56 protein-coding genes, 1 other RNA gene and 4 other annotated features (2 of these 61 cut by a window edge) are annotated in these 57,671 nt (G+C 35.2%); of the genes, 3 read left to right on the top strand and 54 right to left on the bottom strand.

The genetic code is table 11. The annotated features are described in order from the left end of the window. The 6 genes from SHYC_RS06280 to SHYC_RS06255 all read right to left on the bottom strand — a co-directional run. On the bottom strand, positions 1-237 hold the 5' portion of the coding sequence (locus SHYC_RS06280) for an IreB family regulatory phosphoprotein (protein WP_039645438.1). 36 nt of this gene lie to the left of the window's left edge; 237 of the gene's 273 nt are visible here — the first part of the coding sequence; its start codon is at positions 235-237; its stop codon lies off the left edge, out of view. Between the two features lie 63 nt (positions 238-300). Next, a complete protein-coding gene (gene alaS / locus SHYC_RS06275; RefSeq protein WP_039645436.1) occupies positions 301-2,931 on the bottom strand; it encodes an alanine--tRNA ligase in 2,631 nt (876 codons plus the stop codon). 38 nt (positions 2,932-2,969) lie between these two features. Further along, positions 2,970-3,137, bottom strand: a binding site (T-box leader). Positions 3,138-3,162: 25 nt separating this feature from the next. After that, the gene (recD2, locus tag SHYC_RS06270; protein ID WP_039645434.1) at positions 3,163-5,535 is read right to left on the bottom strand and encodes an SF1B family DNA helicase RecD2; all 2,373 of its coding nucleotides are present in this window, start codon (positions 5,533-5,535) and stop codon (positions 3,163-3,165) included. 3 nt (positions 5,536-5,538) lie between these two features. After that, positions 5,539-6,213 carry a tetratricopeptide repeat protein gene (locus SHYC_RS06265; RefSeq protein WP_039645432.1) on the bottom strand — a complete coding sequence of 225 codons (675 nt, stop codon included), beginning with the start codon at positions 6,211-6,213 and terminating at the stop codon, positions 5,539-5,541. A 40-nt stretch (positions 6,214-6,253) separates the two neighbouring features. Beyond that, positions 6,254-7,366, bottom strand: coding sequence for a tRNA 2-thiouridine(34) synthase MnmA (gene mnmA / locus SHYC_RS06260; protein WP_039645430.1), 1,113 nt, complete (start codon positions 7,364-7,366; stop codon positions 6,254-6,256). Beyond that, on the bottom strand, positions 7,363-8,508 hold the full coding sequence (locus SHYC_RS06255) for a cysteine desulfurase family protein (protein ID WP_039645428.1): 1,146 nt from the start codon (positions 8,506-8,508) through the stop codon (positions 7,363-7,365). Before SHYC_RS06255 ends, mnmA begins: the two co-directional genes overlap by 4 nt. A gap of 221 nt (positions 8,509-8,729) precedes the next feature. On the opposite strand from SHYC_RS06255, the gene SHYC_RS06250 reads away from it, so the two are divergent. Continuing rightward, a complete protein-coding gene (locus SHYC_RS06250) occupies positions 8,730-9,737 on the top strand; it encodes an LLM class flavin-dependent oxidoreductase (RefSeq protein WP_039645426.1) in 1,008 nt (335 codons plus the stop codon). A 33-nt stretch (positions 9,738-9,770) separates the two neighbouring features. Here SHYC_RS06250 and SHYC_RS12370 read toward each other — a convergent pair whose 3' ends face one another. From SHYC_RS12370 to cymR, 4 genes are all read right to left on the bottom strand, one after another. Then, entirely contained in the window at positions 9,771-9,935 is a 165-nt protein-coding gene (locus SHYC_RS12370) for a hypothetical protein (protein ID WP_167696560.1), read from the bottom strand. 83 nt (positions 9,936-10,018) lie between these two features. Further along, positions 10,019-10,204, bottom strand: coding sequence for a CsbD family protein (locus tag SHYC_RS06245; protein ID WP_039645424.1), 186 nt, complete (start codon positions 10,202-10,204; stop codon positions 10,019-10,021). 66 nt (positions 10,205-10,270) lie between these two features. Further along, the gene (locus SHYC_RS06240; RefSeq protein ID WP_039645421.1) at positions 10,271-11,101 is read right to left on the bottom strand and encodes an aldo/keto reductase; all 831 of its coding nucleotides are present in this window, start codon (positions 11,099-11,101) and stop codon (positions 10,271-10,273) included. A 75-nt stretch (positions 11,102-11,176) separates the two neighbouring features. Continuing rightward, the gene (gene cymR, locus SHYC_RS06235; RefSeq protein WP_039645419.1) at positions 11,177-11,596 is read right to left on the bottom strand and encodes a cysteine metabolism transcriptional regulator CymR; all 420 of its coding nucleotides are present in this window, start codon (positions 11,594-11,596) and stop codon (positions 11,177-11,179) included. 143 nt (positions 11,597-11,739) lie between these two features. Between cymR and SHYC_RS06230 the strand changes: the two genes are divergently transcribed. Further along, on the top strand, positions 11,740-12,996 hold the full coding sequence (locus SHYC_RS06230) for a replication-associated recombination protein A (RefSeq protein ID WP_039645417.1): 1,257 nt from the start codon (positions 11,740-11,742) through the stop codon (positions 12,994-12,996). A 624-nt stretch (positions 12,997-13,620) separates the two neighbouring features. On the opposite strand, the gene SHYC_RS06225 is transcribed toward SHYC_RS06230, so the two are convergent. From SHYC_RS06225 to SHYC_RS06100, 28 genes are all read right to left on the bottom strand, one after another. Beyond that, complete coding sequence (locus SHYC_RS06225; protein ID WP_039645415.1) at positions 13,621-14,388, bottom strand: tRNA threonylcarbamoyladenosine dehydratase; 768 nt, start codon at positions 14,386-14,388, stop codon at positions 13,621-13,623. A gap of 62 nt (positions 14,389-14,450) precedes the next feature. Further along, a non-coding RNA gene (gene ssrS, locus SHYC_RS12025) (6S RNA) lies at positions 14,451-14,642 on the bottom strand. Positions 14,643-14,694: 52 nt separating this feature from the next. Then, positions 14,695-16,461, bottom strand: a complete 1,767-nt coding sequence (gene aspS / locus SHYC_RS06220) for an aspartate--tRNA ligase (RefSeq protein WP_039645413.1) — start codon at positions 16,459-16,461, stop codon at positions 14,695-14,697. Next, entirely contained in the window at positions 16,458-17,732 is a 1,275-nt protein-coding gene (hisS, locus tag SHYC_RS06215) for a histidine--tRNA ligase (RefSeq protein ID WP_039645411.1), read from the bottom strand. Before hisS ends, aspS begins: the two co-directional genes overlap by 4 nt. Before the next feature lie 325 nt (positions 17,733-18,057). Beyond that, positions 18,058-18,933: an N-acetylmuramoyl-L-alanine amidase family protein gene (locus SHYC_RS06210; protein WP_039645409.1), complete on the bottom strand. Its 876-nt coding sequence runs from the start codon at positions 18,931-18,933 to the stop codon at positions 18,058-18,060. After that, positions 18,930-19,382, bottom strand: coding sequence for a D-aminoacyl-tRNA deacylase (gene dtd, locus SHYC_RS06205; RefSeq protein ID WP_039645407.1), 453 nt, complete (start codon positions 19,380-19,382; stop codon positions 18,930-18,932). Before dtd ends, SHYC_RS06210 begins: the two co-directional genes overlap by 4 nt. 11 nt (positions 19,383-19,393) lie before the next feature. Beyond that, a complete protein-coding gene (locus SHYC_RS06200) occupies positions 19,394-21,583 on the bottom strand; it encodes a RelA/SpoT family protein (protein WP_039645405.1) in 2,190 nt (729 codons plus the stop codon). A 278-nt stretch (positions 21,584-21,861) separates the two neighbouring features. Continuing rightward, positions 21,862-22,380: an adenine phosphoribosyltransferase gene (locus SHYC_RS06195; protein WP_039645403.1), complete on the bottom strand. Its 519-nt coding sequence runs from the start codon at positions 22,378-22,380 to the stop codon at positions 21,862-21,864. An 11-nt stretch (positions 22,381-22,391) separates the two neighbouring features. Further along, positions 22,392-24,674 (bottom strand): single-stranded-DNA-specific exonuclease RecJ, encoded by a 2,283-nt coding sequence (recJ, locus tag SHYC_RS06190; protein ID WP_039645401.1) that lies wholly within the window; start codon positions 24,672-24,674, stop codon positions 22,392-22,394. A 93-nt stretch (positions 24,675-24,767) separates the two neighbouring features. After that, complete coding sequence (gene secDF, locus SHYC_RS06185) at positions 24,768-27,047, bottom strand: protein translocase subunit SecDF (RefSeq protein ID WP_039645399.1); 2,280 nt, start codon at positions 27,045-27,047, stop codon at positions 24,768-24,770. A gap of 307 nt (positions 27,048-27,354) precedes the next feature. Next, positions 27,355-27,618 (bottom strand): preprotein translocase subunit YajC, encoded by a 264-nt coding sequence (gene yajC, locus SHYC_RS06180; RefSeq protein ID WP_039645397.1) that lies wholly within the window; start codon positions 27,616-27,618, stop codon positions 27,355-27,357. Between the two features lie 15 nt (positions 27,619-27,633). Beyond that, positions 27,634-28,773, bottom strand: a complete 1,140-nt coding sequence (tgt, locus tag SHYC_RS06175) for a tRNA guanosine(34) transglycosylase Tgt (protein WP_039645396.1) — start codon at positions 28,771-28,773, stop codon at positions 27,634-27,636. Between the two features lie 13 nt (positions 28,774-28,786). Beyond that, complete coding sequence (gene queA / locus SHYC_RS06170; protein WP_039645393.1) at positions 28,787-29,812, bottom strand: tRNA preQ1(34) S-adenosylmethionine ribosyltransferase-isomerase QueA; 1,026 nt, start codon at positions 29,810-29,812, stop codon at positions 28,787-28,789. Between the two features lie 13 nt (positions 29,813-29,825). Next, positions 29,826-30,821, bottom strand: coding sequence for a Holliday junction branch migration DNA helicase RuvB (gene ruvB, locus SHYC_RS06165; protein ID WP_039645391.1), 996 nt, complete (start codon positions 30,819-30,821; stop codon positions 29,826-29,828). A gap of 15 nt (positions 30,822-30,836) precedes the next feature. After that, positions 30,837-31,439, bottom strand: coding sequence for a Holliday junction branch migration protein RuvA (gene ruvA / locus SHYC_RS06160; protein ID WP_039645389.1), 603 nt, complete (start codon positions 31,437-31,439; stop codon positions 30,837-30,839). A 12-nt stretch (positions 31,440-31,451) separates the two neighbouring features. Continuing rightward, on the bottom strand, positions 31,452-31,895 hold the full coding sequence (locus SHYC_RS06155; RefSeq protein ID WP_039645387.1) for an ACT domain-containing protein: 444 nt from the start codon (positions 31,893-31,895) through the stop codon (positions 31,452-31,454). A gap of 15 nt (positions 31,896-31,910) precedes the next feature. Continuing rightward, complete coding sequence (gene obgE, locus SHYC_RS06150; RefSeq protein ID WP_039645385.1) at positions 31,911-33,200, bottom strand: GTPase ObgE; 1,290 nt, start codon at positions 33,198-33,200, stop codon at positions 31,911-31,913. A 165-nt stretch (positions 33,201-33,365) separates the two neighbouring features. After that, a complete protein-coding gene (gene rpmA, locus SHYC_RS06145) occupies positions 33,366-33,650 on the bottom strand; it encodes a 50S ribosomal protein L27 (RefSeq protein WP_014613716.1) in 285 nt (94 codons plus the stop codon). A gap of 10 nt (positions 33,651-33,660) precedes the next feature. After that, entirely contained in the window at positions 33,661-33,981 is a 321-nt protein-coding gene (locus tag SHYC_RS06140) for a ribosomal-processing cysteine protease Prp (RefSeq protein ID WP_039645382.1), read from the bottom strand. Positions 33,982-33,983: 2 nt separating this feature from the next. After that, positions 33,984-34,292, bottom strand: coding sequence for a 50S ribosomal protein L21 (gene rplU / locus SHYC_RS06135; protein ID WP_037565481.1), 309 nt, complete (start codon positions 34,290-34,292; stop codon positions 33,984-33,986). Positions 34,293-34,303: 11 nt separating this feature from the next. Then, positions 34,304-34,377, bottom strand: a sequence feature (ribosomal protein L21 leader region). Between the two features lie 28 nt (positions 34,378-34,405). Next, the gene (gene mreD, locus SHYC_RS06130) at positions 34,406-34,930 is read right to left on the bottom strand and encodes a rod shape-determining protein MreD (protein WP_039645380.1); all 525 of its coding nucleotides are present in this window, start codon (positions 34,928-34,930) and stop codon (positions 34,406-34,408) included. Then, positions 34,927-35,763 carry a rod shape-determining protein MreC gene (gene mreC, locus SHYC_RS06125; RefSeq protein WP_039645377.1) on the bottom strand — a complete coding sequence of 279 codons (837 nt, stop codon included), beginning with the start codon at positions 35,761-35,763 and terminating at the stop codon, positions 34,927-34,929. Before mreC ends, mreD begins: the two co-directional genes overlap by 4 nt. A 190-nt stretch (positions 35,764-35,953) precedes the next feature. Further along, positions 35,954-36,088 carry a hypothetical protein gene (locus SHYC_RS12530; RefSeq protein WP_257053375.1) on the bottom strand — a complete coding sequence of 45 codons (135 nt, stop codon included), beginning with the start codon at positions 36,086-36,088 and terminating at the stop codon, positions 35,954-35,956. Between the two features lie 70 nt (positions 36,089-36,158). Then, positions 36,159-36,617, bottom strand: coding sequence for a DUF4930 family protein (locus SHYC_RS06120; protein WP_039645375.1), 459 nt, complete (start codon positions 36,615-36,617; stop codon positions 36,159-36,161). A gap of 337 nt (positions 36,618-36,954) precedes the next feature. Then, positions 36,955-37,638 carry a RadC family protein gene (radC, locus tag SHYC_RS06115; protein WP_039645372.1) on the bottom strand — a complete coding sequence of 228 codons (684 nt, stop codon included), beginning with the start codon at positions 37,636-37,638 and terminating at the stop codon, positions 36,955-36,957. After that, positions 37,635-38,348 (bottom strand): prepilin peptidase, encoded by a 714-nt coding sequence (locus SHYC_RS12630; RefSeq protein WP_052257830.1) that lies wholly within the window; start codon positions 38,346-38,348, stop codon positions 37,635-37,637. Before SHYC_RS12630 ends, radC begins: the two co-directional genes overlap by 4 nt. Positions 38,349-38,516: 168 nt before the next feature. Next, entirely contained in the window at positions 38,517-39,779 is a 1,263-nt protein-coding gene (locus SHYC_RS06105) for a bifunctional folylpolyglutamate synthase/dihydrofolate synthase (protein WP_039645370.1), read from the bottom strand. Positions 39,780-39,790: 11 nt separating this feature from the next. Continuing rightward, positions 39,791-42,421 carry a valine--tRNA ligase gene (locus SHYC_RS06100; RefSeq protein WP_039645368.1) on the bottom strand — a complete coding sequence of 877 codons (2,631 nt, stop codon included), beginning with the start codon at positions 42,419-42,421 and terminating at the stop codon, positions 39,791-39,793. Between the two features lie 44 nt (positions 42,422-42,465). Next, positions 42,466-42,675: a binding site (T-box leader), on the bottom strand. 54 nt (positions 42,676-42,729) lie between these two features. On the opposite strand from SHYC_RS06100, the gene SHYC_RS06095 reads away from it, so the two are divergent. Then, entirely contained in the window at positions 42,730-43,281 is a 552-nt protein-coding gene (locus SHYC_RS06095) for a DNA-3-methyladenine glycosylase I (RefSeq protein ID WP_039645367.1), read from the top strand. A 59-nt stretch (positions 43,282-43,340) separates the two neighbouring features. Here the strand turns inward: SHYC_RS06095 and SHYC_RS06090 are convergent, their stop codons facing one another. The 16 genes from SHYC_RS06090 to SHYC_RS06015 all read right to left on the bottom strand — a co-directional run. Continuing rightward, a complete protein-coding gene (locus SHYC_RS06090; RefSeq protein ID WP_039645365.1) occupies positions 43,341-44,417 on the bottom strand; it encodes an AbrB family transcriptional regulator in 1,077 nt (358 codons plus the stop codon). Positions 44,418-44,639: 222 nt separating this feature from the next. Continuing rightward, positions 44,640-45,926: a glutamate-1-semialdehyde 2,1-aminomutase gene (hemL, locus tag SHYC_RS06085; protein WP_039647624.1), complete on the bottom strand. Its 1,287-nt coding sequence runs from the start codon at positions 45,924-45,926 to the stop codon at positions 44,640-44,642. 15 nt (positions 45,927-45,941) lie between these two features. Beyond that, the gene (gene hemB, locus SHYC_RS06080; protein ID WP_039645363.1) at positions 45,942-46,919 is read right to left on the bottom strand and encodes a porphobilinogen synthase; all 978 of its coding nucleotides are present in this window, start codon (positions 46,917-46,919) and stop codon (positions 45,942-45,944) included. Next, positions 46,916-47,596: a uroporphyrinogen-III synthase gene (locus SHYC_RS06075; protein ID WP_039645361.1), complete on the bottom strand. Its 681-nt coding sequence runs from the start codon at positions 47,594-47,596 to the stop codon at positions 46,916-46,918. Before SHYC_RS06075 ends, hemB begins: the two co-directional genes overlap by 4 nt. 10 nt (positions 47,597-47,606) lie before the next feature. Continuing rightward, positions 47,607-48,533 carry a hydroxymethylbilane synthase gene (gene hemC / locus SHYC_RS06070; protein WP_039645359.1) on the bottom strand — a complete coding sequence of 309 codons (927 nt, stop codon included), beginning with the start codon at positions 48,531-48,533 and terminating at the stop codon, positions 47,607-47,609. Positions 48,534-48,554: 21 nt separating this feature from the next. Further along, positions 48,555-49,391, bottom strand: coding sequence for a cytochrome c biogenesis protein CcsA (gene ccsA, locus SHYC_RS06065; RefSeq protein ID WP_039645358.1), 837 nt, complete (start codon positions 49,389-49,391; stop codon positions 48,555-48,557). A 14-nt stretch (positions 49,392-49,405) separates the two neighbouring features. Next, positions 49,406-50,746, bottom strand: coding sequence for a glutamyl-tRNA reductase (hemA, locus tag SHYC_RS06060; protein WP_039645356.1), 1,341 nt, complete (start codon positions 50,744-50,746; stop codon positions 49,406-49,408). Positions 50,747-50,868: 122 nt separating this feature from the next. Next, entirely contained in the window at positions 50,869-51,456 is a 588-nt protein-coding gene (gene yihA / locus SHYC_RS06055; RefSeq protein ID WP_039645354.1) for a ribosome biogenesis GTP-binding protein YihA/YsxC, read from the bottom strand. A 69-nt stretch (positions 51,457-51,525) separates the two neighbouring features. Continuing rightward, positions 51,526-52,788: an ATP-dependent Clp protease ATP-binding subunit ClpX gene (gene clpX / locus SHYC_RS06050; protein ID WP_039645352.1), complete on the bottom strand. Its 1,263-nt coding sequence runs from the start codon at positions 52,786-52,788 to the stop codon at positions 51,526-51,528. 212 nt (positions 52,789-53,000) lie between these two features. Next, positions 53,001-54,314: a trigger factor gene (tig, locus tag SHYC_RS06045; RefSeq protein ID WP_039645351.1), complete on the bottom strand. Its 1,314-nt coding sequence runs from the start codon at positions 54,312-54,314 to the stop codon at positions 53,001-53,003. Positions 54,315-54,398: 84 nt separating this feature from the next. Then, on the bottom strand, positions 54,399-55,322 hold the full coding sequence (locus SHYC_RS06040) for a hypothetical protein (RefSeq protein WP_039645349.1): 924 nt from the start codon (positions 55,320-55,322) through the stop codon (positions 54,399-54,401). Positions 55,323-55,331: 9 nt separating this feature from the next. Continuing rightward, complete coding sequence (locus tag SHYC_RS06035) at positions 55,332-55,943, bottom strand: NUDIX domain-containing protein (protein WP_039645347.1); 612 nt, start codon at positions 55,941-55,943, stop codon at positions 55,332-55,334. Between the two features lie 218 nt (positions 55,944-56,161). Beyond that, positions 56,162-56,518, bottom strand: a complete 357-nt coding sequence (gene rplT / locus SHYC_RS06030) for a 50S ribosomal protein L20 (RefSeq protein ID WP_039645345.1) — start codon at positions 56,516-56,518, stop codon at positions 56,162-56,164. 59 nt (positions 56,519-56,577) lie between these two features. Beyond that, positions 56,578-56,778, bottom strand: a complete 201-nt coding sequence (gene rpmI, locus SHYC_RS06025) for a 50S ribosomal protein L35 (protein WP_037565503.1) — start codon at positions 56,776-56,778, stop codon at positions 56,578-56,580. Positions 56,779-56,805: 27 nt separating this feature from the next. Further along, positions 56,806-57,333, bottom strand: a complete 528-nt coding sequence (infC, locus tag SHYC_RS06020; RefSeq protein ID WP_082021572.1) for a translation initiation factor IF-3 — start codon at positions 57,331-57,333, stop codon at positions 56,806-56,808. 26 nt (positions 57,334-57,359) lie between these two features. Further along, positions 57,360-57,493: a sequence feature (ribosomal protein L20 leader region), on the bottom strand. A gap of 41 nt (positions 57,494-57,534) precedes the next feature. Beyond that, positions 57,535-57,671 carry the 3' portion of an amino acid permease gene (locus SHYC_RS06015; protein ID WP_039645341.1) on the bottom strand. The gene runs 1,372 nt beyond the window's last position, so the window shows 137 of its 1,509 coding nt (coding positions 1,373-1,509); the start codon falls outside the window, past its right edge; it ends in the stop codon at positions 57,535-57,537.

The following is a 57,671-nucleotide window of genomic DNA, read 5'->3' as shown; positions in this document are numbered from 1 at the left end:
AAAAGAAACAAGCTCCTCCATAATATCATCACGATCGATATGTCTAATTTGATTACGTGCTTCATTGTGACGTGGAATGTATGCAGGATCTCCTGAAAGTAAATAACCTACTATTTGGTTTACTGCGTTATACCCACGTTCTTCAAGTGTATGATATACATTATTTAAAACATACTCAACGTTTTCTTTAGGGATGTCTTCATAGCTGAATTTCATCGTTTTATCAAAGTTTTCCATTCCTTAACACTCCTTAAACCATAATGTGATTACACTCTTTATATTACACGAACTCGGTATGAATTATAATGTTTTAATATAGTCTTTAATGAATTGTAATGCTGTTGTTATTTTTTCAGGTTGTGTCCCGCCACCTTGTGCCATATCAGGACGACCGCCACCTTTACCACCCACAATAGGTGCCATTTCTTTAATAATATTACCCGCTTTAATTTTGTCAGTTAAATCTTTAGGTACTGTTGCAATTAACGAGACCTTACCATCAACATGACTCGCTAAAATAATGATTGTATCTTGTAAGCGTGACTTAAAGTCATCCATAGTTGTACGCATTACTTTAACATTATCGACTTCTACTTCAGTAATTAATACAGGTAAACCATTAATTACTTCTACTTTATCTTCTATGCTGCCCATTTTCAAGTTATTAAGCTCTTTAGACTTTTGTTCTAATGAACGATGAAGGGATTTTTCATCTTCTTGTAGTTGAATAATTTTATCTAAAACTTGTTCATCTGTTTTCGCCTTCATTTGTTGTTTAATTTGATTAAATTGTTCTAGATAACGTTCTAAATATAAATAAGCCTGTTGTCCAGTAACGGCTTCAATTCTTCTTACACCAGCGCCAGTACCAGACTCACTTGTTATTTTGAATAATCCAATTTCTGACGTGTTTTGAACATGTGTGCCACCACATAATTCCTTAGAGAATGGACCCATGTCAACGACGCGTACGACATCGCCATATTTTTCACCGAAAAGTGCCATTGCACCACCTGCTTTTGCATCTTCGATGGCCATTTCTTTCGTGACCACATCCATACTTTTCCAAATTTCTTCATTTACACGTTGTTCTACAAGTTGAATTTCTTCACTTGTCATTGGTGAGATGTGAGAAAAGTCAAAACGTAATCGATCGCTATCTACTAAAGATCCCGCTTGGTTAACATGGGAACCTAAAACCTGTTTTAATGCAGCATGCAAAAGATGTGTCGCACTATGATTTTTCATAATCGCTTTACGTTCTGTTTCGTTTACGCGTGCTTCTACAATGGCCTCTTCATATACCTGACCAAATTTAATATGTCCTGTGTGTAAATGTTGACCGTTTGGTGCTTTAATAACTTCTGTCACTTCAATCTCAAACGCGTCATTTTGAATAACGCCTTTATCTGCAATCTGTCCGCCGCTCACTGCATAAAACGGCGTTTGATCCATTACGAAATGAATCGTTTGGCCCTCATTTACTTTTTCTTGACGCTCACCATCGACGATAATGTCAGTAATTACACTTTCTGTTTGTAGCGTTTGATACCCTACAAAACGACTTACTGTACGAATTGATTTTAAAACTTCACTTTGAACTTGCATCGATTGGTTATTTTGTCTTGCTTTACGCGCGCGTTCGCGTTGCGCATCCATGTGGGTATTAAAACTGTCCATGTCTATTTTTAAATCCGCATCTTGTGCGATTTCTTCTGTAAGTTCAATTGGGAATCCATACGTATCATATAATTTAAATGCATCTGCGCCGCTGATGACTTGGCGAGAAGATTTTGCATCTGTTATGAGGTCATTCAATATCGAGAGACCTTCCTCTAAAGTTTCATGGAAGCGCTCTTCTTCGGACTTTATCACACGCGCAATAAAATCAGCTTTCTCTTTTACATTTGGATAATACGGTTCCATAATTGTTGCCACTACATCAACTAATTGATATAAAAATGGTTTGTTAATATCTAATGATTGGCTAAAACGAACAGCACGACGTAATAATCGACGCAACACATACCCACGTCCTTCATTAGCTGGAAGCGCACCGTCTGAAATTGCGAAGGCGATTGTGCGAATATGATCTGCTATGACTTTAAATGCGATATCGTGTGTTTCATTTTCCAAATATGTTTTTCCAGAAATTTTTTCAACTTCATTCATAATAGGCATGAATAAGTCCGTCTCATAATTCGTGCGAACATTTTGAGAAATTGAGGCCATACGTTCAAGCCCCATGCCGGTATCAATATTTTTACTTGGCAGTGGTGTATAAGTATGGTCTTTGTTATGGTTAAACTCACTAAATACAAGGTTCCATACTTCTAAATAACGTTCGTTTTCGCCACCAGGATACATCTCTTCAGCTGGATCATCGTGTCCATAATCCTCACCACGATCATAGAAAATTTCTGTGTTAGGCCCCGATGGCCCCTCGCCAATATCCCAAAAATTCCCTTCAATACGTATAATTCGAGATTCGCTTAATCCGATTTCATCATGCCATAAATGGTAAGCTTCAGTGTCCTCCGGGTGAATCGTTACATATAAACGTTCAGGATCCATAGCCATCCAACGGTCGCTTGTTAAAAATTCCCAAGCAAAAGCCACCGCTTCACGTTTAAAATAATCCCCTATTGAGAAATTACCTAACATTTCGAAAAAGGTATGATGTCGTGCTGTAAACCCAACATTTTCAATATCGTTCGTACGAATAGATTTTTGTGCATTTACAATCCTTGGTTTTTTAGGTATTTCACGCCCATCAAAATATTTCTTTAATGTAGCCACTCCTGAATTAATCCATAATAATGAATCATCATCAATTGGCACAAGTGGTGCTGATGGTTCAACCATATGTTCTTTTTCAACAAAAAAATCAATATACATTTGTCGTATTTCACTAGCTTTTAACGTTTTCATCACACATCATCTCCTAAAAAAAATAAGACATTCGCCTCAAAAGGGACGAATGTCTCGCGGTACCACCCTAGTTATGATATTAAAATCATCACTTTAATTTTATTAAATTAGTATATATATAGTAGCGTTCAATGCGATTAATCGTACATCTCAGCACCTGTACGTCTCTGTGAATTAAGGGCGCATCTACTCGGCTATATATTTTTGAATAACTCTATTATATTAAGCGTTTTAAACATTGTCAATTTCCATAAAGTCATAGGGGGTTACATTTTTCATATTAATCATTGGATCTATTTTAAACATCGTCTCTTCACTAAGTTGCACAGGTTGATTTGTTTCTGAATCCGTGTTGAAGTATTGCTCGAGAAACATTTGTTGACGTGTTAATCTTACTTGCCCTTCCGTTTTTATTCCTATATTAAATGCATCTGCGTCACCTAAAAACACAAGTGATTGTTTTGCTCGTGTTAGTCCTGTATAAAGGATTGGTTTTTGGAGCATTCTAAAATATTGTTTAACGATTGGCATAATAACAATTGGGAACTCAGATCCTTGCGCTTTATGGATAGAGGTACAATATGCATGTGTCAATTCCGTTAAATCTGATTTTAAATATGTGATCTCATTGCCTTCATAATCCACAATTACAACGTCTTTATTAAGGGCATTCTCTTTAGCCCAAAAAATGCCAACGATAACGCCGATATCACCATTAAAAATATTATCATTCGGTCGATTAACGAGTTGAAGTACTTTATCCCCTTTCCGATATACGACATCTCCAAATTGAATTTCACGTGTATCGTCATCTTCAATAGGATTAAGAATATCTTGAAGCACTTTATTTAGTTTATGAATGCCCGCATTGCCACGATACATGGGCGCAAGTACTTGTATATCAGACATGTCATATCCTTTTTTAACGGCATTCGTTACCACTTTACGTACGACTTCAGGAATTTGATCAATATGACATGGAATGAAAGAGCGATCATGGAAACGTTCTGTAATATCTACGTTTAACCCCGCTTTCATTTTGTGTGCCAATTCAATGATACTGGACCCATCTTGTTGACGGTAAACCTCTATTAAATTAATTCGTGGCAACGCTTTAGAGGTAATTAAATCCCTAAATACTTGACCTGGGCCTACAGATGGTAACTGGTCTTCATCGCCAACCAATACGACTTGCGCATCTTCTGGAACAGCCGCCATAAATTGATGGAACAGCCAAGTATCGACCATTGACATTTCATCAATGATAATCAATTTGGCATGAATGGCATGATCGAGTATATCTTCAGGCTTTGTGTCTTGATTCCAACCTATTAAACGATGTATCGTCATAGCTTCTAATCCCGTCGCATCATGAAGTCGTTTAGAAGCTCGCCCAGTTGGAGCTGCAAGTACGACAGGATAATCCTCATCACCATAGTCATCATAGTTTAGAGAAATGCCATGTAATGTTGCATAAAGATGTACAATCCCTTTTATAACTGTAGTTTTACCTGTTCCTGGACCACCAGTTAATATCATCAATTTATTTTTCATGGCAGCTTCCAGCGCTTCTTTTTGGGCCTCAGCATAAGAAACACCATGCGTCTCTTCAATTTCACCAATATGCATCTGTATATCTGATTGATCAAAAGTATCAATGCGTACATTATTACTCATGAGTTTATACACATTTTGACTACTTTTTAATTCAGAATAAAATAAGCTCGGAATTGCGATATGTCCGTCATCATCTACTAATCGTTTTTCTTCTATAAGTTGCATAAATACATCTTCTAGCATTGCCGAATCAATTGTTGTTTCATTTTGCTTTGTTAAAAGTACGGATGACTCTTTCATTAGTGTGTCTTTAGGCAAATAAGTATGCCCTTGTTTAATACATATTTCTTCAATTATGTATTGTATCCCAGCTTTTAATCGGTTGGGATGCGTATATGAAATGCCAATTAAACGTGCGAGTTGATCCGCTTTTTGAAATCCAACACCGCGGATATCATATACCAGTTGGTAAGGGTTTTCGTCAATAATTTTTAATGTGTCAACTTTATAAAATTTATAAATATCCATGGCGAGTTTTGCACCGAAACCAAGTTCATTTAAACGAATCATAATCTGTTCGCTTTCTTGATTTTGATACACTTGATCAGCGATTTGCTGTTGTTTGGCTTTGGATAATTTAGGAACTTGTTCAAGAACTGTAGCATCTTTTAAAATAGATTGAATGGTATGATCACCTAATGTATCTACGATAGATTCAGCAGTTTTTTTTCCAACACCCTTAAATAAATCACTTGATAAATATTGTATGATAGCCTCTCTTGTTTGAGGTATTTCTTTTTGAAACGTTTCAGCCTTTAATTGCTTGCCATAACGGGGATGTTCTGCGACTTGTCCCTTAAACGTATACGTCTCACCTTCAACGATATTTGGAAAATACCCAACAACTGTAGCCATATTGTCGAAGTCTTCATTAGAATCTTCAACGTCTACTTTCAGGACAGTGTAATAATTATCACTATTTTGAAAGAGAATGACATCGATGTTGCCTTTAATATATGTCTGTTCAAATAGTGTTGGGTTTTCCACGTCCTATTCCTCCTCTTGAGATTTAATCATGTTAAATGTTTTTAAAGCATGATGACTTAACATGTGATTTGGATCCATTTTAATAGCCTTTGTAAAACCTTCTATAGCCTTATCGATAGCTTCATCTACCATATACTTAGCTAATGTAAGATTATATTGCGCATCCGCATGCGTCTTGTCTTTATCAAGTATTGTCGTTAAAATCGTAATCGCTTGATCAAACATTTCTAATTCACATAGTAATAATCCATATTGAAATTGGACTTCTAAATCTTGAAACGTTTGATCTAATTCAGCAGCACGCATTAAAAATGGTAATGCCTGCTTTTTTGCATCTAAATGATAAAATGACATGCCAATCATATAGTTCGTATCTTTATTATCTAACCCTTTTTGAATCGCCTTTTGGTACAATTTTATTGCTTCTTGAAAGCGTGATTCATTAAAATATACATTTGCAAAATTATAATAAATCGCAGCATTGTTTGAATTAATTGTCAAAGCACGTTGAAAAAACTTCTCCGCTTTTTCAATTTCCCCAGCTTCAGATAACAAGATTCCTGAATTAATATAGTTTTCTACTTGTTCAGGATGTGCCTCAATATTATTAAAACAAGCTTCAAGCGCCTTTTCATATAAACCTTGTTGAATCAATTGATGTATTTCAGTTTGTTCCATAATAGACTCCTTTATAAAAGTACCATTTAATCAAAATCATTTAGACGATGTAACTCAGTTTACCGCTCTCTTTATAGACATCATCAATCGTTGCACCACCAAGACAAATATCTCTATCATAAAAAACAACAGCTTGTCCCGGTGTTATCGCTCTAACTGGAGCATCAAATGTTACGCGTATGGCATTTTTATTTTCACGTGTAACTATGACCCCTGTATCTTTTTGTCTATATCTAAATTTTGCAGTACATTGTAATGGTGTTGAAAGATCAATATCATTTACGAAAGACACATCTGATGCGATTAAGTAATCACTATACAATGCATCGTGATGAAAGCCTTGTTCAACATATAATACATTTTCCTCTAAATTTTTGCCGACAACAAACCACGGGTCGCCATCTCCACCAATACCTAAACCGTGGCGTTGACCAATTGTATAATACATAAGGCCTGAATGTTTGCCTTTTAACTCACCTGATAATGTGCGCATTTCACCAGACTTTGCCGGTAAATATTGGGATAAGAATGTTTTAAAATTACGTTCACCGATAAAACAGATTCCAGTTGAATCTTTCTTTTTAGCCGTTGCTAAGTTTTGTGCCGCTGCTATTTCACGTACTTTAGATTTTTCTATATCTCCAATTGGAAATAAAACTTTTTCTAATTGGCCATGCGTTAATTGATTCAAGAAGTATGTTTGATCTTTGTTGTTATCCACCCCGCGTAGCATTTCAACACGACCATCGTCATTGCGTCTGACGCGTGCGTAATGTCCAGTGGCAACATAATCTGCCCCCAGTTTTAAAGCGTGTTCTAAAAATGCTTTGAATTTGATTTCTTTATTGCACATGACATCAGGATTTGGTGTGCGTCCTTTTTTATATTCATCTAGAAAATAAGTAAATACTTTATCCCAATATTCTTTTTCAAAATTTACAGCATAGTAAGGTATACCAATTTGGTTGCATACTTCGATAACGTCATTGTAATCTTCAGTGGCTGTACAAACACCATTTTCATCAGTGTCATCCCAGTTTTTCATAAAAATGCCAATCACGTCATACCCCTGTTCTTTAAGTAAATATGCTGTAACGGAACTGTCTACACCTCCTGACATGCCCACAACAACACGTGTGTTTTGATTCGTCAATGTGATTCCTCCTTAAACTTTAAATAAATTTTTTGAATCTCTGCTACAATCGTTTTAATATCGCGTTCACTCACATTTTCATTTATACTGATCCGAATAGAATGTGTCACACGATGTTGGTCACCATACATTGCAGATAGCACATGCGATGGAATCGTAGAGCCTGCTGTACACGCCGATCCAGAGGAAACATAAATTTGTGCCATATCTAGCAACGTCAGTAGCGTTTCAACATCTATAAACGGGAAATATATATTGATAATATGGTTCGAGCTATCTATCATGGAGCCATTATATTCAAATGGAATAGCGCGTTCTTGTAAACTTACAAGTAATAATTCTTTTAACCGTGTAATGTAGATTTGATTTTCGTCACGGTGGTCCTCAGCTAATTTCAGTGCAGTTGCTAAACCAACAATTTGAGGCACATTTTCTGTTCCAGCACGTCGTTTTGTTTCTTGTTCTCCACCTTGTTGATGATATAAAATTTTAGTTCCGCTTTTAATATACAATACGCCCACACCTTTAGGGCCCCCAAATTTATGCGCAGTTAAGCTTAATGCATCTACTTTTAAATCTTTCACATCAACTGGTAAATGACCAATGGCCTGTACGGCGTCCATATGAAAATAGGCTGTATGGTGAGTTAGAATATCCTGAATATCATAAATGTGCTGAACGGTCCCCACTTCATTGTTAACAAACATGATAGAGACAAGTGTAGTGTCAGACCTTAACGCATGTTTTAATTGTTCTAAATCAATTAATCCATTTTCATCAACATTTAAATATGTCACTTCGAAGCCTTGTGACTCTAAAAATTCAAATACGTGAAGAACTGAGTGGTGTTCTATTTTCGTCGTAATTAAATGCTTTCCTTTAGCTTGGTTTGCCAAAGCAATACCTTTTATAGCTGTGTTGTTTGATTCTGTTGCACCGCTCGTAAAAATAATTTCATTCGTATTTGCATTTAATAGTTGTGCCACATTGCGTCTTGATTCATCTAAGAAACGTCTCGCGTCACGACCTTGTGCGTGGATAGATGATGGGTTTCCATAATGTGTTTCGTATATTTTTGTCATGGCTTCAATGACTTCAGGTTTCACTGGCGTTGTCGCAGCATAATCAGCATATACACCCATATTTAGCCCGTCCTTTCTCATTTTCAATGTTCCTATTTTAGCACTTGAAACTTAAAATTTCTAGTCACCCGTTCACAAAGTTTTATCTCACGTTATAAATATAATTTAAGCATATCATGTTCATGTGCATTCGTGAATTCAATCATCAATTTAAAACGCTAAGCACATTCATATTTGATTTAAATTTCTTTTGATATATTAGTGTTAAAGGATGTGTTATTATGTCAAATCAAATTCATTATTCAGCGTTAAATTTAGTTCCTATTCGGGAAGGATCAAATGAAAAAGAAGCTATTGAACAGATGACCGCATTGGCGCAACACTTAGAACGTCTTGACTATAAAAGGTATTGGATTGCCGAACATCATAATGCACCAAATTTAGTGAGTTCCGCAACGTCTTTATTAATTCAACATTGTTTAAGTCAAACACATCAAATGAGAATTGGCTCAGGTGGGATTATGTTACCAAACCATGCGCCTTTGGTTGTCGCTGAACAATTTGGGACTTTAAATTTACTTTATGGGGATCGTATCGATCTTGGGCTTGGTCGCGCCCCAGGTACAGATATGGCTACTGCGAGCGCCTTACGTCGTGACAAACATGATGGTGTGTATCAATTCCCAGAAGAAGTACAACAACTTTTACAATACTTTGGTCCTGAAACAAATCAAGGGTATGTCAAAGCTATTCCTGCTATTGATAAACATGTACCATTATATATATTGGGATCTTCGACAGATTCTGCACATGTCGCTGCACGTAAAGGTTTACCATATGTATTTGCGGGTCACTTTGCGCCACAACAAATGAAAGAGGCACTTTCAATTTATCGAGAGTTATTTGAACCATCTCAACATTTAAAGGACCCTTATATTATCATCTGTCTTAATGCAATTTTAGCTAATTCTAACGAAGAAGCTAATTACCTTGCTACCACGCAAGCGCAAGTTTTTGCAAGCATTTTAAGTGGTCGTATGCAAAAATTGCAACCACCTGTGCAGAATTTAAACGAAATATTATCATCTCGCGTTATAGCTTTAGCTCAAGAACGTATTGCAGGTTCACTTATTGGAGATAAAGAGACTGTTAAAGAAAAGATAAACACGTTTATATCACAATATGGAGAAATTAACGAAATTATGACTGTGAGTTATATATTTGATACATCATTGCAACACCGTTCATATCAATATTTTAAAGAAGTCATGGATGACATTAATAAATAAAAAAGCAATGGGATTAAGTTCCCATTGCTTTTTCTATTTATTGTCCCCAGAGAATTTGTTGAACGCATCTTTTGCTTTATCAACTAAACTATTTTTATCGTCATTATTGTCGTTGTTTTCACCATTTTGTTTATCTTGATACTTGTTATAAGCGTCTTTTGCTTTATCTACATACGCTTCGCTTTGTTTTTTATCCATAACGGATACCTCCTTGTTCAAGATATTATGTGAATACCCGTTAGCATTTTTAGTAAACATTTAAAAATACTAAAGATGTATATTTAATGCTTAAAATTATCAATGGCATCATTCACTTTGTTCTTAGCATCTTCCGTTTTTTCTTTTGCTTTTCCTGAAAGTTTATCTTGTTTGCCTTCATTTTCTAATGATTCATTATTTGTAGCTTTACCAACAGACTCTTTAACAGTTCCTTTAGTTTGATCCATTTTACCTTTATCGAATGACATAAATACCCCTCCAAATAAATGAGATACTGTTGTTATTCCACCGACTGCAATTTCTAAACACCTTCATTAAAATTCTTCATAAATAGATGGGTCTTGACCTTTACGTCTGCCATCTGTTTTTGATAATCCGTTAATCAGAGACATATCATTTTCTGATATATTGAAATCGAAAATTTGAAAATTTTCAAGTTGTCTTGAAAAAGTGCTTGCTTTCGGAACAGGCATAATACCTCTTTGTAAATGCCACTTTAGAATAATTTGAGCGACTGTTTTTTCATACTTTTTTGCAATCTCATATAAAAGTGGTTCTTTCATCACACCATTATCTCGACCGATAGGACTCCAAGCTTGAATTAAAATATGATTTTGTTGGTGATAATTCATAATCTCCTCTTGATTAAAATAAGGGTGTAATTCTATTTGGTTCAATACAGGTAAAACGTCAGTTACACGTTTCAATTCTTCGATATATTCTGGTAAGAAATTGCATACGCCTATGGAACGAATGCGTCCCGCTTTTTTTGCTGCAATCATGGCCTTCCACGCTTCAACATATAATCCTTGTTTGGGATTTGGCCAATGGATTAAATAAATGTCAATATATTCCACACCCAAACGATAGATACTTTCTTCAATCGTACGAAAAACATCATCATATGATTGATAACGTCCAGGCAATTTAGAAATAATTGTTATATCTTCTCTTGCCACTTTACTACGTTCGATTGCTTTACCAACGACGCCCTCATTTTCATAATTATATGCGGTATCTAATACACGATAGCCTAGCTTTAATGCATTTTGAATGGCGTTCACCCCTTCTATACCATTTAATTTATAAGTTCCAAATCCTAAAGCCGGTAAAATGTGTCCATCATTTAACGTATATGTATGCACAATAAGAACCTCCTAAAAAAATACAACAATGTTTACACGTTATTATGTGCCATTGTTGTACAAATAGTATTTAATTTAAATATAAAACATATATCCTTCTAAATGATCTTTTTCTTGATATTCAGCAAGTGACTTTAACGTTGTCTGATCTAAAACGTCTTTCACAGCGTCTCGCATGCGTATCCATAGTTGTTGTTGGGCTGGTGATTCTGATTCCATACGCTCAACAATTGTAATAGGTCCTTCTAGAAGACGTATAATATCTCCGGCAGTAATTTCATCTGCAGACATTTTCAATTCATAACCGCCTCTAGCGCCACGTACACTGCGAATTAAACCCGCATTGCGCAATGGACCGACGAGCTGTTCTAAATATAAATCACTTAATTGGTTTTCTTCTGCTATGGTCTTAAGTGAGACACACCCCGTACCTTGACGCTTTGCTAAAGCAATCATCAAAGTCAGTCCATATCTTCCTTTTGTTGAAATTTTCATATTTTAACCTCACATTATTGATAAATGATACACTTACAATTTATCATTATTTATATTAGTATAATACTATTATAATAAGAGTACAAATAAGAGCCAAACAGCTGAATAAATTTTTATGGTAAGTTTATACATGGAGGGAAACTATGAATACTGAACCGTTAGCATCTCGTATGAGACCTAAAACAATAGATGATGTTATTGGGCAAAGCCATTTAGTCGGTCCAAATGGTATTATTAGACGAATGGTAAATGCCAAACGTTTGTCATCAATGATATTTTATGGACCTCCCGGTATTGGAAAGACCAGTATTGCACAAGCTATCGCAGGCAGTACTAAGTTTAAATTTCGCCAATTAAATGCAGTTACTCATACAAAAAAAGATATGCAAATGATTGTAGATGAAGCTAAAATGTCTGGTCAAGTCATACTATTGCTAGACGAAATACATCGTTTAGATAAAGCAAAACAAGACTTTTTGTTACCACATTTAGAAAACGGAAAAATTGTCCTTATCGGTGCAACAACGTCTAATCCATATCATGCTATTAACCCAGCTATTCGTTCACGCGCTCAAATATTTGAGCTTTATCCTCTTGAGACAGAGGATATTAAACAAGCTTTAAATCATGCACTTGAAGATGAAGAACGCGGCTTAAAATCATTTGATGTACACATATCGGATAAAGCATTTGAATATTTTGCAACACAAAGCCAAGGAGACGTGCGTAGTGCCTTGAATGCATTAGAATTAGCGGTGTTAAGTGATACTGAAACACCACCTCACATCACGTTGCAAGATGCTGAAGATTGTTTACAACGTGGTGCCTTTCTAAGTGATAAAGATGGAGATATGCATTACGATGTGATGAGTGCCTTCCAAAAGTCAATCCGCGGCAGTGATGTTGATGCTGCATTACATTATTTAGCACGCTTAATCCAAGCAGGCGATCTGCCGACAATCGCAAGAAGACTACTTGTAATAAGTTATGAAGATATTAGTTTAGCTTCCCCTGCTGCTGGCCAACGCACGCTTGCCGCTATTGAATCTGCAGAACGCTTAGGTTTCCCAGAAGCAAGAATCCCATTAAGTCAAGCTGTGATTGAGCTGTGTTTATCTCCAAAATCAAATACAGCTATCAAATCTATCGATGCTGCTTTAACAGATGTTCGTAAAGGGCACGTAGGACAAATACCAGACCATTTAAAAGATGGTCACTACCAAGGTGCTAAAGCGTTAGGCCACGCAATCGGATACAAATACCCTCATGACTATGAAAATGGTTATGTTAAGCAACAATATTTACCGGAATTATTAAAAAACAAACAATATTACCAACCAAAATTAACTTCTAAAACGGAACAACAGTTTAAATCGATATATGATAATTTAAAAAAATAAGTTTACATCTCTATAAACATAGGGCTTGGACATAAGTTTTTTCAATTTCGATTGTTCCTAACACCTCGCTTTTCTAGGTGCCTTACCTCAACGAGGGCGCATTACAGAAATCTAATTTATTTCGTAGTAATGCCTCCCGTGCATGAAGACGTAGGGATGCAATGCATACGCTCTCAGTACACCTATGAACATGCGAGATTAGCTGAGCTGCGTAAGTTGCGGAAAGCTTTCAAATCGCATACTTAATCCTGTCAGCTACTGCCTTATATATTGTAAAAGCCAATAGTCTTGGGTTTCTATGCTTAAAATGGATTTTCGGTTTCGTCATATTGCCTCAGAAGTCTCGGCTAAGGAAGCTATCAAAGTGATGTGTTAATTCATCATCCTTCCCCTCATAAAGACTAAATTTATATATAAGGATAACCAACAAACTTCATGTATGAAGAATATTGTTGGTTTTGATTCACAGGGTAGCTACTTCCCAGCCACATGCCATAGCAACATTGTTATCAATAGACCAATAGCCTTCGACTTTCATTTTGCTTATGAAAGTCAAAGGCTATTTTTTAAAATATATAATTGTGATGTCAATCGGAGTATCATCACATGAATTGCGCATTTCCATTATTTATCTTTTATACGTTTTAATGGAATATTGCGTGTTATATCATTGCATACATAACTTGCCATAATCAATCCAACGACGCTTGGTACAAACGCATTTGATGATGGTGGCATTTGTGCTTTACGGTTTTTACCATTTGCATCGCCGACAACAGCTTTAACTTCATCCCGAATGACAATAGGACTTTCGTCAGAAAATACAACAGGAATCCCTCTGTAAATTCCTTTACGTTTAAGTTGATTACGAATAACACGAGCGATAGGATCTGTGTGCGTTTTTGAAATATCAGTAATTTGAAAACGCGTTGGATCTATTTTATTTGCTGCTCCCATACTAGAGATTATTTTAATACCACGATTTAAACATTGTTCCATGAGATGGACTTTATATATAATGGTGTCACTAGCATCAACAATGTAATCAATTTGATAATCATTGAATAATTGCTCATACGTTTCTTCAGTATAAAACATATGTAGTGATGTAACAGTACAATTAGGATTAATTTGTTTAATTCGTTCTTCCATTAAACTTACTTTACTCTGCCCAATCGTTGTTGTTAATGCGTGTAATTGGCGATTTACATTAGTAATGTCCACATCATCTTTATCAATTAATATAATGTGACCAATATTCGTTCTCGCAAGTGCTTCCGCAGCAAACGAACCCACGCCACCGACACCTAAAACGGCTACAGTTGTATGTTCTAATAATTTAAGTCCTTCTTGACCAATAGCTAATTCATTCCTTGAAAATTGATGCTTCATAATGAACTCCTTTAATCTGTTTGAACGCATAAAAATACGCAAGACGTTTGTCTTGCGTATCGATAGAATCCGTCATGCCGTAGTTTAAAGTGCTTGATCATTTTGGCCTGCTATATACAGGTGGGTGTCCTGTTTCTTGTTTTGCACGTCCTCCTATAGAGGCGTGTGCGCTGCAAGAAAACCCATTGGACTCCCTGATCAAAGAGTGTTAGGTCAAAATACATAAAGCGAACTTACGAACACTACAGACGACTATCTTATGCATTCATCATACCACATATCGTTAATTTGGCAAGCGAAATGTTTTTAATGTTTAATACGTAACGCTAATTCATCTAGTTGTTTCGTTGATACTTCACTTGGCGCATCTGTCAGCAAATCAGTAGCAGATGCAGTTTTAGGGAATGCAATCGTATCACGTAAATTTGATGCCCCTGTAAGTAACATTACTAAGCGGTCTAAACCAAGTGCAATTCCACCATGAGGTGGCGCACCATATTTAAACGCATCTAATAAGAAACCAAATTGCTCTTGCGCACTTTCTTCTGTAAATCCTAATGCTTTAAACATTTTAGATTGGATATCACCATCGTGGATACGAATTGATCCACCACCTAGCTCAAAGCCGTTAAGAACAATATCATAGGCTTGTGCTTGAGCTGTTTCAGGTGCACTTTCTAATTTATCTACATCTTGTGGCAATGGTGAAGTAAACGGGTGATGCGCTGCAACATAACGATTTGTTTCATCATCATATTCTAATAATGGCCAATCTGTTACCCATAAGAAATTAAATTGATTTGGATCAAGTAAATTTAATTCTTTCGCCAATTTAACACGTAATGCACCTAAACTTTGTGCAACGACGTCTTTTGTATCTGCAACAAATAATACAAGATCTCCAGCTTTCGCATCTGTTAAAGCACGTAATTTTTCAACATGATCAGTTTCAAAGAATCTTGCAATCGGACCATTTAAACCTTCATCTACAACTTTAACCCATGCTAAACCTTTTGCACCATATATGTTCACAAATTCAGTTAAGCCGTCTATATCTTTTCGGGTATATTTATCCGCACCTTGTTCGACAACAATCGCTTTCACCTGACCGCCATTTTCAACTGCACTTGTAAATACTTTAAAATCCATTACCTTTGCAAGTTCAGACACATCAAGTAGTTCCATACCAAAACGTGTATCAGGTTTATCTGAACCATAACGTTCCATCGCTTCCGCATAAGTCATACGAGGAAATGCATCGTCAATAGTTATGCCTTTTACATCTTTCATGACCGCTTTTAGCATATGCTCTCCAAGTTGCATCACATCTTCTTGTTCAACAAAACTCATTTCAATATCGACTTGCGTAAATTCTGGTTGGCGATCCGCTCGCAAGTCTTCATCTCGGAAACATTTTACGATTTGGTAATATTTGTCAAAACCACTCATCATTAAAAGTTGTTTGAACAACTGCGGTGACTGAGGTAAAGCATAAAATTCACCTTCATGAACACGAGAAGGCACAAGATAATCTCTAGCTCCTTCAGGTGTTGATTTTGTCAACACAGGTGTTTCAATATCATAAAATCCTGCCGCATCTAAATAACGACGAATAGATTGAGTGGTTTGGTGTCGTAGTTTAAACGTACGTGCAAATTCCTCACGACGTAAATCTAAATAACGATATTTTAGGCGAATATTTTCATCAACATTTACGTTTTCGTCATTAATTGAAAATGGTGGTGTTTCAGATTTATTTATAATTTTGATCTCTGTTGCTTGTACTTCTACTTGTCCTGTTTTAATTTTAGGGTTTACAGTTTCAGCGTCTCTTTTTGTAACTGTTCCTTTAATTTCAACGACATATTCTGAACGAATACGTTCTGCAACTTCTAACGCTTCTTTAGAAAAATCAGGATTAAATACAACTTGTACAATTCCCTCTCTATCACGTACATCAACGAAAATGAGCCCACCTAAATCACGGCGGTTATGAACCCATCCTTTCAATGTAACTTCTTGACCTAAGTATGATTCTGTTATGAATCCACAATAAGTAGTACGTGGTGTCATTTTACTTTTCCTCCATTTATAAATTGTGCTATTTCATTTAATTTAACCGTATGACTTTCTCCCGTAGCCATGTGTTTAATCGCAACCTCATTTGCTTCAAGTTCATGATCTCCTAAAACAATTGTATATATCGCATTGAGGCGATCAGCCTGCTTCATTTGACCTTTTAATTTTCGCGATAAATAATCCTTATCTACACGAATTTGTTCATGCCTCAAATCATTAAGCAACTTCACTGCAAAGTTATCAGCTTCTTCACCCATCGTTGCGATAAATAAATCTAATTGTGATGTATGTGGCAGCGCGATACCTTCTTCTTCAAGGGCCATTATTAATCGCTCAATACTTAATGCGAAACCAATGCCAGTTTGATTAGGCCCACCTAATAGCTCAAGTAAACCATTGTATCGCCCACCGCCACATAATGTGGTGATTGCCCCAGTATAGTCTTCATTGTCTATCATTAATTCGAACGCTGTATGTGTATAATAGTCTAGACCGCGAACAAGATTTGGATCAACTACATATGGAACTCCTAAACGATCTAAATGCGCTTTTACTGCGTCAAAATAAGATTTTGAATAATCATTTAAGTAGTCCGTAATCGATGGGGCAGTTTGCATTTCTGGCTTATCTTTGTCGACTTTACAATCGAGTATTCGCATAGGATTAGTTTCAATACGATTTTGACAATCTTTACAATACGTATGAATTACGGGACTAAAATGTGCTCGTAATGCCTCTTGATACTCTACACGTGATTCTGCATCGCCTACACTGTTAATGACAAGCTTTAAGTGCTTTAAGCCGAACGATTGATAAATATGCATTACCATTGCGAGTACTTCTGCATCAATACTTGGGTTTTCAGCACCAATCGCTTCAATTCCAAATTGATTAAATTGACGGTAACGACCCTTTTGTTTTCTCTCATAACGAAACATCGGTCCATTATAGTAAAGTTTCACAGGTTGATTTGGTAACCCTTGCATTTTGTTTTCAATATAACTTCTGACTGTTGCTGCAGTACCTTCAGGGCGTAAAGTAATACTACGATCACCTTTATCCTTAAAGGTATACATCTCTTTTTGAACAACATCAGTTGAATCTCCAACACCTCTTGCAAATAACTCTGTACTTTCAAAAATAGGTGTTCTAATTTCTTGATAATTGTATATTTCCATTAATTGATGTAACTTAGATTCAATATAACGCCATTTGGGCGAGTCAGTTGGTAATATATCTTGCGTTCCACGAGGAATATTAATCATCGGTCCATCCTCCTAATTTATTTAAAATAAAAAGCCCCTTGTATGTGTAATCACATACAAGGGACGTACTTTAGCCGTGTTGCCACCCTAATTTAAGTACATGTAGTTCCATGTACTCACTCAATAGCTCATAACGTAAGCAAAACGGCTTCATTTTCATAAAGCACCTCTTCTTGTGTTCAAATGAATGCATACACGGTTTATATTTCAGCCTCGTATAAACTCTCTATAACGTGTTAAAAGCAATCAAATTCAAGAATACAGACGGTTTTATTTATCAAATTCAGTACTTATCATACATGTTTTTATTGTACTTTTCAAGATATTAACTTAAAAAATAATTTCTAAGACCTTCCACGACAGCGTTTTCAACGACTTGGCGATGGTTTTTATCTTTAATCATCACTTCATCGGTTGGATTACTGATATAGCCTAGTTCTAATAAAACAGCAGGCATATCTGTTTGTCTTAAAACTTGATAATTTTCTTGACGTACCCCTCGATTTGAGAGCATACCTTTCTTTTGGATACTCGCATTGAGCGTTTGTGCAAGCATCTCTTGTTGTTCATGATACCAATAAACCGTGGCCCCATTTGCTTTATTAGATTCTAATGCATCATTATGTATACTAATAAAAGCGTCACCTGTTGCTTTACGATCTTCTAAACGTACGTATGTGTCATCATGTCGTGTTAATTTGACCTTTGCACCTTCATTTTCTAGTTTATCTTTTAATTCTAAACTTGTCGTTAAGGTCATATCCTTTTCGAGTGTGTTTTTACCTGTTTGACTCGAGGCGCCTTGATCATTTCCACCGTGACCTGGGTCGATTACGATGACTTTTCCTTTTAGCGGTCGCGCATGAGGGTTTTCATCCTCTTTAATATTAAGGTTCGTATGCCAACCTGCAATCCATCCCTTTTGCTTATCATCATATGACGTTACTTCTAACCATTTCCCAGCTTTTCCAATGACTTTGAAGGGTTCACCTTCACGAATATTAAACAATACGGGGTAGCTGGCGTTTGGACCTGTGCGGATTTGAGCATCTTCAGTTAAATAGATTCTATTATCTGAATCCCCTTTTATCGCATTAATGACGACAAGAAGTATAAAAACAAGCGAAATAATAATCGCACCAAAATAAAAGCGTTTAGGTTCTATATTTTTTGACCTTAACCATTTATCAAAGCGTCTCATAAAATTTTGCCGTTGTCACTTTCGTAAATTATTGTAACAGGACCGTCATTCTGAATATCAATGGTCATGTCAGTACCGAATTCACCAGTCACAACATCGAACCCATATGTTGCAAGTGCTTGATTAAACACATCATAAATTTTATTCGCTTCATTCGGTGCTTTGGCATTTGTAAAACTAGGTCGATTTCCTTTTTTTACATCAGCAAGTAAAGTAAATTGAGAAATAGAAAGTATTTCCCCTTCCACTTGTTGTATATTTAAATTAAGTTTTCCCGCATCATCTTCGAACAATCGTGCGTTGACTATCTTTTTAGCTAAAACTTCTGCATCAATTTCGGTAGAATGTTCTCCTACACCAACTAAAAGACAATAGCCTTTTCCGATTGTTCGATGTATGTTTTTGTTTCGAACTCCCGCCGATTTCACTCTTTGAACAACAATTTTCATGGATTGCACTCCTAATTCCAAACTCGTGTTACAGTATAAATATCACCGAGCTGTTTTATTTTATCAGCTACTTTATATACCTCATGTACATTTTTTACCATAATACTTAGGTTAATAACAGCGTTTTTATCTACATCAGAACGACCAGCTACTTTTACGAGATGACTTGAGGTACTATTGACAGCTTGTAATACCTCATTTAATAAACCGTTGCGGTCATAGGCTGTTACCTCTAAATCCACTTGATATTTTTGGGAAGCATCTTTAGATTTAACCCATTCCACATCAATTAACCGTTCAGATTCATTTTGTATATTTGGACAATCTGTTCGATGAACTTTAATGCCATGCCCTTTCGTGATATAACCAACAATTTTATCTCCCGGAATGGGATTACAACACTTTGAAAGCTTAATTAATACGTTATCCAAGCCTTCCACATAAACCCCAGAATCCGTAGTAATGTGATCTTTAATTGGCACCGATTTTGTTACCGATTGCGCCTGGTTTAATGCTTTTTGCTTGTTTTCAATACGAATGCGTTCTGATAGTTTATTTACAATTTGGTTTGACGTTACACCACCAAATCCGACTGCCGCATATAAATCGTCTTCGTTAGCAAAGTTGTATTTATCATTGACAATTTTAATATTGCGTTCTGTTAAAATTTCTTCAACTTTAAAGCCTTGCTCTTTTATTTCAGCTTCAATCATAAATTTACCTTTTTCAATATTTGATGAGCGATCTTGCTTTTTGAAAAAGCTTTTAATTTTACTTTTAGCACTTGAAGAACGTACGATTTTTAACCAATCACGGCTTGGTCCATACGAATGTTTACTCGTACGTATTTCTACGATATCTCCTGTCTGTAACACATAATCAATTGGGACAATTTTACCATTCACCTTGGCACCTATCATTTTATTGCCCACTTCACTATGAATTGCATAAGCAAAATCAATAGGGACTGCTCCATACGGTAATTCCATCACATCACTTGCTGGTGTAAAAGCATAAACTTTATCACTTTGTAAATCAAACTTCAGAGATTCTATAAATTCTTGTGCATCCGAAGACGTATGATCTTGTTCGGCAATATCTTTTAGCCAGTTCAATTTCTTGTGGTATGTTTCACTGTCTTTATCGACTTTTTTACCTTCTTTATATGCCCAATGTGCAGCAACCCCATGCTCTGCAATTTCATGCATTTCAAATGTTCTAATTTGAATTTCTAACGGATCACCGTTCGGGCCTACCACTGTAGTGTGTAAAGATTGATACATATTTTGTTTAGGCATCGCTATATAATCTTTAAAACGTCCAGGCATAGGTTTCCATAATGTATGGACTAAACCTAATACCGCATAACAATCTTTAATTGAAGACACAATAACACGAACAGCTAATAAGTCAAATATTTGATCGAATTGCTTTTTTTGTTTCATCATTTTTCGATAAATACTATAAATATGTTTTGGGCGGCCACTAATATCGCCATCAATCTGCATTAAAGTCATTTCTTTACGAATATTTTCAATCGCATTTTCAATGTACGCTTCTCTCTCACTGCGCTTTTTTTTCATCAAATTAACGATTCTAAAATATTGAACGTTATCGATATATCTTAATGCAATATCTTCTAGCTCCCACTTAATCGTATTAATCCCCAATCTGTGCGCTAACGGTGCATAGATTTCAAGGGTTTCTTTAGAAATGCGAACTTGCTTTTCTCGGGGCATTGCTCTTAATGTACGCATATTGTGAAGTCGATCTGCTAATTTCACTAAAATGACACGAACATCTTTAGCTATCGCTATAAATAATTTGCGGTGGTTTTCGGCTTGTTGTTCTTCTTTAGAGCGATATTTCACCTTCTTCAATTTTGTGACCCCATCCACAATCGTCGCAACTTCAACATTAAACATTTCGACAACATCATCAAAAGTGTATGGTGTATCTTCAATGACATCATGTAAAAATCCGGCAACAATTGTAGGGCCATCTAAACGCATTTCAGTTAAGATGCCTGCAACTTGAATGGGATGCATGATATAAGGTAATCCATTTTTACGAAATTGACCTTCATGTGCCTTATATGCAATTTGATAGCTTTTTAAAACATACTCGTATTCCTTTTGATCTAAATATGTTTTCGCTTTATGTAATACTTCGTCAGCACTATATGGATATTCGTTATTCATAAAGGGCACCCCCATCTTTTAAATAATACTTCTATCATACTACATGATTATCAAGAAATGAACTGTATTCTCCTGATAGTAAACAATATTGTGCAACTTTTAAGTGATATTTGGCAATTTATTTCATATCCCTATTTTTCATAAGACGCATCTTAATGATATTAATATTTTAAACTTTTTAGATATACATCTATAGCATGTGCTTCATAGTCTCTGCATCAATTAAAAGATAATAATAAAAGGGATAGAACATATAAAATGTCCCATCCCCTTGTCAATTACTCATTATATGAGATTAATCGCATGACGTCATAATCTTTAATTTTTTCGATACCATTTAAATATGCCAATTCTATAATAAATGCAATGCCTGCTACAATACCACCTTGTTGTTCTACCAATTTGATTGCCGCTTCTATCGTTCCACCTGTTGCAAGTAAATCATCGGTAATCAACACACGTTGCCCTGGTTTAATTGCATCGGCATGCATTGTTAATACGTTACTACCATACTCTAAATCGTATTCATATCGAATAACTTCACGTGGTAGTTTCCCTTCTTTACGAACAGGTGCAAACCCTATACCCATAGCATATGCCACAGGGCACCCTATAATAAAGCCACGCGCTTCAGGACCTACTACAATATCAACATTTTTTTCTTTGGCATATTTAACAATTTGATCTGTAGCATACCCATATGCCTCACCATTATCCATAATTGTCGTAATGTCTTTAAAATTTACACCTTTTTTAGGCCAATCTTGCACCTCTGAGACATATTGTTTTAAATCCATGCTTTTCCTCCTCATTCTTCCTCATGCATCTCATTTTCCATCCATTGTTGTAATGAAGGAAAATCAGCATATAATAACTGCTTTTCAACATCTATTCGATGTAATCGTCCTTGATAAACACGGCTAGATGTGATGTCTTGTTTAGGCGCAGTTGTATTAATTTTTATTATACCATCATTTTGTGTGATAAATTGTAAATCAAGAAAGACTTTTAATATAAATTTTAATAGTTGTGGTTCAATTTGTAAAAATTGACTCATAGCTAGTCCATTTTTAGTAATATCAAGTTTTTGTTGTTGATAAATGAGCTTATAACATTTTTTAAAAGTCTCAATCTTAGGGATCCCTTCAAAATAAATCGATTTTGTATGTGAAAATTGCACGTATAGTTGTGACGATTGAATGACATGTAACGTCTCTTTAAAATCATCTAATGTGAGCGGCAATTCGCGAAACACACATTTATCGTACGCATTAGGGATAGGTTCACCATAATAGTATTCATGTTCACTTAATTTATCACTATTAGGATGTATCAAGTAACATGTGTTTGAAGCTACTTCAAATTGGGGCAATTTCTTATTTTTACTCCGGTAATCAAAAATTTGGCGACCATTACTATTAATATCTGCAACAATTAATTGTGGTGTGCGATTACCATTCCATTCATTGATTTGCAATTCACCGATAGCGTTTATGTGTTGATTAGGCATTAATTCATGAATACGGGAACCTTCGTTCCAAAACAACCCTTGAAGCTTTTGTTCTACAAAAGACATCTTTAAGTGATTTTGTTGTTGCCCTATAGCTTTAGCTTGTTGAATCGTTAAGTTATTTAAGCGAAACACTGGGCGCTCAAACTGCATACCAAATGGACGTAACCGTTCAAGTGAAGCAATATTCTCTACCGTAACCTCATCTAGTGCTATTGTGGCATCAATCATTTTCTCTGGTTGCAGTGCATCCTCAGAATATTTCATTGACATTTCAGCATTAAGTGCTTGTTTTAGAAGTTCAACATTATCAATCGGTAGTGTTAAACCAGCCGCCGCATGATGACCACCGAATTTATCAATCAAATGGGATTGAGATGATAATAATTCAAACATTGAAATTTGAGCGATACTACGCGCAGAGCCTTTTGCATATTGTTTTTCATAGTCTATATTAAGAATCATGGTTGGACGTTGATACGCTTCAACGATTCGAGAAGCAACGATACCTAAGATACCTTCATGCCAATTTTCTTGGTATAATACTAAAAATCGTTGACCTTCTTCAACTTGAGATTTAGCTATCGTCATAGCTTCTTCAGTTATAGTTTTTACAATATCCTTACGTTCTTGATTAAAATGTTCAACTTGTTCAGCCAAAAATTGTGCTTCGTCAATGTCATCTGTCATCAATAACTCCGCAGCTAAACTTGCATCATCTAAACGGCCTACAGCATTTAGCCTAGGCCCAATCGTAAATCCAATCGTTTCTTCATTAATTACATCATCATACTTTGCCTCATTTAATATTGCTTTTAACGCAGTTGGCGTTTCTTTATTCATTAACTTGAGCCCTTTACGTACAATACTTCTATTTTCGTCATGCATTGGTACTAAATCTGCAATTGTCCCTATCATCGCATACACCCAAAAATAATCAGGCAGTTCATTTAATAAATGTTGCGCCAGCTTTAAAGCTACCCCTGCACCACATAAATAAGGAAACGGATAATCATAATCCGGATGCATGGGATGAACAATAGCATATGCATTGGGTAATGTCTCTCCAATTTCATGATGATCCGTTACAATCACATCTACACCTAGCTTTTGTACCATATCTATCTCTTCATGACCTTGAATCCCATTATCTACCGTGATGATTAATTTCACACCTTCATCATAGGCATTTTTAAATGCGACATCGCTCGGACCATAACCTTCTGAAAAACGGTTAGGGATATACCACCCAACAATTGCACCCAATTGTTCTAACGTATGCACTAATATTGATGTCGATGTCACGCCATCGGCATCATAATCTCCATAAACTAAAATCGGTTCTTTTGATTTAATTGCGCTTTGTATACGTTCAGTTGCACGCTCAATATCACTGAGCAGTGCCGTATCATGAACTATAGTATCCGTATGCAACAATGTATGTACATCTTCATAGGTTGTTATACCTTTGTGTTCTAAAATACACTTCATTAACGGAGTAATGTTAAAAGATTTAAGCGTTTCTTCAGAGATAACGTTGTCGTTTGTTTTACTAACCCATTTATATTTTGATTGAATCATTCTTAACGCCTCATTTCACTCAAACATTATATCAAAAAATACAACTCATAAACATTAAAGGGATGAATCATTCGAGGATTCATCCCTTTAAAATTATACTAATACTTTTTCATCATTACTACGTTTACGTTTATACACTGTTAATTTATGATGTTCAGATTTGCGTAATTCTCTTTTCTTTAATATGCCCCATAATGGTACGGCTATAAATATAGAAGAGAATACACCTGATATTAAACCAATAAGTAATGCAAGTGAGAAATTGAAAATACTTGTAGCACCTAAAAGTAATAATGCAACAACAACAATAACGACCGTTAAAACGGTATTGACTGAACGTGTTAACGTTTGTCTAATGGAACTATTCACAATATAATCAATTTCTTCTTCTTTAGTAATTACTTTTACTTTTCTCAACATTTCACGCACACGGTCAAATGTAACTATTGTGTCATTGATTGAATAACCTATGATTGTCAATACCGCAGCAATAAATGTAATGTCTACTTCTAAACGGAACAAACTAAATACTGCAATAATCATAAATGCATCATGCAATAATGAAATGATAGAAGAAATACCCATACGCCATTCGAAACGTAATGAAATGTAAATGATCATTCCAATTGAAGCTAATAATACAGCAAGCATTGCATTTTTAGCCAACTCTTGACCAATAACAGGAGAAACCGTATTAATTGTCGGTTCATGTCCAAAATCTTTTTTAATTAATGATTTTACTTTTGATACTTCTTCTTTAGATAAATCATGTTTATATTGCATTGATGCTTTCGTATCATTTGTGCCACCTATAGACAACTGATCAGGCTTTAATCCAATGGATTCCATTTTCTTTTCAACTTGTTGTTGTTTTAAAGCCTGGTCACTTTGCGCATCAATTCGTGTACCCGCTGTAAAATCAATTCCTAAGTTTAATTTGAAAATAAACAATATGATAACACCAGCAACAATAATTAATCCACTGACTGCAAACAACGGACGTGCTAGTTTCATAAAGTCTATACGATCATATGGTGTGCTTAATTCAGAAACATCTTTTCCTTCATTTATATCGTGAATTTGATTTTTCTTGACACCAAACCACCATAATTTTTTCTTGAACACATTTGAATAAACAATAAGTGATAAAAGTAAACGTGTTAAAAATACAGCCGTTACGAAACTCATTAAAATGGCTAAGAGCAACATTGTTGCAAAACCTTTAACAGAACTTTCACCAAAGAAGAAAAGTACTGTAGCGGCCAACACAGTTGTTAAGTTCGCATCTAATATCGTAATAAACGAAGATTTGTTGGCTTTTTTATAGGCTTGTTTTAAATTTCGCCCAATTCTAAGTTCATCTTTAATACGCTCATACATAATAATATTTGCGTCAACAGCCATCCCAACGCCAAGTACTAAAGCAGCAAGGCCTGGAAGCGTGAGGACACCTGAAATGAAATTAAAAGCAAGTAATGTTAAGTAAACATACGTTGTTAATGTAATAACAGCAATAATACCAGGCAAACGATAGAATAAAGTCATAAAAATAAAGATGAGACTTATACCTATGATAGATGCAAATATTGTTTTTTGTAATGCATCTTGACCAAATTGCGCACCTACAGAAGTAGAATAGATTTCATCTAATTTCACTGGGAGTGACCCTGAATTTAATAAGTCTGCAATTTGTTTTGCTTCAGTGATTCCTTTTTCACCCTTAAAGCCACCAGAAATTTCAACGTTTGGTGAGTTAATAGGTTGATCAACAGATGCAGCTGATACATATTTTGGTTTTTCTTTCGTTTTTTCTTTATGGTAGCTATCCCCTTTTTGATAATCTAACCATACAACCATAACATTTTCTTGTTTCTTAGAGATTTCTTCTGTTACTTTTTTAAATTTATCGCTATCTTTCAATTTAAAGGTAACAGCAGGTTGATTCGTATTTTGTTTGAATTCTTGCTTAGCAGAACCTTGTACTAAATCTTTACCTGTCAACTTGATTTTATCATCGGCATCTCTAATTGTTAAATTCGCTTGAGATGATAAAATCTTTCTTGCTTGGTCTTGATCTTTGACACCTGCAAGTTGTACGCGAATGCGGTTTTGATCTTCAACTTGAATTTTAGGCTCGGAAACCCCTAAAACATTGACACGACGTTCTAATGTTTTAGCAGTGGAGTGGACGGCGGTATTATCTATTTTGTCACCGTCAGAAAGTGGCTTTACTTGATATAAAACTTCAAATCCACCTTGTAAATCAAGTCCTAAATTAACATCTTTGATTACACTTTTATAGGTTGCTAACATACCACCAAAAAGCAGTACAATTAAAATTAAAAATGTAATCAATTTACTGACTTTTTTCACATAAACACCTCTTTTTAACTTATGAAACTAGCATACTTTAGTTATAGTTTAGCATGCAAGTCATTTTAATATATTAAAGTTTTCTTAAACTTGGTTCTATTAAATATTTTTATGAATATTTGAACTTTTCTTGTAAAGTGTCACACGATTCATTCACGCTCATTGATTCAACCAATTTATAACTGTACGCTTTTCATATCAAATTTTCAAGTTATTTACAATCCGCACATTTAAAATCATAAAAAAACGGGATTGAAACCATACTTAATGTCATAGATTTCTTATCCCGATTCAAACCTTCTTATAATTATGAAGGGTCTACTTGTTTAATTGCTTGTTTTTCAAATGTCATTTCAGTGCCTTTTCCGTTGACAACAACAACTGCTGTTGTCTCATCTACAGCGCGCACTGTCCCTTTAATACCGCCAATTGTTGTAACGCGTTGGCCAGATTGTAATTGGGAAACCATTTCACGATGTTCTTTCGCACGCTTTTGTTGCGGACGAATCATAAAGAACCACATCACTACAAAAAGTAGGATTAATGGTAATAAACTAAGTAATGAAGACATAAAATAAACTCCTATCTAGAAATTTTTCGGATTTTCAACATTAAGACCATATTGTTCGAAAAATTCTTCTTTAAAATCTAAAAGACGGTCTTCTCGAATGGCTTGTCTAATGTTCTCCATTAATTTTAGCAGAAAATGAAGGTTATGATAAGTAGTTAAACGTATACCGAACGTTTCATCTGCTTTAATTAAATGTCTTAAATAAGCACGCGTATAATTTTTACATGTATAGCAATCACAATTTTCATCTAACGGTCTGAAGTCATCTTTAAATTTTGCATTTTTAACAACTAGTCGACCGTGAGACGTCATACAAGTCCCATTTCTAGCAATACGTGTGGGCAATACACAATCAAACATGTCCATACCACGTATACTACATTCAATCAGTGCATCTGGAGAACCCACACCCATTAAATATCTCGGCTTATTTTCAGGCATAAATTGTACGGTGTGTTCAACCATATCATACATCACTGGTTTTGGTTCACCAACTGATAAACCACCAATCGCATAACCAGGAAAATCTAATTTTACAAGATCCTCGGCACTTTGTTGACGTAAATCTTTATATTCTCCACCTTGAATAATCCCGAATAGCGCTTGATCATCTGGACGCTGATGAGCTTCTTTACATCTTTTTGCCCAACGTGTTGTGCGCTCAATAGAATCTTTGACATATTGATATTCTGCTGGCATAGGCGGACATTCATCAAATGCCATAATAATATCAGAACCTAAATCATTCTGTATTTTGATTGAATCTTCCGGTGATAAAAATAATTTAGAGCCATTCGCATGATGTCTAAATTCAACACCTTCTTCAGTGATTTTGCGTAAATCACTTAAACTAAAAACTTGGAAACCACCAGAATCCGTTAAAATTGGGCCATCCCAATTCATAAATTTGTGTAAGCCTCCAGCCTTTTTAACAATATCATTTCCTGGTTGCAACCAAAGGTGATATGTATTGCTAAGAATAATTTTAGCTTCCATAGCTTTTAAATCTTCAGGGCTCATTGTTTTTACCGTTGCTTTTGTACCTACAGGCATAAACATTGGAGTCTCAAATGAGCCATGCGGTGTATGAACAATTCCTAAACGTGCCCCGGATTGTTTACATGTTTTAATATGTTCGTAAGTAACTGCTGGCATAGTCAAAACCTCTCTATAATATTATCATTGCATCTCCAAAACTAAAGAAGCGATATTGCTCGTTAACAGCATGCGTATATGCATTAATAACGAATTGCGTTGAACTAAAAGCGGACACAAGCATCACTAAAGTGGACTTAGGTAAATGAAAATTTGTAATTAACCCATCAATCGCTTTAAATTCAAAACCTGGATAAATAAATATATTTGTCCATCCGCTTGCTTGTGTAAAAGTGCCATAATCTCTTACAACGGTTTCAAGTGTACGTGTAGATGTTGTTCCTACAGATATTATGCGTTTCCCTTTACTTTTTGTGTCATTTAATAATTTGGCCGTCTCTTTAGTAACAGTGTAATATTCACTGTGCATTTCATGGTCGTTAACATTATCTACACTTACTGGACGGAACGTACCTAACCCAACGTGAAGTGTTACAAAAGCGATATTCACTCCTTTTTCACGTACTACGTTAAGTAATTCATCTGTAAAGTGTAACCCAGCTGTAGGCGCAGCAGCTGATCCAGTTTCTTTAGCATAGACAGTTTGATATCTGTCGCGATCATCAAGGCGTTCTTTAATATAAGGTGGTAAAGGCATCTCCCCAAGTTCATCCAAGCGTTCTTGAAGTATACCATCATATTGTAAACGCATTATTCTACCACCTTGATCTAACTCTTTAACACACGTTGCCACAATCTTGTCGTCTCCGAAAGAAACTTGTTGTCCCACTTTAATACGTTTTGCTGGTTTTATAAGTACTTCCCAATCATCGCCTTCAATATTCGTCAACATTAACATTTCAACTTTTGCATTGGTTTCCTTTTTCAAACCAAACAAGCGTGCTGGCATCACCTTTGTATCGTTTAATACCAATGTGTCGCCAGGTTCCAAAAATTGTATCACATCTTTAAAGTGCAAATCTTTGGTCTCACCTGTCTTTCGATTCATATATAAAAGTTTACTCGTATCTCTTTCTTTTAACGGCGTTTGTGCAATCAAATTTTCTGGTAAATGATAATTAAAGTCTTCTATATTCAAAGTCGTCCCTCATTTAAACTGAATAATTAAAATGTGCATATGCTTTCGGTGTCGCTTTTCGACCTCTAGGTGTTCGTTCAATAAACCCTTGTTGAATTAAATATGGTTCGTATACATCTTCTATCGTGATGCGCTCTTCTCCAATAGACACAGCAATTGTGTCTAGTCCAACTGGGCCGCCACGATATTGTTCGATAATACAAGCCATCATTTTATGGTCAATATAATCAAGGCCTTCTTCATCTACTTGTAGTAAGTCTAAGGCATATTTTGTAGTTTCAATATAAATTTGATCATCTTCATTGACTTGTTGAAAATCGCGAATTCGTTTTAATAACCTGTTAGCAATACGTGGTGTTCCTCTACTGCGTTTCGCGATTTCGAACGCACTCTCCATATCAATTGACGTACCGAGTACGTCAGCGGTACGTGTGATGATTTGCTGTAATTCTTGAGTTTTGTAATATTCTAATCTCAAATGTACGCCGAACCTATCACGTAACGGACTTGTTAAGCTCCCTGCTCTCGTAGTGGCACCAACTAAAGTAAAAGGTGGTAAATCAATGCGAATGCTTCTTGCTTCTTCACCTTTACCTACAACAATATCTAGAAAAAAATCTTCCATCGCTGGATATAAAACTTCCTCTACAACACTACTCAATCTATGAATTTCATCGATGAATAAAACATCACCAGGTTGTAAACCGGTTAAAATAGCTGCTAAATCACCAGGTCTTTCTATCGATGGTCCTGAAACTGTTCGAAGATTAACATTCATTTCATTTGCAATGATGTGAGATAAGGTTGTTTTACCAAGGCCAGGAGGTCCAAATAACAAAACATGATCCAATGGTTCTTGTCTAAGTTGAGCTGCTTTTATAAAAACTTCCAAATTAGATTTGATTGAAGATTGACCGATATATTGGCGTAAACGATCTGGTCTCAATGATAACTCAAAATCTCGATCTTCAAGTATTTCTTGTCCATCTACCATACGTTTATTTTCCATTGAACTCCCCCTTAATTAGGAAATAAGTTGTTGTAAGCCGAATTTAACGGCTTCATCCACAGATTCAAATGTTTCTTTCGCCATTTTCTTTTCGATTTTATTAAGTTCTCGTTTAGAATATCCTAAAGCTTCTAAAGCCAGTATCGCTTCTTCTTGTACAAGTGCGTTTGGGTTGGACACAATTGGGATTGCTAAAGTGTGATCGTCTTCGTCAGTCACTACCACTTTGCCTTTTAAATCCAAAACAATTTGACGTGCTGTTTTTTTACCAATACCTGGAAATTGTGTTAGATATGCATCATTTTCATTTTCTATGGCTAATTTCACCTGGTTTGGCGTACTTGCTGCCAATATTGCCAAGGCCGATTTAGGACCAATACCAGTCACTTTTATCAAACTTAAAAACATATCTTTTTCTTCGTTATCGATAAATCCGTATAGTAATTGTGCATCTTCACGAACGATTAACGCAGTATAAATAGTACTTTCTTGATTAAGTTGACTTTGAAATCGATATGAATTGGGTGTTTGAATTTCATATGCAACACCTGATGGCGTTTCTATCACAACATGTGTTGGATATAAATGTTTCAAAGTTCCTTTAATATATGCATACATACCGGTATCTCCTTACATATTCATTCCGATAATATCTACATTATGTACATTGTCTAATTGACGCAATGTATTAATAATATCATAAACATTTAAATCGGTTTTACTTGCATTTAAAGATAATGTGATTGACGCTTTGTTATCAATAGGGACACTTTGATGAATCGTTAAAACTGATAAATTAAGTTGTGATATTTTTTCTAATATCGTTGCAAGTGTACCTACTTTATCTGTTACAAATAATATAATTGTAAATTCTTTAGAAGCATTGTTCACCTCATCTAAAGGAAAAATCGTATCTCTATACTTATAGAAGGCACTTCTAGAGCAATCATGAAGTTTTACTGCTTCTTGCACGGTTAAAGATGGATTGTCGTTTAAACTTTCTTTAACGCGAAGTACTTTTGAAACCACATATGGTAACACATCTTCCCGTATTAGAAAATACTGGTCTTTCATTTCAACCCGCTCCTATTATTCAACAAATTCAAATTCTCCACCTAGAATTCGGACAATGTCACCATTTTCTGCCCCGCGTTCGCGCAATGCGTCATCAATACCCATGGAACGCATTTGACGTGCGAAACGTCTAATAGCTGGTTCGCTATTGAAGTCAGTCATTTTGAAAAGTCGTTCTATCGCATTACCACTCACAACATAAGCACCATCATCATCACGAGAAATTGTAAACTTATCCACTGAAGGCGTATGTTTATATACCACGCGGTTAATCCCAGGTGCTTCCTCTTCAACATTAAAATCAACATCTTTTACGGATTCTAGCGTATTCGCAATTGTATATAACAATTGATCAATATTTTCACGCGTATATGCTGAAATTGGAATAATCGTATGCGCTTCTTCAAGTTGTTCTTTAAACAATTCTAGTTGGTCTTGTGATTCAGGCATATCCATTTTATTTGCTACGATAATTTGTGGACGTTTTTTCAACTTTTCTTCATACGCGCACATTTCTTTATTGATAGTTAAATAATCTTCATATGGGTCGCGTCCTTCCATAGCACTCATATCAATGACATGGACGATAACTTTTGTACGTTCAACATGACGTAAAAATTGGTGTCCAAGACCAACGCCTTCAGATGCTCCTTCAATCAAACCAGGTAAATCTGCCATAACAAAGCTGCGTTGATCGGGTGTAGTAACAACACCTAAGTTAGGTTGAATTGTTGTAAAATGATAAGCGCCAATTTTAGGTTTGGCTTTAGATACAATTGAGAGTAGCGTAGATTTACCTACACTTGGAAACCCAACGAGACCTACATCAGCGAGTAATTTAAGTTCTAATGTAACTTCAAGTTCCTCACCAGGCTCCCCGTTTTCACTAAAATCAGGCGCTGGATTTTTAGGTGTCGCAAAACGAGAATTTCCGCGACCACCTCGACCACCTTTTGCAATGGTAGCACGTTGACCATGCTCTACGAGATCCGCTAACGTTTGTTCTGTTTCAACATTTTTTACAATAGTACCTGGTGGCACTTTTAATACAAGGTCTTCTGCATTTTTTCCGTGCATATTACTACTTTGCCCATTCTCGCCTTTTTTTGCTTTAAAATGACGTTGGAAACGAAAATCCATGAGGGTTCTTAAGCCTTCATCCACTTCAAAGATGACAGACGCACCTCTTCCACCATCGCCGCCGGCCGGACCTCCGAACGGTACGTATTTTTCGCGACGGTATGCTGTAATTCCGTTACCTCCATCGCCAGCTTTCAAAAATATTTTCACTTGATCGACAAACATGATTTCACCTCATTTTCATTTTATATGTTAATATCAAGCTTTTGAAGTCAAAACTATTTTAATAATTTAGAAATCATTTTACTTTTATGTCAGTCGTCGACAACGATTGATTTAGATAAAAAAGAAACACCAGAAGCAACCTTCTGGTGTGAATATGTGGACAAATTATTCAGCAACTGCGTATACAGATACTTGTTTTTTGTCGCGACCTTTACGTTCGAATTTTACAACGCCGTCGATTTTAGCGAATAATGTGTCATCGCCGCCACGACCTACGTTTTCACCTGGGTAAATTTTTGTTCCACGTTGACGGAATAAAATTGATCCACCAGTAACAAATTGACCATCTGCACGTTTAGCACCTAAACGTTTTGATTCTGAGTCACGTCCGTTTTTTGTAGAACTTACCCCTTTTTTAGATGCGAAAAATTGTAAGTTTAATTTAAGCATGAGTTACACCTCACTTATAATTTAATTTAATGTAGTCTTTATATTCTTCTTCGATAGTTTGTAAAGATATTAACATAGATTGTAAGATTAACTGTGCTTTTTCATTAGATGTATCTACGCTACGGAAATGAAAATAGCCTCCGTCATCACTATAATCTATATCAGGTCTTTCAGAAGTTAAACCTATGATAGCATTGACACTACCAAAAAGTACAGCCGATGCACCTGCACAAACAATGTCTTGTCCGTGTTCTGCAAAATCTGCATGTCCTTCCATAATAACGTCTGTAACCTGTCCGTCATCATTTAACTTAATATCAACACGTATCATAATTAAAGGCTGATTTTGTCGATTGTTAACTTAGTATATGGTTGACGGTGACCTTTTTTACGTTTAGAGTCTTTACGACGACGGTAAGTAAATACAGTGATTTTTTTACCACGACCGTGTTTGTTAATTTTCGCAGATACTGTTGCACCTTCGATTGTTGGCGCGCCAACAGTGATGCTGTCTCCACCTACGAATAAGACTTTATCAAAAGTAAAAGTATCGCCTTCATTACCGTTTAATTTTTCAACGTAAATTTCTTGGCCTTCTTCTACTTTGATTTGTTTTCCACCTGTTTCAATAATAGCAAACATACTTTGCACCTCCTATAATTAAGTCACGCCATATATAGGTGACATCATGTACTTAAAACCTATATTTGAGCGGTTGTATGTAGCTAAAACTACTCAACTACTGCATCATACCATCACTTAATTTTGATGTCAATACTTCTTTTTCTTTTTTGACGATAATCTAAAACAGAATAAATAAAGATAAGTAATAACGCGTTAAGGAGTAACGTTAATGGTGCTCTATATATACTATAGTTTAAGATATTAAAATCAATCAAACCAACCAAGTGGTAAATGAGTGCGACAAAAATATCTAGCACAACCACACTTGCTAAAATTACGATGAATACAATCGTATGATCTCGATAAAATAGTGAGAAAAATTTCTCAACAAATAGTATACAAATTAAATATGATATAAGATATACGCCATAAATTTCGCCGAAATAAAGGTCAGTCATTAATCCCAAAAATAATCCTAAGATTAAAGCCACGTAAACATTTCTGTAAAACGTAATTAATAATAGGAAAATAAGTGTCAGTCGCGGCACCATAATAAACTGTATTCCAAACAATTTAATCGGTGACAACATTGTAAGTATCGTATCCAAGTAAAAACTTACAAATGCTAAAATTAAATAAATAGATGCACGCTTCATGATGCATCCTCCTCTGACTGCTCAATTGTTTTAGGATCACGTTTAGCAACATACACTGTGCCTATTTGATTGATATTTGAACCTGTTTTCACGACAACTTGTTTTGAAAGTCCGTATTGATCATTTTGAACTTTTTCAACTTCGCCAACATAAATTCCTCGTGGCAACTGATCACCTAAGCCACTCGTAATCACCTTGTCCCCTTTTGAAAGTTTATGACTGTTATCTATATCCGAAATGATGAGCCGATCATTTTTTTCATCATAGTGATCAATTAAACCAAAAGCTTCATTATCTTTATTCAAAATATGCACAGAAAGGCGATTTGTACGACCCTTTGTTGAAATTAAATTCACTTGAGCAGAGAATTGATTGACCTTCGTCACGCGTCCGATAAGACCATCAGGAGTCAAAACTGCCATATTTTCTTTAATACCAGCTTTCCCCCCTTTGTCAATGATTAATGTATTCATCCATTGATCTGGATGGCGTGCAATCACATTCACAGCCATAGGCTCATACTTTGAAATATCACTTATTTTAAGATCGTCACGTAACCGATGATTTTCAGCTTGAAGTCGTTGGTTATCAGCTTGAAGTTGATTCTCTGATTTAGAAGGCTTAGCATCATTATGCATGATTGCTCTAGTCGTGCCAGAGAGCACTTGCATCGGATATGTAAAAATTCGTTGTCCGAAAGATATTGAATCCCCTGCATACTGCTCTGGGATAGATTGTGTATGAGACCGAAGTGACAAGCCAATTAAAGCAATAAAAATAATGAGCGCACAAAATAACACGATTAATTTATTATTTTTAAAAAAATGAGACAACCTCAACACCTCAATATGTAATTGTAAATAACACTCATTATTTTATATCACTCACGCACTTAAATAAAGCCACAAGAGATATTTATTCTAAAATAACGTGAATACACAAATTATTTCTTTGTAATGCCTAAAAAACCTTCAAAATTCATCATAATGAATCATGAAGGTTAAACAATTAAAGACTAATTTTTTAGTTGTTTTTATTCGATTTATCAGTTTGTGGCGCATCTTCTTTGTATAAAGTTTCGTCTTTTCGCCATTGAGCAAATAACTTTTGCGCCTTAACCTGTTCATTACTTTGTTGCGCATTATTTTCTATCGACATATGACTCACCCTTTTTACAATTTTCTATTCAACCCTAACGTATCTCTAATAAAATTTCAAACGATGCATGTTATTGATACGCTGCAATTGGATGCATTTCTATTTGATGTCCAAGTTGATTTAAATCAGAATATAAGTCGTGTTCAGTCGTATAGACACGTACATGGTCACTCCCAAAGCGATAGATTAAGTATTGCGTGTCTCTTTGGGCAATTAAATATTTATCATCATATCCCATTCTAGAAAAAGCATTAACTTGCATAAATTCATATTTATCTATCCAATTAAAAAAGTGACGTGCTTGGCTAGAGGGGACATTTCTTAAAATTTGATTTTCTTCAAGAATATATTTTTTTCCTTCTGCTGGAATGACATAGCCATCTTCATCAACATTTTGTTGATTAGATGTGTGTATAGGATTCCATTTCGCATCATTCATATGAGGCACATCTTTTATTAAGATATAGATGATTAATCCTACGATTAAGAAGAGTGTAAATATTTTGATTAAATTCAAAATCACTTTCATAGATATGCCTCCTTCTCTCATCCATTATATAGAATTTACAAATTTTCATCCTCATTCTCTAGACTTAATTTAACCACGAGCGCAAGTCGGATGCAATTTTTATTTAAAATGAGTATATTATAGGAAAGGAGTGAGTATTATTGAGCATACTTTCAATTTTTTTAATTATATTGTTAATCGTGTTGCTATTTAGAGTAAGTATCACAATCATTAGATTTTTGATTAAAGCCGGAATATTTGTTTTAATCATTTACTTATGTTATAAATTATTCATGTTGCTTGCCGAAAATTTTCAACTTTAATGTAAAACGTTATGCGTATCTTTTGCGTATAGCGTTTATTTTTTATTTTGAGTAATATCAACACATTCATAACATTGATGGCCAATAACAATATGGTCTAGAAGTTGGATTCCCATTGTTTCTCCGCATGCCGCTAAACGAACTGTTGTGTCAATATCTGCAGGAGATGGCGTAGGGTCTCCTGAAGGATGATTATGTGCAACAATAATGGCGTGCGCAGAATATTTAAGTGCAATTTTAAAAACTTCTCTAGGATGTATAATTGCGCTATTCAAAGTACCTTTAAATAATATTTCTTGGTGAATAATTTGATGTTTGGTGTTTAATATGAAGACGATAAAATTTTCCTGATTTTCAAATTGGAGTTGTGGATATAAAATATCCGCAATTTGGTCGGGATGCTTTATCATTTGAGATGTATTTTTGTCGATTTTATAATTTAGACGACGCGCCAACTCAAACGCCGCTAATAACGTTGTACTCTTACTTATTCCTATCCCCTCAAAAGTAATTAATTCATGGAAAGAAATGTCTTGTAAGGTTTTCAATGTTTTACAATCTGCTAACAACGTGGACGCAATATCTAAACTTGATCGTCCCTTGCTCCCTGTATTGATTAAAATAGCAAGTAATTCCGTGTTCGATAGCGCTTGAGCCCCTGACTGTATTAAGCGTTCTTTAGGCATTTCATCAGGAGATAAGTCTTTAATTCTAGTCATCGTACACCTCCGAACCAAACATTTAACATTGGATAATAATAAGCGACAATAAAAAAAGAAAGGGTAATAAATGGAACTAGTGGAATATATTTTTTAGAAGATAACAAAGATACATAAAATGGGTATAAGATTGCTGCTATGGGGAAGGTAAACCAAATGACATATAGAACAAATGGAACTGGTAAGATACAAAATAAAATAATCAATAGTTTAATATCGCCAAAACCGATTAAACTAGGAAATGTGAAACCAATAAGTAAAAGTACACTGATACATAAACACGTTAAAATAGAAATTGTTATGTGCGTTGGACGCAAAAATGCAATTAAAACTACTAATAACAATAACAAACGATTCGGTACAATATAATTTTGTATATCGATAAGACTGATAGTCAATAGAATGAAACTTATTAGAAATAGATATACATACTCAATTTGAAAGTTGAGCTTTAAAATCAAATAGCTCATAATCGCACCTAAACATTCGCCTATAAATAAATATTTTGGAATTTTAATACGACATTTATAACATCTCCCCTTTAAAATAATATAACTGAATATCGGCACCAGCATCCACCACGTCAAAGTTGATTGACAATTCTCACATCTAGACCGTGACAATAACGTTGTCCATTGACGTAATTGACATTGAGATACATACAGAAGAAAACTCATTACAAAGCTACCTAAATAACACTGTACAATCATGATGACCTCCTTTAATCTCAGTATACATGAGGTACAAGTAGAAATATAAATTGCAATTGCGCATCATTTCAAGATTTTATTACATTATAAATTGAAAAAACGTGCTTAAACGATTGAAGAATGGTAAAAATCTTCCAAAGTTTAAGCACGTTGCTATAAAACTGTATTTTAATATCCCATTTTAGATTTTACTTCACTAATAAAATATAAACTTCCGGTAATTAACAAGGCGTCACCTTGATAATTTTTAATAAAATTAACATAATCATCAATTAACGTCTTGTCTTCAAAATCCACTTCATCATAAAGTGTTTGTTTAGGCAGCGCCTTAGGAAATTCAAACCCTGTAACGTAAAAATGATTTGCAATTGTATTAAAAGCCGTTAACATATTGGAAATAGGCTTACCTTTAATTGCTGAAAAGAGAATATCTACTTTGTCCAAACCATAATAGCGTCCAATGGTGTCAACAAGAGCATCCACACTTTCTTTATTATGAGCGCCGTCAATAATAATTAATGGCGATTCATTGACCTTTTCTATACGCCCTTTCCATTGAACACTTTCAATCCCTTGAATCATCTTATTAAAGTCAATATCTATGACTTGTTGTTCATATAGCTCGATAAGTGTCGTTATCGCCAGAGCAGCATTTTCTTTCTGATGTTCACCTAACATTGTTAATGCAATATTTTCCATCTCATAATCTTTGTATCGGTACGTAAATTCATCTGCTTCAGATACAACTAAAATGTCTCGATCATATTCCATCGAAGGTGCATTTAAATCAATAGCTAATTGTCTTAAATATTTTAATGCCTCTTCGTTCTTTACCGCATACACGATTGGCGTATTGGGTTTAATGATCGCACCTTTATCTTTGGCAATATCTAAATAAGAATGTCCTAATATATCCGTATGATCAAGTCCGATGCTTGTCAAAATACTAATGATTGGTTGTATCACATTTGTTGAATCATTTTTCACACCTAATCCTGCTTCGACGATCACAAAATCCACTGGATGTAGTTCGCCAAAGTAGAGATACATCATCGTAGTAATAATCTCAAACTCTGTAGCTACACCTAAATCTGTTTCTTGTTCCATAGCTTCACTGACAGGTTTTACACGTGACACTAGGTCTACAATTGCCTCGTTAGAAATCGGTTCCCCATTCAAACTTATACGTTCATTAAACGTTTCAATATAGGGTGACGTAAATGTACCGACTTGATAGTCATTATTAACAAGAGCTGTACGAAGATATGCTACAGTGGAGCCCTTTCCATTGGTTCCTCCGACGTGGATAGCTTTAATATGACGTTCTGGATGATTTAAACGATCCAACATCCATTCCATACGCTTGACACCAGGTTTAATGCCGAATTTAGTCCGTTCATGTATCCAATATAAACTATCTAGATAATTCATACTTTAAACTCCTAAGCCTTTAGTTGTTCGATTCTAGATTGAACACCGTCGAATTTTTCTTGATATTGTGCTTTTTTAGCACGTTCTTCATTAATGACTTTTTCTGGTGCTTTTTTCACAAAGTTCTCATTTGCTAATTTTTTATTTACACGGTCCAATTCTTTTTGCCATTTTTCAAGTTCTTTTTCAAGCCTAGCGATTTCTTTTTCCATATCAATTAAACCTTCTAAAGGCAGAATGACTTCACCCGCACTTACGACAGACGTCATCGCTTTTTCAGGAATTGTAATATTTGTACTAATATCTAATTCACTTGGGTTACAAAAACGTTCTAAATAATGTTGGTTTTCAATCAACAACGCTTTTATCGCCTCATTTTTAGCTTGAACTTTAATTGGAATCGCTTTAGATAATGGCGTATTAACCTCTAAACGTGATTGACGCACTGATTTAATTATTTCAACAAGTTGTTGCATTACTTGCTTACTTTCTGTAAATATCAACGCGCTATTAACTGTTGGCCATTCAGTCGTAACTATAGACTCCCCTTTATGCGGAAGGTTTTGCCAAATATGTTCAGTCACAAATGGCATAAATGGATGAAGTAATCGCATCATACGGTCAAGCGTGTAACTAAGAACTGATCGCGTCACATTCTTTTGGTTTTCATCGTCGCTGTTCATTGGTATTTTACTCATTTCAATATACCAGTCACAGAATTCATCCCAAATAAAGTTGTATAGCACTCGACCTACTTCACCAAATTCGTATTTATCACTCAATTGCGTTACAGTTTCAATTGTTTCGTTTAAACGCGTAAGAATCCATTGATCCGCTACAGATAGGTCCTGAGATAAATCAATATCTTCAAATTTAAAATTGTCCCCGATATTCATTAAACTAAAACGGGCTGCATTCCAAATTTTATTAATAAAATTCCAAACAGATTCTACTTTTTCTGTTGAATAACGTAAATCGTGACCTGGAGAAGAACCTGTAGCTAAGAAATATCTCAAACTATCTGCACCATACTCGTCAATAACATCCATTGGATCGACACCGTTACCAAGTGACTTACTCATTTTTCTGCCATCTTCAGCACGGACTAAACCATGTAATAATACATCGTCGAATGGTTTTTGACCTGTAAACTCTAAACCTTGGAAAATCATCCGTGCAACCCAGAAGAAAATAATGTCATATCCTGTCACCAGCACATTTGTTGGATAGTATCGTTTCAAGTCTTTCGCATCTTCTTCTGGCCAACCTAATGTTGAAAATGGCCATAATGCACTTGAGAACCATGTATCTAAAACATCCTCATCTTGTGTCCAATTTTCGACATCTTCTGGTGCTTGTTCACCAACATAAATCTCACCTGTTTCATTATGGTACCAGGCTGGAATTTGGTGCCCCCACCATAATTGGCGAGAAATTGTCCAATCTCTAATTTCTTCCATCCATCGATTAAAAGTTTTTTCAAAACGGGCTGGTACAAATTCAATTCGGCCATCGCCTTTTTGATTATCTAATGCTTGTTGTGCCAAAGGTGCCATTTTAACAAACCATTGTGTTGATAGATAAGGTTCAACGACCGCTCCTGTACGTTCAGAATGGCCTACAGAATGCACATGATCTTCAATTTTAATGACAAGCCCTTCTGCTTCTAAATCTGATACAAGTTTTTTTCGACATTCAAAGCGTTCAAGTCCCGCATATTCTCCTGCATTGTCATTCATATGACCGGATTCGTCCATAACGACAATACGTTCTAATTCATGACGATTTCCAATTTCAAAATCGTTTGGATCATGTGCAGGCGTCACTTTCATTGCACCACTACCAAAGTCTTTATCGACATAACTGTCTGCGATAATAGGTAATTCACGACCTACACGTGGCAAGATGACTTTTTTACCAATTATAGCTTTGTAGCGTTCATCTTCAGGATTCACTACAATTGCAGTATCACCTAACATTGTTTCAGGACGTGTTGTTGCAATTTCAATATACCCATCACCATCAACAAATGGATATTTAAAATGATAAAATTTACCATTAACATCCTCATGCACAACTTCAATATCAGATAGTGCAGTGCGTGCTTCTGGGTCCCAGTTAATGATACGCTCTCCACGATAAATTAAACCTTTATTGTACATATCAACGAAGACTTTACGAACAGCTTTACTTAATCCTTCATCTAATGTAAATCGTTCACGTGAATAATCTAGCCCTAAGCCAAGTTTCGCCCATTGTTGTCGAATAAAATCTGCATATTCCTCTTTCCAATCCCAAGCTTTTTCAAGAAATTTCTCTCGACCGATATCATGACGAGAAATACCTTCTTCCTTCATTTTTGCTTCGACTTTCGCTTGTGTAGCTATACCAGCGTGATCCATTCCTGGCAAGTACAATGTGTCATATCCTTGCATACGTTTCATGCGTGTTAAAATATCTTGTAACGTCGTATCCCAAGCATGACCCAGGTGTAACTTACCTGTCACGTTTGGTGGTGGAATAACAATCGTATATGTGGGTTTTGTTTCATCTCCTGTAGGTTTGAAAAGTGATTGATCTAACCACTTTTGATAACGTCCCGCTTCAACTTCTTGCGGATGATATTTAGGTTGCATTTCCATAATTTTAATCCCTCCGTAAAAAATAAAAAAGAACATCTGTCCTAATATAGGACGGATGTTCCGTGGTACCACCTATTTTCAATAGTTCACACTATTGCACTCTAATGATTAACGCTCATGAGACGCTTTAACTTACTCAATCAGTTCAGTTAAAGTTCAAGTGGGCTACCTTCAATAAGACTTTTATGCATTCACAGCACCATGCACTCTCTTAAAAAAGCGACTTACCTACTCTTCCCAAACTAATATTTAATTCATATTTATAGTATACTGAAATCATTATGAAGTCAATAATTGGAGTGATTTTTATGAATCGATGCGCATTCGGTACCAAAGACCCTGACTATATCGCATACCATAATCGAGTTTGGGGCAAACCTATGTATGATAGTCAAGCATTATTTGAACTTTTAGCATTAGAATCGCAACATGCCGGCCTCTCTTGGCTTACCATTTTAAAGAAAAAAGAAGCATATCAACAAGCATTTTATCAATTTGATCCTTACAAAATAGCAAAAATGACCGAAAGTGATGTCGATGCGCTCATGACCTTTCCTAATATCATTCATCATAGAAAAAAATTGGAAGCCATCATCGCGCAAGCAAAAGAATTTATCCAAATTGAACAACAATATGGGTCTTTCAGTGATTTTATATGGTCTTATGTTAATCATACACCTATTGATTTCAAGTATCAGAATCCAGATGAACGGATAACTGTAAATGCAACCGCTAGAAAACTCACACATGATTTAAAACAATTTGGCTTTAAGTTTATCGGTCCTGTCACCATATTTTCTTTTATGGAGGCTTGTGGCATGTATAATAGCCACCTCATTGATTGCCCTTATAGAACATAAATCAATAAAGCAGTAAATAGCATTGCCATCTCATAGCCAATCTATATACTGCTTCTATATTAATTTTGATTTTCTGTCTTATCTTTCAACCGATATTCCAAATAATAATGAATGAGTGGCGCAATTATGAATAGAATAAAAAATATTCTAAAGATATGATAACTCGATATCATTGCGACGTCACCACCTGTTTCTAAGGCAATTAACACGATCTGGCTCATACCCCCTGGTGCTGCACTTAAAAACAGTTCATTAATGGATGCGCTATTAAATGATTTTATTGCTAAAACCATCAAAAATGCACCTAAAATCAAACATATATTTTGATAGGCAACTGCGACGGCCACTCTTCCTTTTAAGCGATCAATCAAATGCGAAATTTGTATGCCAATACGTATCATATACATCATTTGCGCCATTGCAATGATTGGATAATCTACAGTAAACGCTCGACCAGTAGATATATTCCAAATGATTAACACAACGATTGGTGCCAATAACATTTTAGTCGGGAATTTTATCCATTTCATTAAAAAATACACAATTGCAATGCCCGCAATAAGAATGAGCAAATCCTCTATGTTGAGTACTTCAGTAAGGCGTTCATTGTGTTCACTTGCCCTTGACGGCTCATGTTTAAAAAAGAAAGAGATAAGAGGTACTAAAATCACAACAAAAATAATGCGTGATGTTTGTGTCAAACTCACCACTAAAATATCTGCCTTTTTATTCTCATCAGCCATGACAAGCATTTGACTTAAAGCGCCGGGTATAACACTAAGCAACGCTGTTTCCGTATTTACTTTCGCAATTTTTTTGAAACCAATTGAAACAACCAAAGCTAAAAATAAAAGGAGAAACGTCACTAAAATAATTGAAAACCAATCATATTTAATATCATTGATGACTTTAGAAGTAAACGCACTGCCGATTTGAACGCCTAATATAATTAAGCCTAGTTCACTTAAAATCCACGGCCATTTTACATTAAGTTTTAGAAGTCGAACTGAAATAATGCTTGCAATGATAGGACCAAACATCCATGGTAGCATGATATTAAGAAAATATAAGAGAAAACTACATACGATTGCAAGCGCAAACAAGATAAAATTATGCCTTAAATATGTGCTTTTCATTATTAACACCGCCAATAAAAAAGTGTGAGTTTTCCATTTAGATGTAGTTAGAAGTAAATCGATGCGTCATCATTGCAATAGCTTTGGCTATAGGTGTTATAAATTCATTGTCATACGATGCACAAGTATTATTGTAGTGACACACACTGAAAAACCAATCATATTATTGCCACGGCAACCTACCATTAAAACACATTTATATAAACTTTAATTTTTTTAATATTACTTAATAATTCTACTTAAAGCAGTATCAAAGGCTTCTATTGTCTTATGAATGTCAGCTTTAGTATGCGAAGTAGATAAAAACATACCTTCAAATTGAGAAGGAGGTAAAAAGATACCTTCTTTTGCTAACTCGCGATACATAACACTAAATAACTTTAAATTACTTTCATTAGCTTGTTTAAAGTTAGTCACTGGACCTTCATTTAAAAAGAAGCCAATCATAGATCCCGCTCGATTAACGACAATCGGCACATTATATTTTGCAAAAGTTGTTTTAAGACCTTCCTCTAATAAGTCACCTAACTCATTGAAATATGTGTAACTTTCAGGCGTTAACTGGCTCAGGGTCATATAGCCACTAGTCATCGCTAATGGGTTACCTGATAACGTACCTGCTTGATATATGTCTCCACTAGGCGCAATGTGATTCATAATTTCTTTTTTACCACCAAATGCCCCTACAGGAAGACCTCCGCCTATCACTTTACCTAAGCATGTTAAATCTGGAATTACATTGAAATAGCCTTGTGCACAGTGGTAACCCACTCTAAATCCAGTCATGACTTCATCAAAGATTAGTAGCGCGTCATTTTCATGCGTAATCTTTCTTAATCCTTGTAGAAACCCTTCAACTGGTGGTACAACACCCATATTTCCTGCGACAGGTTCGACAATAATCGCTGCAATATCATCTCCGAATTGGTCAAATGCATATTTCACAGCTTCAAGATCATTATACGGCACAGTTATCGTATTTTTTGCTGTACCTTCAGGAACACCAGGTGAGTCTGGTAATCCAAGTGTCGCAACGCCTGAGCCTGCTTTAATAAGTAAAGAATCACTATGTCCATGATAATTCCCTTCAAATTTGAGGATTTTATTTTTACCAGTATATCCACGCGCAAGTCTTAGTGTGTCGAGTGTAGCCTCAGTTCCTGAAGAGACCATTCTAACTTTTTCAATTGAAGGCACACGGTCTATAACAAGTTGTGCTAATTTATTTTCTTCTAACGTCGAAGCACCAAAACTCGTACCACGGTCAACCACACTGTGAATTGCATCAATAACTTTAGTGTTCTTATGCCCCAAAATGAGAGGGCCCCAACTTAAAACGTAATCGATATATTCATTACCATCGATATCGTATATTTTACTTCCCTCACCACGTTCCATAAATAAAGGAGGTGTGTCCACCGCTTTAAAAGCACGCACTGGACTATTCACACCACCAGGCATTAATTTTTCAGCAATTTCAAATGCTTGAGTTGATTTTTCATAACGCATCATGACAACATCCTCCTATTGTTTATCAATGTAATAACATAAATCCTTCGCAAAATATGTGATAATTAAATCCGCACCTGCACGCTTCATAGAAATCATTTGCTCCATTACGACTTTCTCTTCATCAATCCAACCGTTAAGTGCAGCTGCTTTCGTCATGCTGTATTCACCACTCACATTATATGCAACTACTGGAATGTTCGTATTATTTCGGACATCTCGAATTATATCTAAATAACTTAATGCAGGTTTCACAATCATCATATCCGCACCTTCTTTAAGATCGCTTTCTAATTCGCGAAGTGCCTCTAAGCGATTCGCTGGATCCATTTGATACGTTTTTCTATCACCAAATGACGGTGTAGATTCTGCTGCATCACGAAATGGCCCAAAGAAACTTGAAGCATATTTAATGCCATAACTCATAATCGGAATATGTTGATATCCCGCTTCATCTAAACCTTTACGAATTTCCGCAACAAACCCATCCATCATGTTACTTGGAGCGATAATATCTGCGCCTGCTTTCACTTGAGAAATAGCAGTCTTAACTAGCAGTGGTAATGTTTTATCATTATCTACATCATGTGTATGGTCATCAATTAACCCACAGTGGCCATGATCTGTATATTCACATAAACATGTATCGGCAATCACTAAAATATCATTATATTGTTTTTTGGCAATACGTGTTGCTTTTTGAATCACACCATCATCAATGAATGCCCCTGTTCCACAAGCATCTTTTTTATTCGGTATGCCAAAAAATATAAATGCGCGAATACCTAAGTCATATGCTTCTTTAATTTCTTCATGCAATAGATTTAAACTAATCTGGTATACATTGGGAAGAGAAGTGATTTCTTTTTTTACATCGTCTTTTTCAACGACAAAGATAGGATAAATTAAATCTTCTTTACGTAAATGTGTTTCGCGTACTATAGAGCGCATTGTTGATGAAACGCGTAATCTTCTATGTCTATCAAAATTCATGTTTTTGACCTCTCTTCAATTATTTTAGTAATTAGACTTTCTAAAGTCTGTTGATCCGCTTTAATACAAGTATGACCATATTGCTGAATCGTCCTAGCCGTTTGTTCTCCAATGGCATAGTAAAAATGTGTGCGTTTTGGTGGAGCTGTTTTAAAAAAAGCATGCGCTGCAGATGAACTGGCAAAAGTTATAGCATCAATTTGATTTTCATTCATAGCTTGAACAGCGCAGTTGACAGACGTCTGTACAACTTGAATATCATATAAATCAATTTTCGTTACTTGTATCCCTTGAGAAATAAGGCTATCTGTTAATAACGGTCGTGCTTTTATACTTGAAGGCATAAGTACAACATCCTCTTTTTGAATTGGATGCGTTTTCAAGAAACCCTCTTGTGAATAATCGTTTGGATAAAACCTGACTTCTAATCCAATACTATCACAATATTGTTTTGTTTTTTCACCAATTCCAGCGATGTTTTTTATGTGAACATGTTCCAAGTATGGACGAAACATATTCACAGCATTTTTAGACGTAAAAATAAGCCAATCATAATGAGACTTTAACACACGTTCATCAAATGATAGCGGCACAGGTTTAATAAACGGTAAATGTCTAATCCTTACACGTGCGTCTTCATATGTATGTGTTTGCGTCATCAAAACAATGGGCTTCATTCTTAACACCTCAATGTGATTCATTTAAAGCTTGAATAATTGCATCAGCACCTTGCGCCTTAAGTTGCTGACTTACTTGTTTACCTAAATCTTCAGGATGTTTGCCTTCCGCTTCATATTCAAAACGCTGTTGACCATCTGTAGACATAATCAATCCTTTAAATTGCATTGTGCCTTGCGTTGTCATACGTGCATACCCAGCGATAGGTACTTGACAACTACCATCCATTTCCTTTAAAAATGTACGTTCTGCAGTCACACAAGCTGCAACATCTGGGTTATGTACTTTTTGAAGTAACTTGAGTAATTCTTCATCATCAGCACGGCATTCAATGCCTAACGCACCTTGTCCAATAGCAGGCAGTACCAAAGTTTCATCTAAATATGATGTGACAATATCATCTGACCAACCCATTCTTTTGAGTCCAGCTGCAGCTAATATAATGGCATCATAGTTATCTTCATTAAGTTTGCGTAATCTTGTATCAATATTTCCACGAATCCATTTAATTTTTAAATGTGGATATTTTGCAATAATTTGCGCACCTCTTCGCAATGAACTCGTCCCAATAATACTTCCATGAGGTAACTTTTCAAGTGGAATATGGTTTTTGGCAATATATGCATCTAAAGCAGATTCTCTATCCGGAATACACCCAATTACCAAACCTTCAGGAAGTACACTCGGTACATCTTTTAACGAATGAATAGCAAAATCAATATTCTTTTTAAAGAGTTCATTTTGAATTTCTTTTACGAATAATCCTTTACCCCCTACTTTCGACAATTGACGATCTACAATCTGATCCCCTTTTGTAACAATTTCTTTTATTTCAATATCTAAAGAGGGGTCAATTGCTTTAAGTTTATCTATGAATTGCTTACTTTGTGTTAAAGCTAACTGACTTCGTCTAGAGCCTACGACCAATTTACGCATAACATATCCTCCAAAACTAATTTATACACCTGTCCATTGATGAAAATCTGACAGTTGCGTCACAACGATAAGATTAATCATACAACATATGAACAGTCCAATATTGACATAAATTAACGCAAGTGTTGAGAACTTGCGCAACAATCTAAATATAATATAAAATCCATAACAAAATAATATTAAGATTGATGAGATGACTTTCAAATCTATAAATATGTGATTACCGATAGTAAAAATGCCCCATTGAATACCTAAGAGTATGCTTATTAAAAGTAACATAGCCCCGATAAACGAACTAAAGAACACTCCTTTTTCTAATGTTGCAACACTACCGATTCTAAAGTAATCTTGGTTAAAACGTTTCTCTTTTAAATTGCGAAACTGAATTAAATACAATATCGCGTTAACACATGCAATTGCAAAAAAGAGATAACTTACGAGTGCAAAAGAAATATGGAAGATTAACAACTCGTTAACCACGTTTAAGCGTGAACCATTTAACTTAAATTGGTTTGGATGAAACGTATGAATCGCCATAAACATTAAACCGATAAGGTTCAAAAAAGCAATAAGATAAGCTGAGCTTCTAAAAACTGCAAAAACAAAAGTTATGGTTAATATCAACCATGTTAGAATGTAAAAGCTTTCAATTATTGACGTCAGTGGTAACTGACCCATCCAAAAAATATATAGTATGAGTGAACTGGTTTGGAGAACCCAAGCGAAACCTAACGTATAAAAACCAACATTTTGAAAACGACTATTTTTATGCAAAACATCAATCGTTAAAGTGAGTACACTGATTAAATAAATGATAAAGATACACTCATGAAATCTAATAAAAAATGCTTCTTCCATAGCATCACCATTCTTTAATTATCTAGTAAGAAAAACCTCTGTTTAAGTATATGTTTCTTTTTTTCTGCAGCCTCAGTTTTATAATCCGACGTCACTTCTAAATCAAATATTTCTTTAAATAGGGCCAATTTTTCTTCAGAATATTTGTCATCACTTATTTCTTTCGCTTGTTTAATTGGATCTTTAAGCATTTGATTAATAATACTCTTTGTATGCTTAGATATCACTTTACGTTCACGATCTGATAAATGTGGCAACTTACGGTCAATACTGCACATCGTTTCTTCTTGAATGGCCATGGCCTTTTCACGTAATGCTCGAATGACTGGGACGACACCTAACATTTTTACCCATTCATTATGTTTTTCAATTTCATTTGGAATGCGTTCTGCAATAAGTGAAGCGGCTTTTTGACGTTCTCTCATATTTGCATCAACAAGCCCTTTTAAATCATCCACGTCATAAATAAATATATTAGAATTAACCGTATCTAGTGGCTCAATATCACGTGGTACCGCAATATCAATTAAAACTTGTTGACGATTTTTATTTATTTCATGACTTAATTCAATCATATCTTTAGTAATCATAAACCCTTCCGCACTGGTAGAACTAATGACGATGTCTGCGCCAGTTAAGTAATGTTTCAAATCACCGATGGCTCCCACTGAAATATGATGTTTGTCAGCTAAAGCTTCACCCCGCTCAAATGTTCGGTTTATGACGGTAATATCCGTAACACCAGCACCTTTTAAATTCATGATTGCGAGTTCTGCCATTTCACCAGCACCAATCACAAGGGCATGACGACGGGACAATTTTCCATAAATTTTCTTAGCCAACTCTACTGCAGCATAGGACACACTTGTGGCGTGGTCAGCGATATCCGTTTCGTGATGTGCTTTCTTACTGAATGTAATTGCTTGTTTAAACAATTCATTAAAAATAATCCCCGTCGTCCCTGCTTTTTGCGCAGTTAAAAAGGCATCACGAATTTGACCCAATATTTGTGTTTCACCTAATACAATGGAGTCTAATCCAGAGGTTACACTAAATAAATGAGCCACAGCTTCGTCTTCGATTTTTACATCAGTAAATTGCTTGATTTCATTGACCTCAAAATTAAACTCACGCGCTAAAAAGCGTTGAATATAATAGCGACCCGTATGAATTTGATCCACAATCGCATACACTTCAGTACGATTACAAGTTGAAACAATCACATTTTCTAAAATCGATTTTGTTTCAAATAATGTTTCATGTACGCGACACATGTCCGCGTTATTAAAACTTAATTTTTCTCTTAATGATACATTCGCAGTGTGATGATTCACACTTACAGAAATTATATACATTATAACGCCCCCGTTAAGTCTACAATACCCAAATTATAACATACATTAAAGTCATTCTAATTATTATTGCCTTTTTTTATAAGTTGTTAAATTGTGTTGTCAAGAATTTGTCAAACTCAGCATTAAAGGTGCGTCTTAATTGCATCCCAAATTAATTGCTGATTCTTTTTATCAACTGAGGAGTAACTTATAATTTGATCGCCTTTTTCAAGCTCTAACGTTTCTTTAATAATTTTAATATGCTTTTGAATTTTCCCTTTAGGAATTTTATCCTCTTTCGTCGCGATGATTAAAGTAGGTATGTCATGATATTTTAAGAAATCATACATTAATACATCATCTTCAGTTGGTGGATGTCTTAAGTCAACCAATTGAATCACCAGTTTTAATGCCTCACGTTGAGTAATATACGTTTCAATCATTTTCCCAAACGCTTCTCTTTGCTTTTTACTTACTTTAGCATAACCATATCCTGGTACATCGACAAAAATCAATTGATGATCAAGATTAAAAAAGTTTAACGTTTGGGTTTTTCCTGGTTGTTGAGATGTTCTTGCCATATTTTTACGACCTATCATACTATTTATAAATGATGATTTACCAACATTGGAACGACCACTTAGCGCTACTTCGGGTAAGCCAATGTCAGGGTACTGATCAGGTTTTACTGCACTAATAATAATATCTACATTATTTGGATTAATATTCATGTTTCCACCTCATAAAAAAGCCTAAGTTGAATCGTTACATTCAGCTTAGGCCTATATTGATGCCTATCGTTATGCAGAAGTTTTCTTATCGTTTAAAAGGTTTCCTTCTGAATCATATAAATCAGGCTCAGTTTCATTAACAATTGTTTCTTTAGTGATTACAACTTTTGCAACATTTTCCGTTGAAGGTACATCGAACATAATGTCTATTAAAGCTTCTTCAATAATTGAACGTAACCCACGAGCGCCAGTTTTACGTTCAATAGCTTTTTCACTTATTGCATTAAGTGCATCATCTGTAAATTCTAATGCAACATCGTCGAGTTCTAGCATCTTTGTGTATTGCTTCACTAATGCGTTTTTAGGTTGTGTTAAAATGTTTTTCAACGCTTCAACATCAAGTGTTTCTAAATTTGCAACAATCGGTACACGACCAATAAACTCAGGGATTAAGCCATACGTTTGTAAATCTTCAGGACGAATATGTTCTAATAATGATGCATCATCATAATTTGATACTTCGCTACTTGCAAATCCAATGACTTTTTCTCCTAAACGGCGTTTAATCACGTCTTCAATGCCATCAAACGCACCACCAAGAATAAATAGAATATTTGTAGTATCGATTTGAATAAATTCTTGATTTGGATGCTTACGTCCACCTTGTGGCGGTACACTTGCAGTCGTACCCTCTAATATTTTTAATAATGCTTGTTGCACACCTTCACCTGAAACATCACGTGTAATCGATGTATTTTCAGATTTACGAGCAATTTTATCAATTTCATCTACGTAAATGATTCCTTTTTCAGCTTTATCAATATCAAAATCTGCAGCTTGGATTAAACGTAAAAGAATATTTTCTACATCTTCGCCAACATAACCTGCTTCAGTTAAGCTCGTTGCGTCTGCAATCGCAAATGGTACATTGAGTGTACGGGCTAATGTTTGGGCTAATAAGGTTTTACCACTACCAGTCGGTCCTATAAGCGCAACGTTACTTTTTTGTAACTCAACGTCATCATCTTTAGGCCCTAATTGTTTAACACGTTTATAATGGTTATATACAGCTACTGCTAACGATTTTTTAGCTTTATCTTGACCGATAACGTAGCTGTCTAATTGTTCCATAATTTCTTTTGGTGTGGGTAATTCTGTAAGTTCTTCTGTTTCGTTTTGATTCAATTCTTCTTCAACAATCTCAGAGCAAAGTTCGATACATTCATTACAAATGTATACGCCACTTCCTGCTACAAGCTTCTTGACTTGGTCTTGATCTTTACCACAGAAAGAACATTTTAAGTTTTCTTCATCTTCATTGAATTTAAACATAATTGATTACACCCCTGTTCTTCTATGACTATACTAAAAAGCATTCTATTACGCAAATGGATAGCCTATCAAGTTATTTGCATAAAATAAGATGGGAGTGAATGTGAAACCGATGTGCATCACTTGGCTTCAAACACTCACCCCCGCAACTATTCATTTACTATTTAAATTGAGAAATGAAACCCTATCAGCATATTTCATTATCTCAAAGCTTATTTGTCGCTTTCTTCTGCTTCAGTCGCTTCAACAAGCTTAGCTTCTTTAACTAATAAATCAATAACTTTTTTCACACGTACGTCATTTTTAACGATGTCAGTGTTACCTAAAGTTGATTTAATATCGTCTACAGAAATACCGAATTGAGTACTCATTGTTTCAAGTTCTTTCTGAACATCTTCGTCTGTTGCTTCGATATTTTCAGCATCTGCAATCGCAGCTAATGTTAAGTTCGTTTTCACACGTTGTTCTGCATCTTCTTTCATTTGACCACGTAAATCCTCTTCAGATTGACCTGAAATTTGGAAGTACGTTTCAAGGTTTAATCCTTGTTGTTGTAAACGTTGTGCGAATTCTTGTACCATGCGATCTTCTTCTGTTTTAATCATCGCATTTGGAATATCAACTTTAGCATTATCTGTAGCTTTTGTAATTGCTTCTTCTTTTTGTGTATTTTCAGCTTCAGTCGCTTTATTTTCTGCTAATTGCTTACGTAAGTTTTCTTTATATTCATCTACAGTATTTGCTTCAGAATCAAGTTCATTCGCAAGCTCGTCGTCTAATTCTGGCACTTCTTTTGATTTAATTTCATTGATTTTTGTTTTGAAAGTTGCTGGTTTACCTGCTAATTCTTCAGCGTGGTATTCTTCAGGGAATGTTACTTCAACATCCTTTTCTTCACCAACTGCTAATCCAACAAGTTGTTCTTCGAATCCTGGGATAAACATACCAGAACCGATTTCTAAATCATAACCGTCAGCTTGTCCACCTTCAAATTGTTCACCATCAACATAACCATCGAAGTCAAGATTTACAGTATCGCCTTCTTCAACTTTACCGTCTTCTTTAACAACCATATCAGCCATTGCTTCTAAACGTTGTTGAACAGTTTCTTCAACTTCTTCATCTGTTAATTCAGTATTTTGTTTTTCAATTTCTAACCCTTTGTAGTCACCTAATTCAACTTCAGGTTCTACAGTAACTGTCGCATCAAATTTGAATTCTTTACCTTTTTCAATTTGAGTAACTTCAATTTCAGGTTGATCTACTGGATTAATACCAGCTTCTTCAACTGCATTGCTGTATGCTTTTGGTAATAAAATGTCTACAGCGTCTTGATATAACGCTTCAACACCAAAACGTTGTTCAAAAATTGGACGTGGCACTTTACCCTTACGGAAGCCAGGAACGTTAATTTGCTTTACTACTTTTTTAAATGCTTTATCTAAAGCCTTATCTACTTCTTCAGCAGGAACAGTTACTTGTAATAACCCTTCGTTGCCTTCTTTCTTTTCCCAAGTTGCTGTCATGTGTATAAACCTCCATGATATACTATTAAAATTTTTCAACTTCTTCATTATAGCATAGGTTGGCGTAGTGATAAACCCAAGCGCCTATGTATTTAATAAATTTATAAGTTCAACCAATGCATGTAAGTCGTCATCCTTTTTGTTTTCTTCGCCTGTTAAGGATTTAAAATATATTTGATAGGCTTTCAACCAATGGTCAATAGTATCAATTGAAGCAATTTCAAAAGGATACAACGCGATATTGTGTGTATTGAGGTGCACATACGCCTCACTTACTAATGATGGCATTGCTTTCTCTAACCATTCGATGATTTTTGGCATCAGTTGATTGCTGAAGCTTGTGTGTGAAACGCCTTTTAAACGATGAGGTTTAACCTCTGTGTGTAAGCCAAATTTTTCAATATGAAGCGGTTGTTCATAGCGTGCAAATTTTAAATATTCAAGAATAAGCGTCATTAGCCGATGATTAAGGGATTCATGTTTGATATAAAATGCAAATGTATCTGCATATTGATAAGCATGATCATCAATTAAATCTAATAACAATTTCGTTTGTTCACCATTAGAAAGACTAAAGAAAGATTGCAATTGGTGATGAAAATAATCTTTACGCTTATTAAGTTCTGCCGTCGCTTGATCTTTAATAGGTAAAAATACTAAGCGTGTTTGATGTTCGTTAACTTCATCTATGACTTGATTAATAACCTCGATAACAGCATGATATTGTTTTAGTTCAAATAAACTTTTCACATAATAAATCATAAAAGTATCATAAGGTTGAAATCCTTGTGACAATAAAATGTTTGCCTCTTCTTTTAATTCAAGGTATGACTTTAACTCCCATAATGTTTCGCATTTCATTAGTGCTAATTGTGACGTTAACTCAAAAGATGCTTCGTACGTAATGAATAAATCATACACACGTTCATAATCGCCTTGATTAAAAAAGGCGATCATATCTTTTTCGATCTTATGTTTACGCTTTGGAAATGGAATTATTTCACTCATCTTTATCACCTATTTCAAATCTTGTAAAATAAGCGCACTCCATGATTCGAATTGATTTAAATCATTGATGTCTTCAAGAGACTTCCATTCTATTTTCAATGTATCTGTTTCTTTAACTTCTATGTCATTGGCTTTGACTTTAACTTTAAAAACAATACCAATATGAACTTTACCCACTTCGTTAGAGTCGTCATTGATAAATCCAACATGTTCAAGTTGTGATGCACTTGTAACATGGAGCCCCACCTCTTCTTCAAGCTCACGACTCGCATTGACAATAATTAAGTCATTGATGGTTTGTGCATCTGGAACATCATTCATATGCCCACCTACACCAATAGAGCCTTGTCCGTGTAGTCGTGCTTCACCACCACCTGATAAACGTTCATAGACTAAAAGGTCGCCATTTTCATTTTCAAGTATGCAGTAAGATATAAGTTGTTTATAAGATGGATCCTCTTCCATATCCCCACGTCTTTTAACTTCATACTGGTCTAATGTGTTAAAAATTTCAATACTCTTCGCATCACTTTTAGAAATAAAACCATTAAAAGCATTCTTTTCCTGGTTGAACAACGAATCACGTTGTACGACAGCGATTTGTTCATCAAATTTCGACATAATGTTCTCCTTTATATTCATTTTCTTAATCGTATCAGAGAATGGGTATAACGAAAAGTGATATACCATATCAATGACAGCCTACACATGGTTTATTCTCATTTAACCCCATATTTTCGTCTAAATTATATTGAAGAAACTACATGCACACAAAGATAAAAATGCTTTTCACTTAAAAGTATCTCTCTTTAGTCGTGAAAAGCATTTTTTATTAAGGTTTATTTTAAAGCGTCTTTTGCTTTCTTTACTAATTCAGCGAACGCTTTGTCATCTGAAATTGCAATTTCAGAAAGCATTTTACGGTTAATATCAATACCAGCTGTTTTTAAACCGTTCATTAAACGTGAGTAGCTGATGTCGTGCTGACGTGCCGCAGCATTGATACGTGTAATCCACAATTTACGGAAATCACGTTTTCTTTGACGACGGTCACGGAATGAGTATTGACCTGATTTCATTACTTGTTGTTTTGCTACTTTATATAATGTACTTTTTGAACCAAAGTAACCTTTTGCTAATTTGATCGTCTTTTTACGACGCGCTCTTGTTACTGTTCCACCTTTAACACGTGGCATAATAAATTCCTCCTTTTATCTCTTACGGTATGTCATTCATACCTTTACGAATGCTTAAATTATTTAACGTATGTTAATAACTGTCTTACACGTTTTGCATCGCTCTTAGATACTAATGATGCTTTACGTAATTGACGTTTTTGTTTTGTAGATTTGTTAGCGAATAAGTGAGAAGTGTACGCTCTAGAACGTTTTAATTGACCAGATCCAGTTCTTTTAACACGTTTCGCTGCTCCGCGATGAGTTTTCATTTTAGGCATAGTGAGTTCCTCCTATTTAATCGTTGTTTATTTTTCGTTAGTTGGCGCTAACATAAGAAACATTTGACGCCCTTCCATTTTAGGTTTTTGTTCAACAGATGCGATGTCTTTACATTCATCTGCAAACTTTTCTAAAACGCGTTGGCCGATTTCTTTATGTGTAATTGCACGCCCTCTGAAACGAATTGAAACTTTAACTTTATCACCTTTTGATAAGAATTTGCGTCCGTTTTTAAGTTTCGTATTGAAGTCATGTTCTTCAATTGTTGGGCTTAAACGAATTTCTTTCACGTTGATAATTTTTTGTTTCTTTTTCATTTCTTTTTCTTTCTTTTGTTGCTCAAATTTGTACTTACCATAGTCCATAATACGAGCAACAGGCGGTTTTGCATTAGGTGCAACAACAACGACATCTAATCCTAGTCGATCTGCCATCTCTAATGCTTCATGTTTGGTTTTCAAACCAATTTGGTCACCGTTTTGACCGATAACACGTAATTCTTTTGCGCGAATCTTTTCGTTTACTTGCGTTTGATCCTTAGCTATGGTTGACACCTCCAATAGTTTTACGAATGGTCCAAGTACAAAAAGAAGCGAGGACATCTTATGTCCCCGCCTCTTCAATAACATGAACGTTCTTCACATGTTTATCGTTTACCTGCCAACTGCTTGATGCGTCGCTACAGGTGAGAAGCGGGTGCTTCTACTTGGTCCGTTTCGTAATCAACAAAAATAACTATACCAAGTTGTTACGAATTAGTCAACATGTTTCTGAAAGTTTTTTTCTTTCGTTGAAATAGAAGGATCTAAGTTCACATCATTTAAAGGTATTAATTTTGTTTTATATCTCAACTTATGGTAGAGAAAGAATCCTAAAAACACTGGAATACCCA

Source organism: Staphylococcus hyicus (assembly GCF_000816085.1).
Classification (GTDB): domain Bacteria; phylum Bacillota; class Bacilli; order Staphylococcales; family Staphylococcaceae; genus Staphylococcus; species Staphylococcus hyicus.
The sequence above is the reverse complement of the archived record's forward strand: the minus strand, read 5'-3'. Positions and strand labels throughout refer to the sequence as shown.

What these genes read in the sequence shown, in the direction of transcription:
- alaS (WP_039645436.1), bottom strand. Translation starts at nt 2,931, where the DNA reads ATGAAAACGTTAAAAGCTAGTGAAATACGACAAATGTATATTGATTTT.
- SHYC_RS06265 (WP_039645432.1), bottom strand. Translation starts at nt 6,213, where the DNA reads ATGGAACAAACTGAAATACATCAATTGATTCAACAAGGTTTATATGAA.
- SHYC_RS06255 (WP_039645428.1), bottom strand. Translation starts at nt 8,508, where the DNA reads ATGGGTGTATATGCTGATTATGCTGCGACAACGCCAGTGAAACCTGAA.
- SHYC_RS06250 (WP_039645426.1), top strand. Translation starts at nt 8,730, where the DNA reads ATGTCAAATCAAATTCATTATTCAGCGTTAAATTTAGTTCCTATTCGG.
- SHYC_RS12370 (WP_167696560.1), bottom strand. Translation starts at nt 9,935, where the DNA reads ATGGATAAAAAACAAAGCGAAGCGTATGTAGATAAAGCAAAAGACGCT.
- SHYC_RS06245 (WP_039645424.1), bottom strand. Translation starts at nt 10,204, where the DNA reads ATGTCATTCGATAAAGGTAAAATGGATCAAACTAAAGGAACTGTTAAA.
- cymR (WP_039645419.1), bottom strand. Translation starts at nt 11,596, where the DNA reads ATGAAAATTTCAACAAAAGGAAGATATGGACTGACTTTGATGATTGCT.
- SHYC_RS06230 (WP_039645417.1), top strand. Translation starts at nt 11,740, where the DNA reads ATGAATACTGAACCGTTAGCATCTCGTATGAGACCTAAAACAATAGAT.
- SHYC_RS06225 (WP_039645415.1), bottom strand. Translation starts at nt 14,388, where the DNA reads ATGAAGCATCAATTTTCAAGGAATGAATTAGCTATTGGTCAAGAAGGA.
- aspS (WP_039645413.1), bottom strand. Translation starts at nt 16,461, where the DNA reads ATGACACCACGTACTACTTATTGTGGATTCATAACAGAATCATACTTA.
- hisS (WP_039645411.1), bottom strand. Translation starts at nt 17,732, where the DNA reads ATGATTAATATTCCTCGTGGAACGCAAGATATATTACCAACTGACTCG.
- SHYC_RS06210 (WP_039645409.1), bottom strand. Translation starts at nt 18,933, where the DNA reads ATGAGACGCTTTGATAAATGGTTAAGGTCAAAAAATATAGAACCTAAA.
- dtd (WP_039645407.1), bottom strand. Translation starts at nt 19,382, where the DNA reads ATGAAAATTGTTGTTCAAAGAGTGAAATCGGCGGGAGTTCGAAACAAA.
- SHYC_RS06200 (WP_039645405.1), bottom strand. Translation starts at nt 21,583, where the DNA reads ATGAATAACGAATATCCATATAGTGCTGACGAAGTATTACATAAAGCG.
- SHYC_RS06195 (WP_039645403.1), bottom strand. Translation starts at nt 22,380, where the DNA reads ATGGATTTAAAACAATATGTCTCAGAGGTGCAAGATTGGCCTAAAAAA.
- recJ (WP_039645401.1), bottom strand. Translation starts at nt 24,674, where the DNA reads ATGATTCAATCAAAATATAAATGGGTTAGTAAAACAAACGACAACGTT.
- yajC (WP_039645397.1), bottom strand. Translation starts at nt 27,618, where the DNA reads ATGTCTTCATTACTTAGTTTATTACCATTAATCCTACTTTTTGTAGTG.
- tgt (WP_039645396.1), bottom strand. Translation starts at nt 28,773, where the DNA reads ATGCCAGCAGTTACTTACGAACATATTAAAACATGTAAACAATCCGGG.
- ruvB (WP_039645391.1), bottom strand. Translation starts at nt 30,821, where the DNA reads ATGGAAAATAAACGTATGGTAGATGGACAAGAAATACTTGAAGATCGA.
- ruvA (WP_039645389.1), bottom strand. Translation starts at nt 31,439, where the DNA reads ATGTATGCATATATTAAAGGAACTTTGAAACATTTATATCCAACACAT.
- SHYC_RS06155 (WP_039645387.1), bottom strand. Translation starts at nt 31,895, where the DNA reads ATGAAAGACCAGTATTTTCTAATACGGGAAGATGTGTTACCATATGTG.
- obgE (WP_039645385.1), bottom strand. Translation starts at nt 33,200, where the DNA reads ATGTTTGTCGATCAAGTGAAAATATTTTTGAAAGCTGGCGATGGAGGT.
- rpmA (WP_014613716.1), bottom strand. Translation starts at nt 33,650, where the DNA reads ATGCTTAAATTAAACTTACAATTTTTCGCATCTAAAAAAGGGGTAAGT.
- SHYC_RS06140 (WP_039645382.1), bottom strand. Translation starts at nt 33,981, where the DNA reads ATGATACGTGTTGATATTAAGTTAAATGATGACGGACAGGTTACAGAC.
- rplU (WP_037565481.1), bottom strand. Translation starts at nt 34,292, where the DNA reads ATGTTTGCTATTATTGAAACAGGTGGAAAACAAATCAAAGTAGAAGAA.
- mreD (WP_039645380.1), bottom strand. Translation starts at nt 34,930, where the DNA reads ATGAAGCGTGCATCTATTTATTTAATTTTAGCATTTGTAAGTTTTTAC.
- SHYC_RS12530 (WP_257053375.1), bottom strand. Translation starts at nt 36,088, where the DNA reads ATGTCGATAGAAAATAATGCGCAACAAAGTAATGAACAGGTTAAGGCG.
- SHYC_RS06120 (WP_039645375.1), bottom strand. Translation starts at nt 36,617, where the DNA reads ATGAAAGTGATTTTGAATTTAATCAAAATATTTACACTCTTCTTAATC.
- radC (WP_039645372.1), bottom strand. Translation starts at nt 37,638, where the DNA reads ATGACTAGAATTAAAGACTTATCTCCTGATGAAATGCCTAAAGAACGC.
- SHYC_RS12630 (WP_052257830.1), bottom strand. Translation starts at nt 38,348, where the DNA reads ATGATTGTACAGTGTTATTTAGGTAGCTTTGTAATGAGTTTTCTTCTG.
- SHYC_RS06105 (WP_039645370.1), bottom strand. Translation starts at nt 39,779, where the DNA reads ATGAATTATCTAGATAGTTTATATTGGATACATGAACGGACTAAATTC.
- SHYC_RS06100 (WP_039645368.1), bottom strand. Translation starts at nt 42,421, where the DNA reads ATGGAAATGCAACCTAAATATCATCCGCAAGAAGTTGAAGCGGGACGT.
- SHYC_RS06095 (WP_039645367.1), top strand. Translation starts at nt 42,730, where the DNA reads ATGAATCGATGCGCATTCGGTACCAAAGACCCTGACTATATCGCATAC.
- SHYC_RS06090 (WP_039645365.1), bottom strand. Translation starts at nt 44,417, where the DNA reads ATGAAAAGCACATATTTAAGGCATAATTTTATCTTGTTTGCGCTTGCA.
- hemL (WP_039647624.1), bottom strand. Translation starts at nt 45,926, where the DNA reads ATGCGTTATGAAAAATCAACTCAAGCATTTGAAATTGCTGAAAAATTA.
- hemB (WP_039645363.1), bottom strand. Translation starts at nt 46,919, where the DNA reads ATGAATTTTGATAGACATAGAAGATTACGCGTTTCATCAACAATGCGC.
- SHYC_RS06075 (WP_039645361.1), bottom strand. Translation starts at nt 47,596, where the DNA reads ATGAAGCCCATTGTTTTGATGACGCAAACACATACATATGAAGACGCA.
- hemC (WP_039645359.1), bottom strand. Translation starts at nt 48,533, where the DNA reads ATGCGTAAATTGGTCGTAGGCTCTAGACGAAGTCAGTTAGCTTTAACA.
- ccsA (WP_039645358.1), bottom strand. Translation starts at nt 49,391, where the DNA reads ATGGAAGAAGCATTTTTTATTAGATTTCATGAGTGTATCTTTATCATT.
- hemA (WP_039645356.1), bottom strand. Translation starts at nt 50,746, where the DNA reads ATGTATATAATTTCTGTAAGTGTGAATCATCACACTGCGAATGTATCA.
- yihA (WP_039645354.1), bottom strand. Translation starts at nt 51,456, where the DNA reads ATGAATATTAATCCAAATAATGTAGATATTATTATTAGTGCAGTAAAA.
- clpX (WP_039645352.1), bottom strand. Translation starts at nt 52,788, where the DNA reads ATGTTTAAATTCAATGAAGATGAAGAAAACTTAAAATGTTCTTTCTGT.
- tig (WP_039645351.1), bottom strand. Translation starts at nt 54,314, where the DNA reads ATGACAGCAACTTGGGAAAAGAAAGAAGGCAACGAAGGGTTATTACAA.
- SHYC_RS06040 (WP_039645349.1), bottom strand. Translation starts at nt 55,322, where the DNA reads ATGAGTGAAATAATTCCATTTCCAAAGCGTAAACATAAGATCGAAAAA.
- SHYC_RS06035 (WP_039645347.1), bottom strand. Translation starts at nt 55,943, where the DNA reads ATGTCGAAATTTGATGAACAAATCGCTGTCGTACAACGTGATTCGTTG.
- rplT (WP_039645345.1), bottom strand. Translation starts at nt 56,518, where the DNA reads ATGCCACGTGTTAAAGGTGGAACAGTAACAAGAGCGCGTCGTAAAAAG.
- rpmI (WP_037565503.1), bottom strand. Translation starts at nt 56,778, where the DNA reads ATGCCTAAAATGAAAACTCATCGCGGAGCAGCGAAACGTGTTAAAAGA.